This window comes from Actinomyces ruminicola, assembly GCF_900103885.1.
Taxonomy (GTDB): domain Bacteria; phylum Actinomycetota; class Actinomycetes; order Actinomycetales; family Actinomycetaceae; genus Actinomyces; species Actinomyces ruminicola.
Genome location: NZ_FNIM01000001.1, coordinates 411,809 through 469,479, shown reverse-complemented (window position 1 = coordinate 469,479; position 57,671 = coordinate 411,809). Strand labels below are relative to the sequence as shown.

Here is a 57,671-nt window from a genome sequence, read left to right as displayed (position 1 = left end):
ACTGGCCGCGAGCCTGACCCAGTTCGCCGTCTCCCGCACCCGCGAGTACGACGCCGACCACGACGGCGCGGTGCTGACCAACGACCCGCTCGCCCTGGCCAGCGCCCTGCACAAGCTGGAGACCGGCGTGGCGGCGGCCCCCATGCCGCAGGACCCCCGCCTGGAGCCGGTCAGCGCCATGATGATCGCCAACCCCTTCGGCGGGGTGAAGAACCTGTTCGCCACCCACCCGCCGATGGCGCAGCGCATCGCCCGCCTGGAGCAGATGGCCGGCTACTGAGCCGGTTGCGCCGGTTGCAGCCCCCCATTCAGGGATGACGGGTCAGGGCTGGGGATCGCCCAGGCAGAAGACGAGGTCGTTCGTATTGGCGGTCAGGTCGATGCCGGAGTCGGAGCGGAAGTAGTCGAAGTTCCACTTGTACCAGGAGGTGTAGGCGTCATTGTCGACGCCCGCGGCCTGGCAGGCATCCTCGTTTCCGGCGAGCAGGCCCAGGTCCGTGTCGTCGACGTCCGTGAGAACCTTCAGCACGGGGTAGGTGCCGGAGGTGCACTCCGTGGTCGTTGCCTCCTCGGTGCTGGTGTCGATGCTCAGGCAGTCGCCCTCCTGCACGCCGGCCAGCGAGATGCTCGGGTCCTCGTCCAAGCCGATCATGCACAGATCCTCGTAGGTGGTGGTCGTGCCGGACACGGTGGTGCAGTCCGTGCCACCGGAGGCGGTGACCTTGTAGGCGGCGTCCTTGGCGTCGCAGTCGGTGACGTAGACGCTTGAGCTGCCGGCGGGGTCCTGGATGCACTGGCCGGCGGCGGCCTGGGAGGCCGGGGTGGGGCGGTTGAGGGCGCTCACGCCGATGACGATGCCGACGACGGCGATCGCCGCCACCGCGATGACGATGGCGAGCACGCGGCCGTGCTAGCGCTGGGGCGCGGACGGCTGCAGCGGCTGCGTCGACATCGGAACGCCCGGCATCTGTGCAGGCATTCCGGGCTGCGGCTGACCATACGGGGCCTGCCCGTACTGGGACTGGGCGCTGCTGGGCTGCGGTTCGGGACTGTAAGGGGGCCGAGGTTGCGACATGGAAACGACTCTAGGGTGTATGCGGTGCTCATGGGGCTGAATGCGACCCCGACCTCATTGCTGTGAGCAGGGTCCCATGGCGGCGATTGGCGCGCGTCGTCGTCGGCTTGCTATCCTTCCACGGCACCGAGCGAAGGCGTGGGGCGGCGATGCCGGTCCACGGTGAGCGAGGAGCCCGGCGGGTTGCCCGAGCGGCCAATGGGAGCTGACTGTAAATCAGCCGCAGTATGCTACGGGGGTTCGAATCCCTCACCCGCCACCATGGTTGCGGCGTGTACGCGCTCGCGGCCAGACCGCCCTCAGGGGCGGGACCGCGGTGAGCGAAGCCACGGGGAGCGGAGTTGCGCAGGCAAATCCGATCTGTCTAAAGTTCCGCTCGTTGCCCCGATAGCTCAGTCGGCAGAGCGTCTCCATGGTAAGGAGAAGGTCAAGGGTTCGATTCCCTTTCGGGGCTCTGATGCTGCGGGGGCCTACGGGCCCCTGACGTGTCATCTGGCGAGGTAGCTCAGCTGGTTAGAGCGCACGACTCATAATCGTGAGGTCGAGGGTTCGAGTCCCTCCCCCGCTACGCAAGTTCGAGCATGGCACCCAACGGGCTGCTCGAGGATCAGTGAGAGGAGAGTGGCGTGGCTAGCAAGTCCAGCGACGTTCGCCCCAAGATCACTCTGGCATGCTCGGAGTGCAAGGAGCGCAACTACATCACCAAGAAGAACCGCCGGAACACTCCGGACCGGCTGTCTTTGGCCAAGTACTGCCCGCGCTGCGGCAAGCACACGGAGCACCGCGAGACCCGCTGATCATGGCGGCGCGGAGCGCGCGCACTGGCCCCGACGACGAGCAGTCGCCGGGGCCTTGCTGTACCCCGATGCCCCCGTCCGCTGAGACGACCGGCGCCGCCGCCGGCCGTGATGCCGGCGGCCCCGCCGGGCAAATGGCCGCCGTTATCGCCGCGGTGCTCGCTCGCACGCGGGGCGCATACCATGCCGATGCTCATGCCGACGCCGCCTACGCCGCCCAGGTGCTCCTGCCTGCGGTCCTGGCGCTGGACCGGCTGGCCGACCGCCTCGCCCGCGGCGCCACCGGACGGCCGGGCAGCACGGGGAATACCGGTCTGGCCGGGCTCATCCACCGCCGCTGCCGTTTGGCGCCCGCCAGCACAGACGTGCCCGAACTCGCCGGGGCCCCTGGGGACGGCCGGGCCGCCGAGGAGACCGCGGTTGCTCTCGCCCGTGTCGCCCGCGGCGGCTGGGAGCTGATTCGCGGCACGGTTCGCATCACCGACGCCGGACCCGCATGGGCCACCGGCGCCCTGGTAACCCACGACCTGGCTCGCCGCACGGCGGCACCCACCACAGTCGACAGCGGCGCAGACCCGGAGCCGTGCCTCGACGGCGCCGGGCGACTCGTCCTCATCCTCACCGCCGCCGACCTGCGCGAGTGGGCCCGGGCCACCGGTGACCACAATCCCGTTCATATTCGGCCCGGGGCGGCTCGCCGAGCCGGGCTACCGGCGGGGGAGGGGGATGTCGTCGCCCATGGGCTGCTGCTGGGGGGCCTCAGCCTCGCACTCTTCCCCGCCGCCGGAGCGGTGGACCTGCGCTTCACCGGGGCCGCGCCGCTGCGGGCGGACGGTGCGATCAGGCTTCACGCCCACGCCGACGGCGGCCTCAGCGCCGGTGCGCGCACCGTCCTAGCGCGCCGCTGAGCCGCCCGACTCCGCAGGCGGGGACCACAGATCCGTCCAGGTCACCCCCAGGCGGGCCAGCAGGCGGCGCAGCAGCGGCAGGGAGATGCCTACCACGCCGTGCGGGTCGCCCTCGACCCCGTCGATGAAGGCGCCGCCCAGGCCGTCGATGGTGAAGGCGCCCGCGCACCACAGCGGCTCCCCGGAGGCGACGTAGGCATCGATCTCGGCGTCGCTGGGGGAGCCGAAGTGCACGACGGTGGAGGACACGCCCTCGGCGGTGGCGGCATCGCGTGCGCGCACCACGCAGTGGCCGGTGTACAGGGTGCCGCTGCGCCCACGCATCGCCAGCCAGCGCTCGCGTGCCCGCTGCGCCGTCCCCGGCTTGCCGACCACGGCCCCGTCGAGTTCCAGCATGGAGTCGCAGCCGACGACGACCAGGTCCGGGTCCCGTTCCCGTGCGGCGAGAGTCGGGTCGGCCGCCACGTCGAGCGCCTTGGCGCGCGCCAGCGCCTGCACCTGCTGCGCGGGCGTGGGGGCCGGGGACCCTACGGCCGCGTGCGCCGCCGCCAGCTCGGCCAGGATGCGGGGCTCGTCGACGTCGGAGACCCGCACCTGAGGTTCGACGCCGGCCGCGCGCAGGGTGGCGAGCCGACCGGTGGACTGTGACGCCAGAACAAGCACGGCCTCCAGCCTACTTGCCGAGATCGGTAGTAGTTACGTGCCGAGATCGGTAGATATGGCGGGGTACTCCCGTAGGCTCGCCCCGTGAGCACCCGTTCGCCTTTCAGCAGGCTTGAGGTCGTGGAACGTACCGGCTCGACCAACACGGACCTGAGACGAGCCCTGACCGGCCCAGACGGCGCGCTCGACCCTGCCAAGGCCGCCGCCTGGCCGCACCTGTCCGTGCTGCGCGCCCTGACGCAGACCGCCGGCCGCGGCCGCGGCGACCACGCCTGGACCACACCTCCCACGGGAGCGTTGACCGCCTCGATCGTGGTGCGGCCCCTCGTCCCCGCTTTCCGGCTGGCCTGGCTGCCGCTGCTCGCCGGCCTCGCCGTCGCCCGTGCGCTCGCGCCCCGTCTGGAGTCCGTCGGCTGGAACGTGGCGACCAAATGGCCCAACGACGTCATCGCCCTGCCGGCCCCGTCCACGACCGCGCCGGTCACGGTGCCCGGCTGGGGAACCAGCCGCAAACTGGCCGGCATTCTCACTGAGCTGGTGGCCCCTGGCGTGGGTGGGCACGCGCCGGACTCCGGCACCGCCCCGACCGACCGGGACGAGGCGGCCGCCGTCATCGTCGGCATTGGCGTCAACCTCGCCCAGAGCGCCAGCCGGCTGCCCGTTCCCTGGGCGGCCTCCCTGGCCTCGCTCGGTGTTCCCGCAGGTGCTGTGTCGGCCGGGCTGCTGCTGGAGGACTGTGGGCGCCACCTGGCCGATTTGGTGACCGCTTGGGAGAGCGCCGACGGCGATCCCGGCGCCGACGGCGGCGCGCTGGGGGCGCAGCTGCGGGGCGCCTGCGCCACGCTCGGGCAGGCCGTGCGCGTCGCGGTCCCCGACGGTGAGATTACCGGCGTCGCAGTCGACCTGACTCCGGGACTGGTGGTGCGGGTTGACGATGATGCAGGCTTCCGCCGCGTGGTTGTCACCGCCGGGGACGTGACCGCGTTGCGCACCGCGAGGTGAGGTGGTGGCGACCGCCGCAGTGGAGACGGAACTTGGATGCGCAATCACACAGATTGTGCCGCAGATTGATCACCTGTATGTGATGTGCGCTACTCTTGCGCGGTGACTGCCCAACAGACACCCGACCCGCGCACCCCCGCAGGCGACCTCGACCCCGCCGGCGGGTCCACAGCGGGCGCGCCGGCGGACAAGGTGTTGGGCACGGTCCGCGGTCACGAGCAACGTCTGCTGCAGGGGGCGCCCGGCCTCAGCCTGCGCGAGGTGGCCGTCCACGCCGGCACCGGGCTGGATCTGGCCCGGCGCTTCTGGCGCGCCATGGGCTTCGCCGACGTCGATCCCGATGAGGTTCACTTCACTGAGCAGGACGCCGTCGCCCTACGCACCGTTGCCGACCTCATCGACGACAACGACGACGGCCTGCCGTCGGCCGAGGCGCCCGGGGGCGGGCTCGCCGCCAGCAGTGTCCTGGAACTGCTGCGCGCCCAGTCCTACACCATGGACCGGTTGGTGCTCTGGCAGTTCGAGACGCTCGTCGCGGACATCTCCCAGCGCCTCCACCTGGATGACACCGCCGCCCGCCTGGTCGCCCTGGATCATATCGACGAGATGATCGACTCCCTGTCCGGACAGCTGGTCTACGTGTGGCGCCGGCACCTCGCCTCCCTGCTGGACCGCACCGACTCGGAGGTCTCCCGCCGCGGTCGCGAGGACGCCGGCCCCGACTACTACCCGCTGATCCGTTCCCTGGGGTTCGTGGACATCGTCTCCTTCACCCAGCGCGCCCAGACCATGGGGCGCCTGGAGCTGTCGGAGATGCTCGACGACTTCGAGTCCACCGCCCGCGACGTGGTCACCTCCCGCGGCGCCCGTGTGGTCAAGACCATCGGCGACGCCGTCATGTATATCGCCGACGACCTGACCACCGCGGCGGACGTCGTCACCGCGCTCGTCGAAGAGCTCCAGTCCGGCCCGGAGATGATGCGGGTGCGGGCCAGCCTGGTGCAGGGACGGGTCGTCTCCCGCTCCGGCGACGTATTCGGCCCCCCGGTGAACCTGGCCTCCCGGCTCGTCGACACCGCGGAGCCCGGCGGCATCCGCATGGACGAGGCCACTGCCATGGAGATCCTCAACGGCCCGGACGCTCACCGTTACACGATTCACCCCTGCCACGAGGTGGTTGCCAAGGGACTGGGAAACGTCACCCCCTGGGCACTCGCCCTGGCCTGAGAGGCGACACCTCCTGCCCCCGGAGGATGACGCCTCCCGCCCTGGTCGCATACGATCCGGGGCATGACGACTGTGCTTCTCGTTGAGGACGACCCCGCCATCTCCGAGCCGCTCGCCCGCGCCTTCGGCCGTGAGGGCTACGAGGTCCACGCCCACGGCACGGGCAAGGGCGCGCTCGAGGACCTGGACGGGGCGGACATCATCGTCCTCGACCTCGGCCTGCCGGACATCGACGGCCTCGACGTGGCCCGGCGGGTCCGTGCCCAGGGGCTGACCATCCCCATTCTCATGCTCACCGCCCGCAGTGAGGGCACCGATCTGGTAGTCGGCCTCGACGCCGGCGCGGACGACTACGTCACCAAGCCCTTCCGCCTGGCCGAGCTGCTCGCGCGCGTGCGCGCCCAGGTGCGGCGCGCCTCCGGCGAGGCGATCGAGGACGAACTGGTCGCCGGCAACATCCGCGTCGACGTCGCCGCCCACCGTGCCTTTGCCGACGGTACGGAGCTGCAGCTGACCACCCGTGAGTTCGAGTTGCTGCGCGTGCTAGTGCGCGGGGTCGGCCAGCGGCTGTCCAGTGAGGACATCCTCAAGGAGGTGTGGGGCGAGGACCCGACCGGCACCGAGCACACCCTGACCATGCACATCACCTGGCTGCGCCGTAAGCTGGGCGACGACGCCGACAACCCGGCGCTGCTGATCGCAGACGAAGGGGGCTACCGGTTGGCGGTCTGAGTCGTCTGAATCCGGTCGCCGAAGAAGGCAGGAGCAATGCGACGCCGAGCGATGCAGATGACCATGGCGGCAGTGTCCGTTGCCGTCATGCTCCTGGGGGTGCCGCTGGGCGGGGCGTGGATCGCCGTCGCCTCCCGCGCCTCCTCCGACAGCGAGGATCACCTGCGAGTCATCTTCATCGTCGTGCTGACCACCGTGGCCCTGGCCGCCGTGGCCCTTGTGGCCGCCTACATCGTGGCGGCCAAGGGGTCGCGCCGCATCAGTGCGCCCCTGATCTACCTGGCGGCCGAGGCCGAGCAGCTTGGCTCCGGCCAGGTGCGTCCCCGGCTGCGCAGCAGCGGCATTGAGGAGATCGACCTGGTGCAGGCGGAGCTGGTGCGCAGCGCCGAGCGCGTCGCGGGCCGCATCGCCGCCGAACGGCAGTTCGCCTCCGACGCCTCCCACCAGCTGCGCACCCCCCTGACTTCGCTGAACCTGCGGCTGGAGGAGATCGAGCTGCTGTCCACCCAGGAGGAGGTGCGTGAGGAGGCCCGGGCCTGCATCGAGCAGGTCGACCGGCTCACCGGCGTCGTCGAGGACCTGCTGCGCATCTCCCGGCGCACCGGCGGCGGCACCACCGAGGCCCTCCACCTGACCGACCTGTTCGACCAGCAGCGCGAGGAGTGGGAGCCCGCCTTCCACGACGCGGGACGCGAAATCACCTTCACCGACGAGATCGGTATGCCGGTGCTGGCCACCCCCGGCTCGCTGGCGCAGGTGCTGGCCACCGTGATCGAGAACTCGCTGCGCTACGGCGGTGGCACGACGAGCGTGTCGGTGCGCAGCGCCAACGGCGGGCACGGGGTCTTCATCGACGTCGCCGACGAGGGCGAGGGCGTGGCCGAGGACATCGCCCCGAACGTCTTCGAGCGCAATGTCTCCGGGCACGGCTCCACCGGCGTGGGTCTGGCGCTGGCCAAGGACCTGGTGGAGGCCGACGGCGGGCGCATCGAGCTGTCTCAGCGCAAGCCCGCCGTCTTTTCGATTCTCCTCAACGCGGTGCCCAAGTCGCTGGACCCCAACAACGTGCTGCCCCGGGGGGCGCTGGTGAGTGTGGGGCGGCGGCGGCGGATCTGAGTCGACGCCTTACTCGGCGACCTCGACGGCGATCGGCTCGGAGGACTTGCGGCCCGAGCCCAACTTGTTGCGCAGGGCGGTGATAAGCATTGGCGCCACCGACACGAAGACGATCCCCAGGATCATGACGTCGATGTTCTCCTGGATCCACTTGATGGACCCGAGGAAGTAGCCGAGCCAGGTGATGGCGAAGGCCCAGAACGTGGCTCCGAGCACGTTGAAGCCGAAGAAGTGGGAGTAGCGCATACGGCCCACGCCGGCCATCACCGGGGTGAAGGTGCGCACGATCGGCACGAACTGGGCGAGCGTGATCGCCTTGCCGCCGTGCCTGGCGAAGAAGGTAGAGGTGCGTTCGACGTACTCCTGCTTGAACAGGCGCGAGTCCTCCCGGTTGAAGATGGCAGGCCCGGCCTTGCGGCCGATGGCATAACCGGTCTGGTTCCCGATGATGGCGGCGATCCACACCAGGGGCGCGGCCACCCAGATGTGCACGCCGACGGCGCCGGTGGCCACGAACATCCCCAGCGTGAACAGCAGGGAGTCCCCGGGGAGGAAGAAGCCGACCAGCAGGCCGGTCTCGGCGAAGATGACCAGCATGACGCCGACGATCGCCCAGGGGCCGAACCACTCGACGATCTTGGTGATGATGTTGGCGGCGTCGAGCCATTCAGGGCCGAGACCGGGAGCAGGCATAGCAGGCAGCGCAATCACGCCCTCAGCGTAGGAACAAAACCTGGGTGCGCGCCGAGACGGGCGCCGCATCCCGGCTGTGGAATCGGGCACGCGCATGTGAGCCCCATGGCTTGCTGCGCCTCGGCGGGGGTGGGCCTCGACGTCCCGTGGAAGCCTCCGGCCGCCGTCCCGGGCCGATGCGTCAGCGGGACTCGACGCCGGCGCCGCCGGTGAAGACGACGTAGTGGTAGAAGAAGAAGCGGAAGGCTGTGCCCAGGGCGAAACCGACCACGTAGGCGGAGATATTGTCCGCCAGCGGGCCGGTCAGCTGCAGGATGTGATGGGTGAACAGCAGGCAGAACTGGGTGATCAGGATGCCGCCGGCGTTGGCGAAGGCGAACAGGAGCGCCTCCCGGGCCGTGCTCTCGCGGGTGCGGCCGCGGTAGGTCCAGGACCGGTTGGCCACCCACGAGAAGCAGGTGGCTACACAGGCGGAGATCACGTTGGCGGTGTTCGGGTGTCCGGCGAGGACTCCCATCGGGCCGTGCTGGAGCAGGTTGAACAGGCCGGAGTCGATGACGTAGGCGAGCGCGCCGACCAGCCCGAACTGGGTGAACTCCTGCAGCCAGGCGAGCAGGCGTGTCATGAGCGTGGCCGGGGCGCCGGTGCCTGCCGCGGGTGCGGCCGCGAGGCGCCGCGTCTCCTGGCCGGGACTCGGGGTCTTCGATCCGATGCCGGCGGGCGCTGCCCCGTCGGGAACCTGCACCGACGCGCCCATGTCAGCGGCCACACCCTCCGGTCTCATTTCTGTCACGGGCACGATTCTACGGCACCCAGGTGACGGCACTGTAGCCGTCCCATATCCAGCTGATCCAGAACACCTGCCCGACGACGCCCGCGACCAGCAGCGCTGAGCGCACCCGCGGCGTCGTCCTCGCGGCCAGCGCCCACCCCACCGGGGCGAGTGGCAGCAGCAGGCGGAACACCGACGTGGTCGGATCGAAGAAAGCCAGGAGGTACAGGGAATAGCCCACACACCACAGCCACGCCGGTGCGCCCAGTCGCCGCAGCGAGGGCGCCGACAGAACGAGCCCGCCCACAACCACGACGCCGACCAGCAGCACCCAGCCCAGATGATCGCCCACCCACCACTGCCCGCGTGTGAGCCACGGCAGCAGTGGCGTCAGGGCGCCGCCCCGCCAGGAGGTCTCCGTGGCGGTGTAGGCGTCGGAGCGGCCGGTCACCACCCAGGCAATCAGCGGCCAGGCCAGGGCGCTGGCCGCCGCCACGCCCGTCAACCCCAGCAGGCGCAGGCCCTTGCCCCGAAGCGGCGCCTCGGCGTCTCGGCGAGCACGCACCGTCTCCCACAGCCACCACAGCCCCAGCGTCGCCGTCAGCGGCACGCCGAGCGGACGGGCGAAGGCGGCCACGAGCACGGCCGGCGCCGCCGCCAGGAAACGGCCGCGCTCAGCCAGCAGGAGCGCCAGCGCCGCAGCCAGCAGGCCGAGTGATTCGGCGTAGGGCAGTTGCAGCACCACGGCGCACGGCGAGCACCAGACCAGCGCCACCGCCCACAGCGAGGTCTTCATCCCCACGCGGGGTGCCAGCCAGCGGTCCATGACCAGTGCGGCCAGCGCCGACGCCACCAGCGACACGACCGTGGCACAGGCGTAGAAGGACCAGCCCGTCCAGGTCAGCGCGGAGGCCAGCAGCGGCAGCAGGGGCATGAAGGCCCAGGCGTTCTGCTGCACCGCGCCGTCCGCGCCGGTCGGCAACTGCGTCGGATAGCCCTCACGCACAATCCGCTCGTACCAGCCGGAGTCCCAGAAGGAGGCCTGCTGCATCCAGGACGGCGCCGCCGGAGCCCACACCGTGGCCCCGGTGTCCTGAGCGCCCAGACGCAGCAGCAGGAGGGAGAGTGCCGTTGCCGCCCCCCACACCAGCAGCACCTGGCTCCGGTGCGGCAGCGCGCCGGCTCGCCGACCGGGCCGGGCCGCCGCGTCGGCGGGGGGCGAGTCGGCGGCAGGTGCGGGCATGGGGGAGCCGTTGGCAGGCGCGGGGGCTGCGGAGGGAGCGGACACGACGCCAGCGTACGGCTCCGCTGCGCACCGGCGCCGGTGCCCGCATGAGTGACATGCCGAGGCCGGCACAACCGGCGTGTCGGGACCGGCCGAAGCCGGGCGCGGCGTCAGCACCCGCCTGGCGCCTGGCGGACCGGCTGGCGGACCTCCACGACGGCGCGTCGGCCACACCGCTAGGCTGATGCCGTGAGCGCACCCATTCTCGCCGTCATCGGAGGTGGCCAGCTGGCCCGCATGATGCAGGAGGAGGCCTCGGCCCTGGGCATCCACCTGCGCACTCTGGTGGAGGCGAGTGACGGCTCGGCCGCTCAGGTGACGGTCGATGCTCCGGTGGGACGGGCGACGGACGCCGACGCCGTGCGCGCCCTGGTGGCGGGCGCGCGGGCACTCACCTTCGAGCATGAGCACCAGGACTCGGTGCTGCTGTCCCGGCTGCAGGCCGAGGGCGTGCGGGTGCGCCCCGCCCCGGAGGCGCTGGAGCTGGCCCGTGACAAGCTCGCCATGCGTCGCGCCGTCGACGCAGCCGGTCTGCCGCAGCCGGCCTGGGCCGAGATCGCGGGAGACGCGCAGGAGATGCGTGCCCAGGTGCTCGCCTTCGCCGCCGCCCACGGCTGGCCCGTGGTGCTCAAGACTCCGCGCGGCGGCTATGACGGGCACGGCGTGCTCATGCTGAACTCCGCCGCCGACCTGGACGACGGCGACGCCTCCGTGTGGCTGAAGGCGACCGCGGACGCCCGCGCCGGACGCGCCACCATCGGCACCGGCGGTGGCGGCAGCCTGGGCGGCGGTGCCGTAACCAGCCTGCTGGTGGAGGAGGCGATTCCCTTCACCCGGGAACTGGCGGTGCTGCTGGCGCGCCGCCCCTCGGGTCAGATCGCGCTCTGGCCGGTGATCGAGTCCGTGCAGGCGGACGGAATCTGCGTGGAGACCGTCGCTCCGGCGCCCGGCCTGGACGCCGCCGCCGTCCAGCAGGCCGAGCACATCGGCCGCACCATCGCCGAGCGCGCGGACGTGACCGGGGTGCTGGCCGTGGAGCTGTTCGCCGTCGAGGGCTCCGCGGCAACCGGCCTGTACGTCAACGAGTTGGCCATGCGCCCCCACAACTCCGGTCACTGGACCCAGGACGGCGCCGTAACCAGCCAGTTCGCCCAGCACCTGCGCGCCGTCCTCGACCTGCCGCTGGGGGCGACGACGCCGACCGCCCCGGCCACCGTCATGGTCAACTTCCTGGGCGGGGAGCGTCAGGCGCCCGCCGACGCTCTGACCCGTGCCCTGGCGCTCGAACCGGAGGCGCGCATCCATCTGTACGGCAAGCAGTGGCGGCCCGGGCGCAAGCTCGGACACGTCAGCATGACCACCACCGCCACGGACCCGGAGGGGATCGCCGCCGTGCGCGAGCGACTGCGCGCCGTCGTCGCCATGCTGCGCGGCGAGGCCTGAGCGGGCCGCAGATCGGGACGGCATAGGCTTGGTGCGTTCGCCACCGCGTCGCGGCCGGTGCGGGCTGGCGGAGCAAGCGGCAGATTTCAACCCAGGAGCAGCCACGTGAACAACCAGCAGGACCAGCAACCAGTCGTCGGCATCGTCATGGGCTCGGACTCCGACTGGCCGACCATGCGGGCCGCCGCGGAGGCCCTCGACGCCCTGGACGTGCCCTACGAGGCCGACGTCGTCTCCGCCCACCGCATGCCCGATGAGATGCTCTCCTACGGGCGCGAGGCGGCCGGGCGCGGCCTGCGGGTCATCATCGCCGGGGCCGGTGGCGCCGCCCACCTGCCGGGCATGCTCGCCGCCGTGACGGAGCTGCCCGTGATCGGCGTGCCCGTGCCGCTGAGGTACCTGGACGGCATGGACTCGCTGCTGTCGATCGTCCAGATGCCCGCCGGTGTGCCGGTAGCCACCGTATCCATAGGTGGTGCCCGCAACGCGGGCCTGCTGGCCGCCCGCATCCTGGGTGCGGGGGAGGGGACCGAGGCGCAGCGCCTGCGCACCGCCATGCGCGCCTTCCAGAGCGAGCTCGCCGATATGGCTCATGCCAAGGGGGAGGCCCTGCGTCGGGAGGTCGCCGCCCGCGACTGAGGCCGGCGCCGGAGCGAGTCCGGCCCGCCGTGAGCCCATGTCGGTGCCGGCGCAATCAGCGCCGGCCCGGCGAGTCGGACCTTGGGCACATACGGGGTGGCGGCATCGCCGGTACGATCGCCCCATGAGCATCCTGGTTGCGGGAGGCGCCGGATACATCGGTGCCCACGTTGTTCGTCTGTTGCAAGAGCGTGGGGACGAGGTCGTCGTCGTCGACGACCTGTCCTACGGAACCCCCGGCCGTGTGGGAGACGCCGAGCTGGTCGAGCTCGACGTCGCCGCCGGCAATGCCACCGAGGTCCTGACGGATCTGATGGACCGCAAGGGCGTCAAGGCGGTCATCCACTTCGCCGCCCGCAAGCAGGTGGGCGAGTCCGTGGCTCGGCCCGCCTGGTACTACCAGCAGAACGTGGGCGGCCTGGCCAACATGCTGCTGGCCATGGAGCAGGCCCGCGTGGAGCAGATGATCTTCTCCTCCTCCGCCGCGGTATACGGCATGCCGCCGGTGGAGGTGGTGCCCGAGGACATCGACTGCCACCCCATCAACCCCTACGGGGAGACCAAGCTCATCGGCGAGTGGATGATGGCGGACTGTGAGCGCGCCTGGGGGCTGCGCTGGGCGGGGCTGCGCTACTTCAACGTCGCCGGCGCCGGCTGGGACGACCTGGGTGACATGGCCACCCTCAACCTCATCCCCATGGTGATGGACCGCCTGGCCCGCGGCGAGTCCCCGAAGATCTTCGGCACCGACTACCCGACCCCGGATGGGACCTGCATCCGCGACTACATCCACGTGCGCGATCTGGCCAGCGCCCACATTGCGGCGCTGGACCACCTGGCCGGACAGCAGGAGATGCGCGAGCACGTCTTCAACGTCGGCACCGGCAGGGGCTCCTCGGTGCGCGAGGTGGTCTCCAAGGTCATCGCTGCCGTCGCCGCCGCCACCGGCCACGAGGTGCAGCCCGAGGAACTGGACCGGCGTGCCGGCGACCCGCCGCAGCTGATCGGGGATGCCACTCGGATTCGCGAGGTCCTTGGCTGGGTGGCAGAGCACGACCTGGACGACATCGTCTCCTCGTCCTTCTCCGCCTGGCAGGCAGACCCCGACCGGCCTCACTTCGGCTGAGCCCGGCCCGGGCCCGGGACGCCCCGCGCCTGCAACGCTTAAGCCACCGCCCCGCGCCGCACCCGTTTGGGAGCGGCGCGGGGCGAGGTCCATCAGGACTGGTTGAAGTCCTCGACCGTAAGCTCGCCCTCGCGCAGCCTGGCGAAGAAGTCGGGGGCGGTGGTGTCCTCAAGCAGGACGGCGGCGCCGATGCCTCCCGGCTCGTAGTCCAGGCTGGCGATGGGCGGCGCCCCGGTCAGGCCGGCGTTGGAGGCGGAGCGGAAGGCGAGCAGCATCTTGCCCAGGTCGAGCATGGAGGCGTCCTCGTCCACAGTCAGTGCCTGCGTGCCGGCGTCCACCAGCGTGTCCTGCTGCGAGAAGCTCGTCAGCGTGGAGGTCGAGACCGCCTTGGATACGACGGCGGAGATGACCGCCCGCTGTCGCAGGGCGCGCCCGATGTCGCCGGTCGGATCGGATTTGCGCATGCGCGAGTAGGCGAGCGCCTTGGCTCCGTCGACCTCCTGGCACTCGCCCTGGGAGGTGTCCCACACCAGTCCGGAGTCGGCGTCGTTGACGTCGTAGTCCAGGCAGACGTTGATGCCGCCGACGGCGTCCACCAGGGAGGACACCCCGCCCATGCCGACCTCCACGTAGTGGTCGATGGTCAGTCCGGTCAGCTGCTCCACCGTGGATACCAGCAGAGCGGGGCCGCCGTAGGAGTAGGCGGCGTTGATCTTGTTGCCGCCGTATCCGGGGATTTCCACATAGGTGTCGCGGGGCAGGGAGGTCAGGGAGGCCTGCCCGCCGGGGGCCTTGTGCAGCAGCATGATTGAGTCGGAACGGGCACCCTCGGTGTTGTCGGCGACGGCGCCGTCGGCCCGCGAGTCGGAGCCGACGATCAGCCAGGTCTCGCCGGGGGTGTCCGCCGCGCCGGACAGGGCCTCGACGCGCTGCAGCTTGGAGTTCACGTCGTGGATGAGCCAGGCCGCTCGGGCGCCCACCAGTGCCAGCAGGACGACCAGCGCCACCACCACCCAGCGCAGCAGGCGACGGCGCCTGCGCGCGGGCGGCTGCGGCGGGGCGGGCTGCGTGTGCTGATTCAGCGACGACGAGGGGACGTACCGGGCCGAGCGCGCCGGGGTGCGCGGTCTGGAGACGTTTCGGCTGCGGGCGGACGGGGCGGTCCCGGCAGGCATGACTCGGGTGGCGTCGCGGCCGCCCGCGGTCCGGGAGTCGGCGGAGGCCAACGGCACCGCCGAGGACCCCGCCCGTGCCCGGCTGCGGGAGGTAACGCGTTCGGGGGCACCGGGGGCGTTGCGCGGGGAGGCGACTGCGTCCGCAGCGCCGTGACCGCGGTCCGACGCGGCTGCTGGCCCGCCGCTGGGCGACGCCGTGGCCGCCCGCCGCGGCGTGAGCGGCTTGCGCGGCGCGGCCCCGCCGCGAGTACCGGCGTCGCCGCCATGGTGTCGGCTGGGCTGCTGCACGGACTGCTGGGCGGGTCGGCCGTTGCGCCTCGCCTGCCGGTCGGCTTGCCGGGACGAAGGACTCGCGGCGCCGGCGCGGCGACGGGGCCTACCGGTTCCGGGGGTGAATGACGGGGGAAGATCGTCGTCGTTGGTGCTCACCGCTGGCTGACCTCCTGTCCCTGCGGCTCGGTATGCGCGTCGTCTGTCAGTAGCACTGGGCGGCGGGATCCTCCGTGGTCGCATCGGCTGTCGGCGTACGGCTGTCCGCGGCGGCATCGGGCTGGTCGGATCCGGCGTCGGACTGCGTCGGCTGATCCTCCTGCGTCGCGTCTGCGGAATCGGCGTCGGACGAGGAGTCGGCGCCCTCCTGGGTGTCCCCGCGCAGGGCCTCGGAGATCGGCGTATCGGCCTTGAGCGCCGCCCAGACGTCAGCGGCCTCGTCCGTGGGCAGTGCGCGGTTGAGATCCCAGGGAGCCTCCTCGTTGGGCATGGTGATGAGGATCGTCTGGTCCATGCCGACGTCGCTGATCGACATCGCCAGGCCTGCGAGTGTGGTGAGCGAGCCGATACCCGGAGAAGAGGTCAACGAGCCCAGGGCGGCGCGGGCGAAGCTGTACAGGGCGTCGGCGTCGGTGAAGTAGTTCTTCGACTTGGCGGTTCTTAGCATCGCCGCCACCAGATTCTGCTGGCGGGGCATGCGCTGGCGATCCGAGCCGTCGCCCACGCCGTGGCGCACGCGCGCGTACTGCAGTGCGGTGGCGCCATCAAGGTGCTGGCAGCCGCTGCTCATGACCAGGCCGGTGAACTCGGTGTCGTTGATGTCCTCGTCCACGTACAGGTTGACGCCGCCGAGCGCGTCCACCGTGGTGGTCAGGCCGTTGAAGTCCACCACCAGGTACTCGTCGATGTACAGGCCCGTGAGGTCCTCAATCGTGGCGAGAGTACAGGCCACGCCCGCGGCGACGGCGGCGTCGTCGTCGCTGGCGCCGGCGCCGTTGGCGAAGGCGGTGTTGAACGGGGTGTAGGACATGGCCTCGGTGGTGCCGCCGTCGGCGGTCCGGCAGGAGGGGATGTCCACCAGAAGGTCGCGCGGGATCGAGACGATCTCGATGCGGGAGCGGTCCGCCGGGAGGTGGAGGATCATGGTGGTGTCGGAGCGCGCCACCGCCACCTCCTCGCTGCCCTCGGAGCCGTCGACGTTATTCGCCCCCGCGCGGGAATCGGTTCCCAGGATGAGGATATTGACCGGCCGTCCCTCATAGCTGTCCGTCACCTGCCGGGCCCGGTCATCGTCCAGGAGGCCGTTGATGTCCAGCGTGTTCACCTGGGACTGGAGGTCGTGGTAGGCGATGCCGACGCCGGAGACGATGAACAGCACCACGGCGAACCCGGCCAGCAGGAGCCTGCGCGCGGCGCGCCGGGTCAGATCCTTGGCGGAGTGCCGCGCATTCGGTTTGGCTTTGGCGTGGGATGACACGGCCATGATCATAAGGAACCCGTCTGTGAGGGGCTGTGAGTCTGCATCCTGCGCACGGAGGAGTCTCGGACGCTTGTCGTCGTCCCACTTTAGGGCATGCCGCCGTGGCCGTCGTGCAGACGCGGGCGCCCGGCGCGTGTAGTCTCCCACGCGTGACTGACGCAGCACCCAGACCGCCCAGCGCCTCAGCCGGGACGCCGCCGGGAACGGTTCGCGTCGTCACGGTCGCCTACAACCCCGGTGAGGAACTAGACCGCTTCCTCGAGTCCTTGCGCGCCGCCACCGCTCGGACTCCCACGATTGTCATCGCCGACAACGGCACCGAGCATGAGCGTGTCAACCGCGCCGCCGAGCGGTACGGGGCGCGCGTGGTCGGCGACGGCACCAACCGCGGCTACGGGGGCGGTGCCAACCTCGCCGCCCGCGATCTGACCGAGGACTGGCTGGTGGTCGCCAACCCGGACATTCTCTGGCGCCCGGGAAGTCTGGATCTGTTGATCGAGGCGGGTCGTGCGGAGCCCCGGGCCGGCTGCCTCGGGCCGCGACTCCTCAATCCCGATGGAACCGTCTACCCGTCCGGCCGGGCCCTGCCATCGCTGGTCGGCGGGGCCGGGCATGCCGTCCTCGGGCGTGTCTGGCCCGGTAATCCCTTCTCCGTCGCCTACCACGGCACCAACGAGGACGTCACCCACGCCGTCGGCTGGCTGTCCGGTGCCTGCCTGTTGTTGCCCGCGGCGGCCTGGAAGCGCCTGGGCGGCTTCGACGAGGGCTACTTCATGTTCTTCGAGGACGTCGATCTCGGGGCGCGCGTGGGCCGGGCCGGCTGGCTGAACCTGCAGGTTCCGGGTGCCGTCGTCGTCCACGCGCAGGGCGCCAGCTGGAAGCGTCGCCCGGAGCGCATGATCCGGGCTCACCACGCCTCGGCTCGCCGCTACGTCAGCGCCAGCCACCCGGCCGCCTGGCAGGCGCCGGTGCGCTGGGCGGTGTCCGCGGGGCTGAAGGCCCGCGAGGAGATCGCGGTACGCGCCGCCCGGCGCGGCTGAGGCCGTAAGCAGGAGTCTGTTGGCTTCGGTCGCCTACGGCGAGCGGCGTGCCTTCAGGGCAGCGCGGGCGGCGGCGGGGCGTCGTTGAGCGCCACCCGCCGGGCCAGCCGGGTGATCTGCCGCTCGCGGGCGGCATTGCGGCGGAAGGACGACAGGATCTGGAACAGGAAGGCCACCACCAGCGCATACAGCAGCAGGTCGGTGCCGCGGCCGACCCCCACCAGGTGCGCCAGCTGAGTGAGCAGGGACGGCGCCAGGATCGCGGCGATCGCGAAGACGACGAAGGCCAGCGTCAGTAGGCGGCGGCCGGCCTGATGACGCGCCCCGCCGGGCGACCGCAGCATCATCCACCCCATGGCGGCGACCGCAACGATGAGGAGGACCTGGATGATGATCTGCGAGCTCATGGCATCAAGTATGGCGGCGCGTCACGAGAACAGCAGGTCGACCAGGATATTGATGGAGTTCCACAACGACTGCCCCTTGCCCTTGGAGTACTCGGTGTAGGCGATGTGCACGGGGAACTCGCGCCACGGCAGCCCGGTGGCGCCGAGCTGGCGGACGATCTCGGAGGCGTGGGCCATCCGGTTCTGCCGCAGGTCGAGCTGCTTGGCCGCGTCGCGCCGGATCACCCGTAGACCGTTGTGCGCGTCGGTCAGGTGCATGCCGGTGGTGCGCGAGGCGGCCACCGCCGCGGTCTTGAGGATCAGCCGCTTGAGCCGGCCCACGGGGGAGGGCCCCTCCAGGAACCGTGATCCCAGTACGAAGGCCAGGTCCTCATCGCGGGCCGCCCGCACCATGGCGGCGGCGTCTGCCACCGAGTGCTGCCCGTCGGCGTCGAAGGTCACCAGGTAACGGGCGTCGGTGCGCTCAAGCACGTAGGTGATGCCGGTCTGCAGCGCCGCCCCCTGCCCCAGGTTCAGCGGATGCCGGACGACGACCGCGCCGCCCGCCTCGGCCCGCTCCGCCGAGTCGTCCTTGGAGCCGTCGTCGACGGCGACGACCAGCGGGAAGGTGCGGCGCGCCTCCTCAATGACACCACGTACCACCTGGGACTCGTTGTACAGGGGCACAACGAGCCAGGCATCGGTTATCGGGCTAACCGGCACGGGCGGCTGCGTCTGGGAGCCGTCGGTGGATGTCATCGCCGCATTCTCGCACAAGCCTGGCTTAGTATGGCGGCGCAGTGCCGCCCGATCGGGTCGGTGCCCGACAGCATGCCGCAGGCAGTGAGGAGCCGCCATGAGTCCGGCCAGTCCCGCCCGGATCGCCCCGTCCGCCGACGTCTCTCCCGATGCGACCATAGGCGACGGCTCGTCCATCTGGCATCTGGCCCAGGTGCGCGAGCATGCCGAGCTCGGTGAGGGCTGCATCGTTGGCAGGGGTGCCTACATCGGTGAGGGCGTGCGCCTGGGCCGCAACTGCAAGGTGCAGAACTATGCGCTGATCTACGAGCCCGCCCGCCTGGCCGACGGCGTGTTCGTGGGCCCCGCCGTCACCTTCACCAACGACCACTTCCCCCGCGCCGTCAACCCCGACGGCTCTCTTAAGTCGGCCTCCGACTGGGAGCCGGTCGGCGTCACCGTGGAGGAGGGCGCCTCCATCGGGGCGCGTGCCGTCTGCGTCGCGCCCGTGCGCATCGGAGAGTGGGCCACCGTGGCCGCTGGCGCCGTCGTCACCAGGGACGTGCCCGCGCATGCGCTGGTGGCCGGGGTGCCGGCTCGCCGCATCGGCTGGGTCGGGCGCGCCGGGCAGCCGCTCGTCCCCGTCCAGGAGGGCGGCGAGACGCCCGACCTCATCGAACCGACTGCCGCTGCGGGCACCCGCCGGTGGCGCTGCCCCACCACCGGCGCCCTGTACGAAGAAACACTTGCCGCCAACAGTTCCGAAAACACGATCCGGGAGGTCACCCACTGATGTCACGCGAGTTCATCCCCGCCGCCAAGCCGATCATCGGAGATGAGGAGCGGGCCGCCGTCGACGCCGTCATGGCCTCCGGCATGGTCGTGCAGGGCCCGCAGGTTGCCGCCTTCGAGGAGGAGTTCTCCGCCCAGGTGGTGGCCGGCGCTAACAGCGTCGCCGTCAACTCCGGCACCTCCGCCCAGCACCTGGCCACCCTGGCCTGCGCCCTCAAGGCCGACGGCGGCGCCCCGGAGGTCATCGTCCCCTCCTTCACCTTCGCGGCCACCGGCAACTCCGTGGCCATCACCGGCGCCAAGCCCGTCTTCGCCGATATCGACCCGGTCACCTTCACCCTGGACCCGGCCTCGGTGGAGGCCGCCATCACCGAGAACACGGTCGCCATCGAGGTGGTGCACCTGTACGGCCTGCCCGCCGACATGGGCGCGATCATGGAGATCGCCGTCCGCCACGACCTGGCGGTCTTCGAGGACTGCGCGCAGGCGCACGGCGCCGCCGTCGACGGCAAGCCCGTGGGCACCTTCGGCGCATGGGGCTCGTTCTCCTTCTACCCCACCAAGAACATGACCACCCTCGAGGGCGGCATGGTCACCACCTCCGATGCCGAGCTGGCGCGCCGCGTGCGCCTGCTGCGCAACCAGGGCATGGAGAAGCAGTACGCCAACGAACTGGTGGGCCTGAACAACCGCATGACGGACGTGGCCGCCGCCGTCGGCCGGGTGCAGCTGAAGAAGCTGGGCGGATGGACCGAGACCCGCCGCGCCAACGCCGCCGCCCTGGACGCCGGGCTCGCCGCCGTCCCCGGCGTACTCACCCCCGCCGTCCCCGACGGCTACCGGCACGTCTACCACCAGTACACGATCCGCCTGGACGGGGCCACGGCCGCCGAGCGCGACGCGGCCCAGAGCGCGCTGCGCGAGGAGTGGCAGGTCGGCACCGGGGTGTACTACCCGATCCCCAACCACCGCCTGGAGTCCCTGGCCCCCTACGCCCCCGACCTCGAACTGCCGAACACGGAGCTGGTCGCGCGCGAGTGCCTGTCCCTGCCCGTGCACCCCTCCCTGTCCGAGGCCGACCTGGAGCGCATCGTGCAGGCCGTCGCCGCCGTCGTGAAGGCGGGTGCCTGACATGGCTGAAACGAGCAAGCCCCAGGGCCCCGGCGCCCCGCTGCGCGTGGGCCTGATCGGCCTGGGATCCATGGGCCGCCACCACGCCCGCGTCATCCGCGCCACCGAGGGCGTCGAGCTGGTGGCCGTGGCCGACCCGGGTGGCGACCGCTTCGGCGTCTCCGGGGAGCTGCCGGTGCTGCCGGACGTGCACGCCCTCATCGACGCGGGCCTGGACGCCGCCATGGTCGCCGTCCCCACCGTCTACCACGAGGAGGTGGCCCTGGCGCTGGCCGAGGCGGGCGTGCCCACCATGGTGGAGAAGCCCATCGCCCACTCCGTCGAGGCCGGCGAGCGGGTGCGCGACGCCTTCGCCTCCCGCGGCCTGGTGGGCGCCGTCGGCTACGTGGAGCGCTGCAACCCTGCCCTGCGCGCCCTGCGGGAGCGGCTCGACGACGGTGAACTCGGCCAGGTCTACCAGGTCCTCACCCGGCGCCAGGGCCCCTTCCCGGCGCGCATCAGCGACGTCGGCGTGGTCAAGGACCTGGCCACCCACGACGTCGACCTGACCGCCTGGGTGGCCGGCTCGCCGTATGTGTCCATCAGCGCCCAGGTGGCCCACCGCTCCGGGCGGGAGAACGAGGACATGGTGGTCGCCTCCGGGCGGCTGGCCAGCGGGGTGATCGTCTCCCACGTGGTCAACTGGCTGACCCCCTTCAAGGAGCGCGTCACCATCGTCACCGGGGAGAAGGGCGCCTTCGTGGCGGACACGCTCACCGGCGACCTGACCTTCTACGCCAACGGCACCGTGGCCTCCGACTGGGATCAGGTGGCCATCTTCCGCGGCGTCACCGAGGGCGACGTGATCCGCTACGCCATTCCCAAGCGCGAGCCGCTGGCCCTGGAGCAGGAGCGCTTCCGCGACGCCGTGCGCGGCCTGGGCAGCGAACACGTCACCATGGCCGAGGGCGTGGCCACGCTGCGTGTGGTCGAGGCGGTGCTGACCTCCGCGGCCGAGGGACGCACCGTGCAGCTGTGAACCGGCGCGCGCTCGCTCTGGCCGCCGCGGGCACCGCTGCGGCACTCGCGGCGGCCGCCCTGCGCGCCCGCCCGCGTGGCGGAGCGCCCCGGGTGGTGCTGGCGACCCGCCTGTACGCCCCCGAGCCGGCCGCGGCGGCCCTGCGCCTGCGTGGCCTGGCCCGCGCCCTGGCCGACGCCGGCGCGCAGGTGAGGGTGCTGACCTCCACCCCGCCGGGCCTGACCGCCCCTGCCGACCCCGGCGTAACCGTGTACTCCGCCCCGGCGCTGCGCGACGAGAACGGCTATATCCGCGGCTACGCCCAGTACCTCAGCTTCGACATTCCGCTCGCCGCCCGCTTGCTGGCCGGCCCCGCGCCGGACCTGATCGTCGCCGAGCCGCCGCCCACCACCGGGGCGGTCGTGCGCGCGGCCGCCGCCCTGCGGGGCACCCCGTACGCCTACTACGCCGCCGACGTGTGGTCCGACGCCGCCGCCTCCACCGGCGCCCCCCGCTGGGTGGTCGGCGCCCTGCGGAGCGTAGAGCGGCTGGTGCTGCGCGGCGCCCGCGCGGTGCTGGCCGTCAACGACGGCGTGGCCGAGCGGGCGCGCGAGCTCGGCGCGCGGGAGGTGACTGTGGTGCCCAACGGCATCGACACCGAGGTGTTCACCCCGGTAGGCCCGCGCGCCGCCCAGGCACCGGCGGCACCGTACTTCCTGTACGCCGGCACCGCCTCGGAGTGGCAGGGGGCGGGCGTGTTCATCGAGGCGCTGCGGCGGGTGCACGAGTCGGTGCCGGAGGCGCGGCTGGTGTTCCTGGGACAGGGCAGCGACTGGCAGGCGCTCAAGGAACTGGCGGGCGGGGATGAGCGCGTGGAGTTCCGGGATCTGGTGCTGGCGGCCGAGGCGGCCACCTGGCAGCGCGGCGCGGTGGCCGCAGTGGTGTCCATCCGGCCCGGCCTCGGCTACGACTTCGCCTATCCGACCAAGATCTTCGCCGCCCTGGCCTGCGGTACCCCGGTCGTGTATGCCGGGCCGGGACCTGCCCGGGCCGACCTGCCGGCGAACTCCCTGGGCTGGGCGAGCGATTACGACGTCGAGCAGGTCGCCGCCTCCATGCTGTCCGCCCTGAAGGCGGCCCGCGTGGACGACGCGCAGCGGGCGGAGGCGGCGGAGCGCCGTCGGGAATGGGTCATGCGGCACCGCTCCATGCAGGCTGCCCTGCGCGACGCCGCCGAGGTGCTGCTGGCCGAGGTGTCGCTGGCGGACTGACACGCGACTTTGTGCTCTGATACGAGCTTTTGCACCCTGGTGTACGCCTATTTGGCGCACACCAGAGTGCAAAAGTTCGTACCAGCGTGCAAAAGCTCGTAGTAGAGGTGGGTGGCGCTAGTAGGCGGTCGGCCGAGCCGGGCCAGTCAGAGCGGTCCGGCCGGGTGCGGGCCGGTCAGAAGGTGACGGTGCCGGCGCGGGCGCGCAGCTCGGCCACCACCCGCTCGGCGGCCCGACCATCCCCGTAAGGAGCGGACACGGCCGCTTCCGGCTCGGCCGGCCGGGGCCGGGAGGCCGCATCCACCAGCGCCGCTCCGGGCTCCACCAGCACGTTCCAGCCCAGCTCCACCGTCTCCACCCACTCGGTCTGCGGCCGCACCGTGGTGCAAGGCACGCGCAGCAGAAAGGCCTCCTTCTGCAGGCCGCCGGAGTCCGTGATCACGCCGCGCGCGTGCAGGGCGGAGGCGATCAGCTCCGGGTAGGCCAGGGGCGGGTGCACCAGCAGCTGCGAGCCCGGGGCGGTGCTCACGCCGTCCAGGTCGATGCCGTGCTCCGCGCACTTGGCCACCAGCCGCGGATGCGCCAGCAGCACCACCGGATGGTCCACGCCCGCCAAGGCATCCAGCACCGCGCGCAGCCGGGCGGCGTCGTCGGTGTTCTCCGCCCGGTGGATGGTGGCCAGCGAGTAGCCGCCCTCAGCCAGGCCCAGCTCGCGCATCACCGGCGACGGCGACCCCGCCACCTGATCGCGCACCCGCAGCAGCACGTCGGTCATGACGTCGCCCACCACCACGGTGCGCTCGGCCAGTCCCTCGGCGGCCAGGTGCGCGGCACCCACGGCGGTGGGGGTGAGCAGCAGGTCGGCGGCGTGGTCGGTGAGCACCCGGTTGATCTCCTCCGGCATGGCGCGGTTGAAGGAGCGCAGGCCCGCCTCCAGGTGCGCGCTGGGCACGTGCAGCTTGACCGCCGCCAGCGCACCGGCGAGCGTGGAGTTGGTGTCCCCGTAGACCAGCACCCAGTCCGGGCGCTGCTTGGCCAGCACTCCGTCCATCGCCGCCAGCATCGCCCCGGTCTGCACACCGTGCGAGCCCGAGCCCACCCCCAGGTGCACGTCTGGCGCCGGGATGCCCAGGTCGCGGAAGAACACGTCCGAGAGCATGGGGTCGTAGTGCTGGCCGGTGTGCACGATCACGTGCTCCGCGCCGGCGGCGGCGCAGGCGTGGGCGATGGGGGCGAGCTTGACGAACTGGGGACGGGCCCCGACCACGGAGAGCACCTTCATGGCTCGGACTCTACCGGCAGGCAGGCCCCGTCAGGCGCGCCCGGAAGCCGTCGTCGGCACGGCCCGTTCCGGCGCCCGCCGCGGCAACCGATCTCGGCACGTAACTTCTACCGATCTCGGCGTGTGGGGGCGGGGAAGCGCCGACGCGAAGGGCTCGCGCTCGGATGCCCCTGGATATACTCGCCGGGTGAGTCTGCTGCTGCGCACCGTGAGGAATCTGCTGAGCGTCCTGCCTCACGACGCCGCGCGCTTCATCCTCACCTTTGCGGGCCTGTTCTCGGCGCTGTCACTGCTGGATGTCGCCGCGCTGGGGCTGCTGGCCCTCCTGCTCACCCCCCTGATGACCGGCGCCGCCTTCACCGTCCCGGTGATCGGCATGAGCGTGGGAGGAACCGACACCGTCTGGCTGCTGCTGGTGGTGTGCCTGCTCATTATCAGCAAGGACCTGCTGGCCATCGCCATCCAGCGGGCCTCCACCCGGCGCTTCGCCGGCTTCGAGCAGGACCTGGGCGCCCAGCTGCTCGACTCCTTCTTCTACGCCCCCTGGGCCGAGCGGCTGCGCCGCCACTCCACCGACCTGGTCCGCTCCACCGACGTGGGCGTGGCCTCCACCGTCTCCGGCGTGCTGATCCCCTTCACCCAACTGGCCGGGGAGGTGTGCACCTTCATCGCCGTCATGGCGGTGCTGTTCGTCGCCCGGCCCGTCATGGCGGCGATCACCGTCGCCTACTTCGGCATCGTCGCACTGATCATGTACCTGTGGGTGCTGCGCCGGGCCGTGGCCGCGGGCAAGGACAACCGCACCTACTCGGTGCGCTCGGTGAGGCTGGTATCCGAGATGGTCCACTCCCTGAAGGAGATCACCCTGCGGGACAAGGCCGCCGAGCTGGAGCGCGTGGTGCTGGCGGAACGACGCAAGGCCTCCCAGGCCCGGGCCGACCAGTCCTTCCTCGGCGCCGTTCCCCGCTACCTGCTGGAGATCGCACTCATCGGCGGCCTGGCCATAGCGGCCGGCATCGGCTACGCCCAGGGCGGCCAGGGCGAGGCGCTGTCCTCCCTGGCGCTGTTCGGCGTGTGCGGCTTCCGCATCGTCCCCTCAATTACCCGATTCCAGACGATCATGGGGCAGACCGGCTCCAACATCCCCTATGCCGAGCGGGTGCTCGCGGAGATCGAGGCCGGCCGCATCAACCGCGCCCAGCACGCCGAGATGGTCGCCGGCACCGAGCTGCCCGACGACGCCCGCGCCCTCGTGCTCGACGACGTCTCCTTCACCTACGCCGGCTCCGATAGCCCGGCGGTTGAGCACGTCTCCCTGACCCTGCCCTTCGGCTCCTCCCTCGCCCTGGTAGGCGCCTCCGGCTCGGGCAAGTCGACCCTGGTGGACATGATCCTCGGCCTGCTCACCCCCTCGGACGGGCAGCTGCGGGTCGACGACGTGCCGCTGACTCAGGTGCTGCACTCCTGGCGCTCCCGGGTCGGCTACGTGCCCCAGGAGGTGTCCCTGTTCGACTCCACCGTCGCCCACAACGTCGCCCTGTCCTGGGACACCGACTCCATCGACGTCGACCGCGTGCGCCGGGCGCTGCGCCGCGCCCAGTTGCTCGACGTCATTGAGGAGCGCGAGGGCGGCATCTGGGCCTCCGTCGGCGAGGGCGGCATGAAGCTCTCCGGCGGGCAGCGCCAGCGCCTGGGCATCGCCCGCGCCCTGTACTCCGAGCCGCTGGTCCTGATCATGGACGAGGCCACTTCCGCCCTGGACACCGCCACCGAGGCCGCCGTCACCGAGGCGGTCGCGGAGCTGTCCGGCGAGGTCACTGTCATCGTGGTGGCCCACCGCCTGGCCACCATCCGCCACAGCGACCAGGTGTGCTTCATGCGCGACGCCCACCTGGTCGCCTCCGGCACCTTCGACGAGGTGGTCGCGGCTGCCCCGGACTTCGCCCAGCAGGCGGCACTGGCCGGCCTGCTCGACGACGCCGACGAGTCGGCCGCCCGCGGCGCCGTGGGTGCCGCCTTCCGCACGAACCAGGAGGAGACCGCATGAGCCTCTCGGAGCACGACTCGGCGGGTGCCGGCGGCGGTGACGCGGTTGCCGCCCACCGCCTGCCCACCTTCAACGGCCGTGGCCCGCGCGTGGCCATGCTCGTCTACAACGACGCCCACAACGATGCCCGCGTGCTGAAGGAGGCCGCCACCCTGCGCGCCGCCGGCGCCACGGTGCGCATCTTCGCGGTCGCCCGCGCGAACTCCGGCTACCCCGAGGGCACCGTGCCGGTAGACGACGGTGTGGACATTGTGCGCGCCCGCGAGTTCGCGCTCGCCAACGTTTCCCCCCGCCTGGCGGCCCTGCGCGATCGGGTCACCGGCAGGGGCGGCGCGCCCACCGGAGCCGAGGCACCGGAGGCCCCCGCCGCCGGCAGCGCCGCCGAGACTCCGGGCACGCCGGAGAGTCCCGCGGGGGCGGCGGTGACTTCCGCAGGGGCGGCCGACGGCATCCAGGCTGAGAGGACGCCTACCGGCGCACCCCGCGCTGCCGTAGCCACTGCGGCACAGGCGGTGGCGGGCCGCGTCGGCGCGCTTGCGGCGGACGCCGCCATGCGCGCCTACAAGACCGTGTCGCTGGGGGACTACTGGCGGCGCGCCGCCCGCGCCGCCCTGGCCTGGATGCCCGACGTGGTGCACGCCAACGACGGCAACACCCTCGCCCCCGCCCTGTGGATCGTGGACCGCTGCCACGCCCGCCTCATCTACGACTCCCACGAGCTGTGGCTCCACCGCAATGTGCGCACCGACCGGCCCGTCGCCCGTCAGGTGGAGGCGGCCATAGAAAGACGCGGCATCCGCCGCGCCGACGCGGTCATCACCGTCTCGCCCTCCATCGTCGGCTGGCTCACCGAGCACTACCGCCTGGAGCGGCCCCCCGCCCTGGTGCGCAACATTCCCGCGGCCGGCCCCTTGCCGGACCCGGCACGCGGACGCCTGCACGAACTGGCCGGTCTGGCCCGCGCGGACCGGATCATCGCCTACGGCGGCCGCATCACCACCTCCCGCGGCATCGAGGAGACCATCGCCGCGCTGGCCCACCTGCCCGCCGACGTCCACCTGGCCATGCTCGGATACGGCGAGCCCGACTACCTCGCGCTGGTCTGGCAGGAGGCCGCCCGCCACGGCGTGAGCGGCCGCGTGCACCAGGTGGGGCCGGTCGCCCCGCACGAGGTGGCCGACGCCCTGTCCGACGCGGACGTGGCGGTGGTGCACGTACGCCCCACCTGCCTGTCCTACCGCTTCGCCCTGCCGAACAAGCTGTTCGAGTCCATCCGCGGCGGCCTGCCCGTGGCCGCCGCCGACCTGCCTGATATTCGCGCCGTCGTCGAGCGCTACGGGGTGGGGGAGGTGTTCTCCGGGGACGACCCGGCGGACCTGGCCGCCACCATCGCCCGCATCCTGACCGGTTCCGACCAGTACCGGGCGGCCGCGCTGGCCGCCTGCCCGCAGCTGACCTGGGAGCACGAGACCACCGCGCTGATCGGCGCCTATCGCCGCGCCCTGATGGGAGAGCGCGCATGAGCGTCCCCTCCGGCCGCACCGCCAATCCCGTGCCCGCGGCTCGCCGCCCCCGCCTGCTGATCCTCTCCTTCTCTCCGATCGCCTCCGACGCCCGCGTACTGAAGCAGGTGCGGCTGTTCACCCCCACCCACGCGGTCACCACCTGCGGCTACGGCGAGGCGCCCGCCGGGGTGGCCCGGCATGTGCGCATCCCGGACGAGCTCGTCTCCTGGCGACTGAGTCGCGGCGACCTGATCGCCCGCCGCTTCGCCCGTGCCCAGGCGCGTCAGGAGGTGGTCGCCTGGGTGCGTGCGCACCTGGAGCCCGGCGACTTCGACGTGGTGCTGGCCGACGACGCCGAGACCGTCCCCTTGGCCCTGTGGCTGCGCCCGCCCGGGGGCGTCCACGCTGACCTGCACGAGTACGCCCCTCGGCAGAAGGAGGGCGTGCCCCGCTGGCGCATCTTCGTCGCCCCCTACGTGCGTTGGCTGTGCCGCACCTACGTGACCCGGGCCGACTCGGTCACCACCGTGGCCCGGGGCCTGGCCGACGCCTACCGGCGCGAATACGGCATCCACGCGGGCGTGGTCACCAACGCCACCCCCTACCGGGAGGCGGAACCCACCCCCGTGGGGCTCCCGCTGCGGCTGGTGCACTCCGGCGCCGCCCTGCCCGACCGGCACCTGGAGATCATGGTCGACGCCGTGGGCCTGGCCAGCCGCGACGTCACCCTGGACCTGTACCTGACCCGCAACGACCCGGCCGTAATCGACGCCCTGCGCGCCCGGGCCGCCGCCCTGCCCGCCGACCGCGCCGGCCGGGTGCGGGTGATGGACCCCGTCCCCTACACCGAGCTGATAGACACGCTCGCCCGCTACGACGTCGGCGTGTTCTCCATCCCGCCGGTCTCCTTCAACTACAAGCACACCCTGCCCAATAAGCTCTTCGACTTCATCCAGGCCCGCCTGGCCGTGGTCGTCTCTCCCAGCCCGGAAATGGCAAGCGTCGTCAAGCAGTACCGGCTCGGGGCCGTCACCGCGGACTTCACCGCCGTCTCCCTGGCCGCCACCCTGGACGAGCTGACCGACGCGCAGGTCGCCGCGGGCAAGGCCGCCGCCCAGGCCGCCGCCCAAGAGCTGTCTGCCGAGCAGCAGATGACCGGCTGGTGGGACGCCGTCCTCGCGGCGGACCGGCGCGCCGCCGCCGTCGACCCGACGATCTCCGTGCCGAGCGGCCGCAGCACCGAAACGGGGGAGAGCGCATGAGGGTCCTCGCCGTCACCACCTGGTTCCCCACCGCCGTCGCACCCTCGCGCGGCAGCTTCGTGGTGAACAACCTGCACGCGATCGGCCGGGCGCACGAGCTGCGCGTGCTCCACCTGGTCTCACCCGGGGACGACGACGGCACCCGCCGCCTGCTGCACGAAGGCCTCCAGGTGCGGCGGGTCCCCATGAACCCGCAGTCCCCGGCAGATGTCGCCCGCGCCGCTCGCGCGATCTCCGCGGCCCTGCGCAGTGACGCCTTCGCCCCCCAGATCCTGCACACCATGGCCGCCTCCGCGCTGGAACCCGCGGCGCTGCTGCGGCCGCGGCCGCCCTGGATCCACACCGAGCACTGGTCAGCGCTGACCGCGCCAGAGACCCTGCCGCCGACGGGCCGGGCCGCCCTGCCCGCACTGCGCCAGCTGCTGCGCCTGCCCGACATCGTCACCACCGACTCCCAGTTCCTGGCCGACGGTGTGCGCCCGGGGCGCGGCGAGCGCGACACCCGCGTGGTTCCGTGCATTGTCGAGCCCTACCCGCCCTCCCCGCGGCGGGACCGCGCCGACCAGGCGCTGCGCCTGGTGAGCGTCGGCGGACTCATTGACCGCAAGGACCCGCTGCTGGCTTTGGATGTCGTGGCCGAACTCGCCCGCCGCGGCGTCGACGCCCGCCTGACCTGGGTGGGGGAGGGGCCCCTGCGCGAGGCCGTCACCGAGCGCGGCGCCGCCCCCGAGCTGGCCGGGCGCATCACCCTGACCGGCACCCTGGACGCCGCGGGTGTGCGCGCTGCGCTCGCGGATGCCGACATCTTCCTCGCCCCCACCCGTTCCGACAACTTCTTCATCGCCGTGGCCGAGGCCGTCATCGCCGGTCGGCCCGTGGTCACCGGCGCCAAGGGCGGCCAGGGCGAATACCTGGACCCCGCCTACTCGCGCCTGGTAAGCGCCCGCGATGCGTCCCAGTGGGCCGACGCCGTCGTCGAGCTGGATGCCGCCACCAGCACCACCCCCGCCGAGGCCATCAGCGCGACCGTAGGCGAACGCTTCTCCACCGCCGCGGCCACCCGCGGCTACAACACCGCCTACCGCGACCTGCTCGCCCCGCGGGGCGAGGCCTGGTCCGGTCACGGCAGTCGGGGGTAGACGACATGCACGAAACACCGGTCCAGGCCGCCTCGGGACGGCGTCGCCTCGGCCCCAACACCCTCGAGCGCACCGACCTCGGTTGCCCCGAGCCGCCGCCCGGCGCGCGGGTGGACGTCGTCGTCGCCTGCCACACGCCCACCCGGCCGATCGGCCGCGCCGTCGCCTCCCTGCTGGACGGCAACCCCGAGGTCGCCGTCACCGTCGTGTGCCACAACCGCCCCGCCGAGGAGATCGCCGCCGCGATCCAGCCCGCACACCGCGAGGCCGTGCGCTACCTCGAGCACACGGACCCGCGCCCCTCCGCCTCCGGCCCCTTCAACGCCGGCATGCGTGCCGCCCGCACCCCGTGGGTGTCCATCATGGGCTCAGACGACCGCCTCGCCGCGGGGGCCGTCGCCTCCTGGCTGGCGCTGGCCGAGGCCACCGGCGCCGAGTTCGTGATTCCGCGTCTGGCGCTGGGCCGCCCGACGGCGATCGTGCCCACGCCCGCGCCGCGCCCCACCCGGCTGCTCGCCCCCTATCTGCGCTCTCGCGGGCGCCGGGCCGCCCGGGTCATTGGCCGACTCGCCCGCACCGACCTTGTCGCCGACCGGCTGGCCTACCGCTCCGCCCCGCTGGGGCTGCTCAGAGTGGAGATGCTTCGGCGTACCGGCGCGCACCTGGTGGAGGGCGCCACCGTGGGCGGGGACGTCGCCATGGTCACCGGCCTGTTCGCCGCCGTACCCACCGCCTACGACGCCGCCGGGCCCGTCTACCTGATCGGCGAGGACGCCACGGATCGGGTCACCTATGACGTGCGCCCGATGTCCGAGCAGCTCGGCTTCCTGCCCGGCGTGCTCACCGCCCCCTGGTTCACCTCCCTCACGGCCGCGCAGCGGCGCGCCGTGGTGGTCAAGCTGGTGCGCATTCACGTGTTCGGAGCGGTCTACTACCGTAACCGGGAGGACATCTGGACGCCCACCGAGCGGACCGCGCTGGCGAGCATGTGCCGGTCCCTGCACTGCGCCGCCCCCGGTTTCGCGCGCGTGCTGTCGCGGGCGGACCGGGACCTGCTCGACACCTGCCTGGATCCGGACGTTCCGGCCGCCACGCTCATCCACCGCGCCCAGGCCCGCCGCCGACACGGCCGCCCCGCCACCCTGCTCACCCGCGACCCCGCCTGGCTCCTGGACCGGGAGGCGCCGCTGCGCTTCATGGCCGCTTCCCTGCTGACCAAACTGCTTCCCGCAGCGCCCGTATCCTCCGCGGCCGGCAGACCTCCGGCCCCCGACCAGGACTGAACGCCGATGCCACGCACCGCCACCGGGATCACCGGGATCGCCGCCCGCGCCGCCGCCACCCCGCCCGGACAGGCCGCGCTGGCCTCCGTCACCTTGGCGCGCCTGCGCCTGGCCATCCGCCGCGGCGACGCCGTCGGTGGTGCCATCGAGACGGCCCGCCGCGCCCGCTTCCTGGCAGACCGCGGCGAGAATGCCCACGCCCACCGTCTACTGAGACGGGCCCACGGGATCCTGTCCGGCAGGCGGGCGGCCGCCGTCGTCGCCGTCGAGGACGCCATCCTGGCCATGAACACGGGTACGCGGACGGCAACCGGAGCCATACCCCCGCACGCCCTGACCGATCTGCTCGCCCAGGCCGACGCCGCCTGGGCGGACGGCCGCGACGCGGCCGCGGAGGAACTGCTCGACATGGCCATGCGGATGATGTTCCACCCGAGCCTGCACTTCGCAGCTGTCACCTCCGCCCTGACCGCCGACCCAGCCGTCTTCCTGGCCCCGCTGCGCGCCTCTTCCTTGTGGGCTGCTGCTACCGCGCCGCTGGCCTCCCGCCGACACGGCCCCGCCCGGAAGGAGGGGCCGGAGCGGGTACTGTTCATCGCCCTCAAGAACTGGAACTTCGTGAGCGGCATCGTGGAGGACTACCGCGCCGATGCCCGTTGCGAGGTGCGAACCCTGGACCTGCTGGGCATGCCCGCCACCCCGACGCGGCGCCGGCTCCTGCACGCCCGCCTGCGCCTGGCCCGCGGAGCGGACCCCGTCGGTGCCGGCCTGCTCACCGGTGAATTCGACGAAGCGGCCACCGCCCTGGCCTGGGCCGACACCATCTTCGTGGAGTGGGGCAACGCGGCCGCGGTTTGGGCCAGTCTGGTGGCGCCGGTGCTCGCCCCGCGGGCGCGACTCCTGATCCGCGTCCACTCCTACGAGGCCTCGACCGTCATGCCGCAGCTGGTGAACTGGGCCGCTGTGGACCAGCTGGTCACCGTCGCCCCCGCGATCCGGGAGATTCTGCGTGCGAGCCTGCACCTACCCGACGCCCTGAAGGTCGTTACCATCCCCAATCGAGCGCAGTTGCAGCGCTTCGCCCTGCCCAAGGAGCCAAGCGCGGCCCGCACCCTGGCGCTGGTGGGCTGGGCCGCGCTGGTCAAGGATCCTGCCTGGGCGCTGGAGACCCTCGACTTGCTGCGTCGGAACGACCCCGCCTGGCATCTGCTGCTCATCGGCCCCGGCTTTCCAAGTCACCTGTCTGCGGAGGAGCGCATCTACGCCGACGCCGTCACCGCCCGCCTGGCCGCCCTCGGTGACGCCGTGACCATCACCGGCCGCACCGAGGTGGTGCCCCAATACCTGCGGCGCGCCGGCGTCATCATTTCCGCCTCGCGCCGGGAGGGCACTCACGAGGGCTTCATCGAGGGGGTCGCCTCCGGCGCCCTGCCCGTGTGCCGCAACTGGCCCGACGTCGCCCGCTGGGGCGGCCCGGCGGCGCTGTTCCCGGCCGACTGGGTGGTGGACACCCCGCAGGAGGCCGCCGCCCGCATCCTGGCCCTGGCCGACGACGCCGACTACCGCCGCCGCCAGCAGGAGCACATCCTGCGCACCAACGACTGGTCGCATGTCAGGGCTCACTATGATGCCCTGTTCCTCGGGGGCGATGCGGCTAGGTGAACGGGTATCCTCACAGGTGTTTGCCGCCGCCGCTGAGGAAGGAATCCGCATGCGCATCGCCGTTGTCGCCCTGGGAAAGATCGGTCTGCCCCTGGCCGTCCAGTACGCCGGAAAGGGGCATGAGGTCATCGGCGTGGACGTCAACCCCGCCACCGTCGAGGCCGTCAACGCCGCCCGCGAGCCCTTCCCCGGTGAGGCGGAGCTTGCGGACCGTCTGGCGCGGCTCGTGCCCGCCGGGGCGCTGCGCGCCACCACCGACTACGCCGAGGCCATCCCCGGGGCCGACGCGGTGGTGCTGGTGGTGCCCCTGTTCGTCAACGACGAGACCTGGGAGCCGGACTTCGCATGGATGGACGCCGCCACCCGCTCCCTGGCCGAGCACCTGACCCCCGGCACCCTGGTCTCCTACGAGACCACGCTGCCGGTGGGCACCACCCGCGGCCGCTGGAAGCCGCTCATTGAGGAGCTCAGCGGGCTGAAGGAGGGGGAGGACTTCCACCTGGTCTTCAGTCCCGAGCGCGTGCTGACCGGGCGGGTCTTCGCCGACCTGCGCCGCTACCCCAAGCTGGTGGGCGGCCTGAACCAGGCCGGCACCGAGGCCGGCATCCGCTTCTACGAGCAGGTCCTGGACTTCGACGAGCGCACCGACCTGCCGCAGCCCAACGGCGTGTGGGACATGGGCACCGCCGAGGCCGCCGAGATGGCCAAGCTCGCCGAGACCACCTACCGGGACGTCAACATCGGCCTGGCCAACCAGTTCGCCGTCTACGCAGACAAGGCCGGCTTCGACATCCAGCGCGTCATCGACGCCTGCAACTCCCAGCCCTACTCCCACATCCACCGGCCCGGCATCGCCGTCGGCGGCCACTGCATCCCCGTCTACCCGCGCCTGTACCTGTCCACCGACCCGGACGCCTCGATCGTGCGCACCGCCCGCTCCTTCAACGCCACCATGCCGCAGTACGTGGTCGACCGCGCCGAGGAGCTGCTGGGCGACCTCAAGGGCCTGCGGGTGGTGGTGCTGGGCGCCTCCTACCGCGGCAAGGTCAAGGAGACCGCCTTCTCCGGCGTGTTCCCCACGGTGGAGGCGCTGCGCGCCAAGGGCGCAGCCGTCCTGGTGCACGACCCCATGTATACCGACGCCGAGCTGGCGGACTTCGGGTGGGGGGCCTACCACCTCGGGGATGATGTGGATGTTGCCATTGTGCAGGCCGACCACCCCGAGTACGCCGCCCTGAGCCCCGCGGACCTGCCCGGTGTGCGGCTGCTGCTGGACGGGCGCCGCATCACCGATCCCGCCCTGTGGAAGGGCACCCCCCGCCTGACCATCGGCGGGGGCAAGTGACCTGGCTCCAGGCACTACCTGCCGCCGCCTTCCTTCTTAGCATTCTGCTCGTCCCCGGTTACCTGGTGGGGCGGGCCTTCGGGCTGGCGCGCCTGCAGTCCCTGGGCGGTGCCCCGGCCATGTCGGCAGCCGCCCTGGGCACGCTGAACGTTCTGTACCACTGGGCCGGGGTCCCCTGGCGCACGGTCACCGCCGTCATCGGCACGCTGGTGCTGCTGTTGCTCTGCCTGGTCGGCGCGGCGGGAGCCCGTGCCTGGACCCGGCGCCGCCACGGACGTCCGCCCGCGTCGGGCTCAGGCTGGGATCGCCTGTGCGCCTGGCTGCGGCCACCCGCCGTGGGGCCGGGGCCGTGGTGGCCACTGGGCGCGGCTCTGGCCCTGGCCGCCACCCTGTCCGGATGGGCGGTGGTCACCGGCATCGGCCCGGCGGATCAACCCATGCAGGCCTCCGACGGCGTATGGCATCTGAATGCGGCCGCCTACGTGCGTTCCCTGGCCGATGCCTACCCCATCGGCTCGCTCGCCCCCATGTACTGGGGGGAGATCCACTACTACCCGACCGGCTGGCACGCCCTGACCGCCATCGTCCCGGCGCCAATTGCGGTGTCCGCCAACCTCACCGTGCTGGTCGGGTTGGCCGTGGTCTGGCCACTGGGCTGCGCCTCGCTGCTGTCCGCCCTGTTCAGCGCACCCTCGCGGCGTGTGCGGGACGCTCTGCCCCTGCTGACCGGCATCCTCGCCTCCACCGTGGCCACGGGCCCCTTCGTACTCATGGCGACCCTGTGGCCCTATGGCTGGGCGGTGTGCCTGCTGCCCGGGGCGGTGTCGCTGGTGATGGTGGCCCGTCCCCGGCACGGCGCCCGCCGGGCGACCGCCTCACCGGCGGGAGGCCGGCTGGCCGCTGTTGTCGCGTGCCTGGGCCTGGTGGCGGTGCACGGCACCTCCGTGTTCAACCTGGCGGTTATCGGCGTGCCCGCGCTGCTGGTGGTCGGGCTGGCGGCGGTGGAGCGGCGTTGGCGTACTGGGAACCGTCAGCGGGCGGTCATCCTGGGACTGGTCGGTATGGTCCTGGTGGCCGTGTTGATCGGGGTTATCGGCTTCTGGGACCAACTGCGCATGCTGTTCACCTACCACCGCCCGAGCGCGAGCGTGGTGGCGGTTCTGCGCGAGGCCTTCCATGACTCGGCGATGATCTGGGCCGTGCGCGACGGCGGCTGGGGCGGAGCCGGCCTGACCGTGGTTGCGGCCGCCGGGGTGATCGTCTCGGTGATTCGGCGTCGGCACCGGTGGGCGATTCTCACCGCGGTGCTCGCCGTGGTACTGATGATCGCCTCCGTGTCCACCGACGGCCCGCTGCGCCTGCTCGCCTCCCCCTGGTATTTGCAGCGTGCGCGTATCGTGCCGCTGCTGGAGATCGCGGTGCTGGTGCTGGCGGCGACGGCGCTGGAGGGCTTGGCCGATACGGCCCGCTCCCGCCGCGCCGCGCTTACGGAGCCGATGCGTCCGCGCCGCCGGGAGCTAGCGATGCCTGTGGCCGCAGCGGTCCTGGTGGCGGTGAGCGTGACCGCCCTGGGCGGTACCGCCGTCGCCCGCTCCGGGTTCCATCACTACGTGATCGCCTTCTCCTACCAACCGCTGGCCACCCGCTGGCCGATGATGCTCAGCGACGATGAGGCGGACTTCATCCGTTCCTCGGCTCAGCTCCTGCCCGCCGGCGCCGTGGTCCTCGGGCAGCCCACCAATGGCTCGGCCTACTACCTGTCGCTGACCGGCACGGACGTGGTCTACCCGACCCTGCGCCGCTACACGGAGCCGGATCGCCGCTTCGTAGCGGCCCATGTGGATGAGATCCTCACGGACCCGGAGGTGTGCGTCGCCCTGGACCGGCTGGGCGCCCACTACTACTACACCGACGACGACCCGACAGAGGGCGGTGCACCCGGAGGAGCGGAGGCACCCCGGTGGTCCAACAGGCTGGACGAGCTGCCCCGCGAGGCGCTGACGCCCCTGGCCACCGACGGCGCCCACACGCTGTGGTTGATCAGCGCCTGCGGGTGGGACGAGTGAAGCGGAATCGGCGCTCAGGTCTGGTTTCATGGTGCTGATGGAGGCGAGCCTGAACATGATCTCGACGACCGCGGCGGCCAGCCCTGCTTCGCTGCTGATCGCGGCGGCCGCCGTGACGCTGCTGCTGGCGCCGGGATGGCTGCTGGCACGCAGTTGGGGAACACGGGGCATAGCCGCGGTCGGGGGCGCCCCGGCCCTGTCACTGGCCCTGCTGGGTATCGCCAGCCTGGCCGCGCAGCGTACGGGGCAGCGCTGGGAACCGGTTGCATTGCTCACCGGCTGGCCGGCCCTCCTGCTAGCAGTCGGTTGTGCGGCGGGTGTGGCTCTGCGACGGCTGCCGCTTCCCACTGCCGTTCCGGCGCGTAACAGCGGCGGTACGGCGGGAATCGAGCGACAACCGATGCAGTTGCGTGAGCGGCTGCTCCTGACGGGCGCCATCGCACTGGCGGGCGGTGTCACGGCTGTTCCGATAGCTATCGGCACGGGCACATGGGACAGCCCTGCGCAGGCCTCAGACGCAGTCTTCCACCTGTCGGCTACCGCCTTCGTGCGGGAGACCGGGACGGCGTCCTTCTTGGGCGGACTGGCGCCAATGTATGACGGGGCGAGCGTGTACTACCCCACGGGTTGGCATGCGGTTGCGGCGCTCCTGCCTGGAGATGTCGTCTCCGGAGCAAACCTACTGGTGCTGGTTCTTGCCGCACTCGTGTGGCCGCTGGGCATGGCGGCACTGCTGCGTGAGGTCCTGCCCCAATCCGGCGGCGTCCTCGCGGTCGGCACCGCTTTGTCCGGCTCGGTGATCTCACCACTGCTGCTACTCACCAGCGTGTGGCCCTATGGCATGTCGGTGTCAGTACTCCCCGGCGCATTGGCGCTGATCGTGCGCGCCGTGCGCGCGGGCAAGGTGGGGGCAAGAGTGCGCGCCGCCGCCTGGGCGCTCGCGCTGGGCGCGGTCTTCGGCGTGCTCATCGCACACGGCGCCGCGGTGTTCAACCTGGCGGTTCTAGGGCTCCCCGTGCTTGCGTCCGCCGGTTGGCCGACCTTGCGGCGTGCCTGGGGCAGGGGGATGGGGACTCGTACCGGCATCCTTGCGGTGGCGGTGCTCGCAGTCATGGCCCTGGGCGGAGGGGCGTGGATAATGCGCCGCTCTCTAGCCTCGGTTTTCAACTTTCCCCGCGGCGCCGCGAACATTTGGGAGACGCTGTTCGCGGTCGTTACCGACCACCCGCTGCTCGCTGCCTTCACCCCCTGGATTCCCGGAAACATCCTGGTCTTCGCGCTGGCCGTGTGGGGAGCTACGGCGTGGAGACGGGTGGAGGCTGCACGCGCCTGGACAGTAGGAACGGGCATCGCTCTGACGCTGTTGCTGCTCGCATCGGGGCCGGCCTGGCCACTGCGGGCGCTCGCCGGACCCTGGTACACCCAGCGGGCGCGAATCATGCCCCTACTCACGCTGGGGATGCTGGTGCTGGCAACTATCGGCGTGCAGGAAGCACAGCGGCGCTGGAGCACTGTGGCGACAGCGGCCGCAGCCGACCGGCCTAAATGGACACTACTACTGCGACGACATGTGCCCGCGACGATACTCATCGTCTCCTTGATTGCCGCACCCGGGTGGCGCTGGGGGCTGCGAACCGAACTGCTGGAAGCGATCCACGATCCGGGGCGCGCATCCTACGGGGCCATGCTGTCGGACGGTGAGCTAGAGTTCATCCGCCGCATCGGCGAGGAACTACCGGAGGACGCCGTGGTCCTGGGAGACCCGTCCAACGGCAGCGCCTACCTGTGGAGTGTCGCCGGCGTACACGTGCTCTACCCATCCCGCCCTAGACCTGCGAGCACAGAATTGGCGTGGCTCGGTGAAAACGCCGACCAGATAGAAACGGATCCGCGGGTGTGCGAGATCCTGAACCGGCACGGCGTCGACTACTACTACAGCGACGACGCCGAGCCCGATGGGCTTACCGGAGGCGTGCGTGAACCACTATGGGGGGAGGCACTGGCTCGGGTGCCGCGCAGCGCGCTGGAGGAAATCGACTCCCAGGGCGACGCGACGCTTTGGCGCATCACGGCCTGCGGTTCCGCATAGCAGCTTCGTGGACGCCGCTGCGCTGCGGCCGGGCAGCGCCCCTGGCCAGATCGCGGCATTCCTGGGAGGGTACGGGTATGCGTTCCTACCGACGCCTCACCGCCCTACTAACGCTCGTCATCGCCGCCGCCCTGGCCACCGTGACGACACCGGTCCGGCCGCTCGCGCAGGCCGCCCCCGCCGAGGCCTGCACCGCCAGTGACGACTGCTCCTTCTACCTGTCCAACTCCTTCAGGGGTGGGGCCGCGGACGCGGCCTTCGCCGTTGGCGGCAGTCCGAACGCGGTCACCGTCGGCGACTGGGACGGCGACGGCACAGACACCGTAGGCACGCGCAGCGGAGCACGTTTCACCCTGCTCGCCTCCGCCGAGACCTGCGCCAAGACCACCGTCTTCGCCTATGGGCGTGCGGGGGATCAGGTGCTGGTGGGGGACTGGGACGGCGACGGCGTCGACACCCTGGCGGTGCGCCGTGGAAACACCTACTACTTGCGCAACTCGCTGGCGGGCGGCCAGGCGGATCGGGTGATCACCTATGGGCGTGCGGGGGATCAGGTGCTGGTGGGGGACTGGGACGGCGACGGCGTCGACACCCTGGCGGTGCGCCGCGGAACGCGCTGGTACCTGCGCAATGACCTGCGCTCCGGCGTCGCCCAGACCACTGTGACCTACGGGCGCGCCGCGGACACCGCGATCGTCGGCGACTGGGATGGAAACGGCACCGACACGCCCGGCGTGTACCGGGGCGCCCGCCCCGCCCACGCCTGCAATGCCAGTGCCATCCAGAAGGAGTGGGCCGCCCGGGGCGGCGCCAACGGCTCCTTGGGCGCGGCCACCAGCGCCGAAACGATCATCAACGGCATCAGCACTCAGACGTTCCAGAACGGTCGCCTCAGCTGGACCGCCTCCAGCGGCGTCGTTGCCACCGGAACCGGCGGGCAGGCCGTCGGGGGCGCCCGCTTCGATGCGGCCATGATCATCTCCGACGCCGAGTTCTTCAATTCCGCCGCCATGGATGAGCCTGCCATCCGCTCGTTCCTGGCGGAGAAGAATCCGTCCTGCCGGGCCGCCGACGACGGCACCGCCTGCCTGAAGGCCTACCGGGCGAACACCTCTACGATGACCTCCGCATACTGCAGCACCTACCGGGGCGGCAGCAACGAGGACGTCGCCACGGTGATCGCCAAGGCCGCCACCGCCTGCGGCATCAATCCCCGGGTGCTGCTGGTGATCCTGCAGAAGGAGCAGGGACTCGTGCTGGCCACGGGCAACACGCTCACTGCCGCCCGCTACGCCAAGGCGACCGGCCTGTACTGCTCAGACACCAGCCCCTGCGACCCGACCTACGCGGGCCTGCCCTCACAGATCTACTACGCGGCCTCACGGCTCGTGCAGTACGGCGTGCAGCCGACCGCATTCACCTACCGCGCCGGTCAGGTCACCGCGGTGGCGAACAACCCGAGCCCGGGGTGCGGCTCGCAGACCGTGCCGATCCTCAACCGCGCGACGGCAGCCCTGTACAACTACACGCCGTACGTGCCCAATGCCGCCGCGCTGAACAACATGTACGGCAGCGGTGATAGCTGCTCGGCCTACGGCAACCGCAATTTCTGGCGCTACTACCGCGCCTGGTTCGGCAGCACCGGGGTGTGAACGGCGAGGGAGCCGACGCAGCGAGGCTGTGCCCGGCCGCGTTCTCACGCAGGCCGGGCACAGCCTCGCTTCACTGACGTTGCGGGTTGCGGGTCACTGCCCCTGCGCGGCGTACTTGGCCTCGACCTCCGCCTTCAGCGGACGCCACCAGGCCTCGTTGTCCCGGTACCAGTCAATGGTGGCCTGCAGGCCGGAGCGGAAGTCCGTATACCGCGGTGCCCAACCGAGCTCGGTCACGAGCTTGGAGTTGTCGATCGCGTAGCGCATGTCGTGGCCGGGACGGTCTGCCACGTGCTCATAGTCGCTGGGGTCGTGGCCCATCAGCTCCAGGATGAGCTCAACGACCTCCTTGTTGTTCTTCTCTCCGTTGGCGCCGATCAGGTAGGTCTCCCCGATACGGCCCTTCTCGATGATGTCCCACACGGCGTCGTTGTGGTCCAGCACGTGGATCCAGTCGCGCACGTTCTCGCCCGCGCCGTAAAGCTTCGGGCGCACGCCGTCGATCAGGTTGGTGATCTGCCGGGGGATGAACTTCTCGATGTGCTGGTAGGGCCCGTAGTTGTTGGAGCAGTTGGAGATGGTTGCCTCAACCCCGAAGGAGCGCACCCAGGCGCGCACCAAAAGGTCACTGCCCGCCTTGGAGGAGGAGTAGGGGGAGGAGGGGTTGTAGGGGGTGTCGGGGGTGAACTTGGCGGGGTCGTCCAGCTCCAGGTCGCCGTAGACCTCGTCGGTGGACACGTGGTGGAAGCGCACGCCGTGGCGGCGCACGGCCTCCAGCAGCGTGAAGGTGCCCACCAGGTTGGTGCGGATGAAGGGGGAGGGGTCGCGCAGCGAGTTGTCGTTGTGGGACTCGGCGGCGAAGTGGACCACCACGTCGGCTTCGGCCACCAACGGGTCCACCGTGTCCGCGTCGGCGATGTCCCCGACCACCAGATCGATGCGGTCTCCCAGGTCGGCGAGCGAACCCCGGTTGCCGGCGTAGGTGAGCTTGTCGAGCACCGTCACCTTCGAGTCTGGGTGACGCACGAGGGTCTGGTGGACGAAGTTGGCGCCGATGAAGCCGGCGCCGCCGGTGATGAGGACGTGCATGGAGTGCTCCCACTGCGCTGCTAGAGGGCGTTCGAACGATCGCAATCATGCCACAGGACTGCCCGGACGGCCGAGATCCCGATGATCCGCTCGAAATCAGGCAGGACGGGAGCGGTAGTAGTCCATTCAGCCGGGAGTTCATTGAACACCAAAGGCGTAATTACGTGCGTGTAGTTAAGTGACATGGAACAAGTCATTGACTGAACGTGAGAAATGGGAGGTAACCTGATTCTCAGATCACATGAGTCACATGTGTCTCAATGTGCGCATGCGGTTCACAGGTTTTCGCTCGGTGGCGCTGAAAGGACCCTTATGAGAGCCCGACGACTCCTCGGACTGACCGCGGTGGTGCCACTGCTCGCGGCCTGGCTCATGCCCGCGACGTCGGCGGTCGCAGACACCGCGGAGGCGGCCGCGCCCGTGCAGCTGCTCGAGTTGACCACCTCCGCCGGTGAGGCGACCGAGGTCGCTGAGGCAGGGTTGGTGGATACGGCATCGGCCGGCACCAGCGGCGGTACCGGCGTCACCCCGGCGCTCGCCTCCCGCCTGGCTGCTGTGGCCCGGGCGGCCGCCGCCGGCGGCGTGGACCCGGAGGCGGATGCCCTCCTGCTCACCGAGCCGTTGGAGGTGGATGACTTCCTGGTCGCCGGCTTCACCTGGACCGGTGCCGACGATCTTCCCGACGGTTTGGATGTCTACCTGCGGGTGCGCGAGGACGGTGTCTGGTCCGATTGGTATCTGAACGAGGCCTCCGGCGCCGGCCGCGATGACGGTACCGGCGTGGCCGGCACCGAGGAGTTCATTACCGGAGGCGCTGACGCCATCCAGGCCAGCGTCGTCGGTGATGCGGCGCAGCTTCCCGCCGGACTGCAGCTGGCGCTCATACCCGGTCGGCCAGTGGGCGAGGAGGTGCTCGACCCCGCGGACCTCGAGACCGCGGATGCCGAGCCCACTGCGTTGGCCACACCCGCGGAGGCGCCGCAGGACCCGACGAGCGGGCTGGCTACGCCCAGCCCCGACGTCGCCACGCAGAAGGCGGATGAGGTGGCCCCCCAGGGGGAGGATCCGGAACCCGCCGATACGCAAACCGCCACCGCGGAGCCAGGCGCGGGCTCCTCCGGCACGAGCGGCGGCACCTCCGTCAGCCCGGGCCTGCCCGCCGCGCTGGCGGCAGCCACAACGACGGGCGGCCTGCCCGTACCCGTGATCACTCGCTCCGAGTGGGGGGCCAACTCCTCATACATGAGCTGGTCTCCCGAGTACGCGGCGGCCAAGCATGTGATCGTCCACCACACCGCCGGAACGAACAACTACACGTCCAGCCAGTCCGCATCCATTGTGAACGGCATCTACTACTACCACGCGGTCACCCTCGGCTGGGGCGACATCGGCTACAACTTCCTGGTGGACAAGTACGGCCAGGTCTTCGAGGGCCGCTACGGCTCCACCGGTGCCGCGGCCGGCAAGATGGTCGTGGGCGGGCACGCCTACGGCGCCAACACCGGCACCATGGGCATCTCCATGATGGGCACCTACACCAGCGTTTCCCCCTCCTCCACGCAGCTGACCAGCGTCGGCAAGATGGCCGGCTGGTTCCTGGCTCGCGCCGGAGTCACCAGCGCCACCAGCGCGTACTCCTTCACCTTCAAGTCCACGGAGAAGTACGCCGCCGGCCAGACGGTCTCCCTGCCAGCCATCTCCGGGCACCGCGACGTCGGCTACACCGCCTGCCCCGGCGACGCCGGCTACTCGAAGCTGGGCCAGATCCGCTCGACCGCGCAGAGCCAGATCAGCAGCGTCAGCAGCAGCGGCGGATCGACGTCGACTACGACGAGCGCCAATGGTGCGCGCAGCCACCAGATCTACCTCAACGACTCCTGGTCGGCGACCGCCAACACGGTCTTCACCTACACCACCCCGGCCACCTCCGTTCTGGCGGGCGACTGGAACGGTGACGGCGTGGACACCACCGGCGTGCGCAACGGCTCCTCTTACGGCTTCCGCAACACCAACACCTCCGGTGCCAGCCTGCGCACCTTCACCTACGGCAAGAGCACCGATCAGGTGCTCGTCGGAGACTGGGACGGCAACGGCACCGACACCCTGGCGGTGCGTCGCGGCAATACCTATTACTTCAAGAACTCCATGTACGGGGGCGGTGCAGACAGTGTGGTCATTTATGGAAGGGCCTCCGATGAGGTGATCGTGGGCGACTGGAACGGGAACGGCAAGGACACCCTCGCCGTGCGCCGCGGCGGTGAGTACCACATCAAGAACTCGCTTGCCGGCGGCAAGGCGGATCGAGTCATCATCTACGGCAAGCCGACCGACGCCGTGCTGGTGGGCGACTGGAACGGGAACGGCAAGGACACCCTCGCCGTGCGCCGCAACGCCACCTACTATGTCCGCAACTCCCTGTCCAGCGGGGTGGCCGACATCGTACAGATCTACGGTCGGGGCGGGGACAAGACGATCGTGGGCGACTGGAACGGGAACGGGAAAGACACGCTCGGCGTGGTGCGCTGAACAGCGGGGTGTTGTTTGTCCGGGTGCGTAGCGCGCGCGGCAGCTTGTAGGCTTGCGGTGCTCGCTCGGCCGAGTTGTAAGTCGTGCGCCTGCCCCAGCGCCCATCCGAGAAGGAAGTACATGAAACTGTTCGTGCAGATCCCCTGCCTCAACGAGGAGGGGACGCTAGGCCTGGTCCTGGACACGATCCCCCGTCAGATCGAGGGCATCGACGAGGTCGAGATCCTCGTCGTCGACGACGGCTCGACCGACCGCACCGTGGAGGTGGCCCGGGAGCACGGGGTCAAGCACTTCGTGCGTCATGCCCGCAACATGGGCCTGGCCCGCTCCTTCCGGGACGGCGTCGACTACGCCCTGGCGCACGGCGCCGACATCGTGGTCAACACCGACGGCGACAACCAGTACAAGCAGGAGTACATCGGCGACCTGGTGGCCCCCGTGGTGCGCGGTGAGGCGGACATCGCCATCGCCGACCGGCAGACCGCCAAGATCGCCCACTTCTCCTGGTTCAAGAAGCGCATGCAGCACGTGGGCAGCCAGGTCGTCAACTACGCGGCCGGCACCCGCCTGCCCGACGCCGCCTCAGGGTTCCGCGCCTATTCCAAGAACGCCCTGCTCAAGCTCAACGTGATCACCCAGTTCTCCTACTGCATGGAGACGATCATCCAGGCGGGCAACAAGCGACTGCGCATCGCCTCGGTGCCCATCACCACCAACCCCAAGACCCGTGAGTCGCGCCTGTTCAACAACATCTTCCAGCACATGGCCAAGTCCGGTGGGGCGATCACCCGCTCCTACCTGATGTTCAAGCCGCACGTGGTGCTCGGTTGGCTGGCGGCCTTCTTCGCAGTGGTCGGGGCCGTCCCGTTCATCCGCTTCTTCGTTCTGTGGCTCATGGGCACCGCCGGCGGCCACATCCAGTCGCTGGTATTCGGCACCACCATGCTGGTGGCGGCGCTGCTGTGCGTGGCCCTGCTGGTCATCGCGGACCTGCAGCGCACCAACCGGGTGCTGATCGAGGAGACGCTGGAGCGGGTGAAGAACATCGAGTACGGGCGCGTGGATGACACGCAGATTCCCGGCATTCGGGCCGCCCTGATCCCCGGTCTGCTGCCGGGGGTGGACGACCCCTGCGGCCGGGAAGACTGACGAATGCGCAAGGTTCTGGGCTTTGGCACCTACGACGTCGCCTCCCACCCGCGTGTAGAGGTGCTTCTGGAAGGGCTGCGGCGCACCCCCGGCAACAAGGTGCTTGAACTCGACGAGCCGCTGGGGCTCAGCACCGCCGACCGAGTCGCGATCCTCAAGCAGCCCTGGCGGTTACCGGTCCTCGCCGGGCGCCTGGCCTCGCGCTGGTCGCGTCTGGCCGCCGGCAGCCGTCGCTACCGCGGATCACGCCGACCCGACGCCCTGCTCGTGGGCTACATGGGTCATTTCGACGTGCTGCTGGCCCGCCTGCTCTATCCGCGCACGACAATCATCCTGGACCATCTGATCTTCGCCTCCGGAACCGCGCGCGACCGGGGCGAGGGGGGCGCGAAGGCCAGACTCCTGTCCGTTCTGGATCGCCTGGCCACCCACAGCGCCGACGTCGTGGTCCTGGATACCGTCGAGCACGCTGCCAAGCTTGATGACTCGATCGCCGACCGCGGTGTGATCGTGCCCGTCGGCGCCCCCGCCTCTTGGTATGCGGCCGGACAGAGTGCCGCGGCGGCGCGCACAGACGACGACGGCGTGCGGGATGCGGGTAGGCCTCTCACCATCGTCTTCTTCGGGCTGTTCACCCCGCTACAGGGCACGCCATACATCGCCCAGGCACTGCGGCGACTGGCCGACCAGGACGTCCCGGTGCGAGCACTGCTGATCGGCTCGGGGCAGGATCGTGCCGAGTGCGAGCAGATCCTGGCCGGCTCCCCGGCCGCGCAAGTGGTCGAGTGGCGCGACTGGGTGGACTCCGCCGACCTGCCCCGCGTGGTGGCCGAGCACGATGTCTGTTTGGGCATCGTCGGCACCACCGACAAGGCGCTCGATGTGGTTCCGAACAAGGTCTACCAGGGGCTGGCGGCCGGATGCGCCGTCGTCACCTCTGACACCGCACCGCAGCGACGCCTGCTCGGCGACGGAGCCGTTTTCGTGCCACCGGGCGATCCCCGGGCCCTGGCGGACGCGCTTGCGCATCTGGCAACCGATCCGGCGGCGCTGCAGGGCGCACGCGAACGCGCCGCGGCCGCCGCGGCGAGCTTCGTTCCCGAGCAGGCCGTCGCCCCGCTGGTGGCCGCTCTGGAGCGCAGTCGCATTCAGGAGGCGAGTCGGTGAGCACGCTCCTCGGGAAGACCATGGGTGCACTGCGCTCAACGCCGGTCCGCGTCGGCTTCCTCGTGCTGGTGGTCGTGCTGGCCGTCTACGCCGTGGTCTCCCAGTGGGACGACATCGTTTCCGCCGTGGCCGGCATGAACCCGCTGTTGCTGCTCGGCTCACTGGTCGCCGGCGTCGCCTACGTGCTGCTGACCATGCTCGCCTGGCGAGTGCTGCTGGCCGACATGGGCACCACGCTGCCGCTGAGCGCCGCCTACAGGGTCTTCTTCGTCTCTCAGCTCGGAAAGTACATGCCCGGCGGGGTGTGGAACATCCTCGCCGCGGCCGAGCTCGGCGCGGACCACGACATCCCCCGGCGCCGCTCGGTCTCAGTCATGGCGGTAACCGTGATCGTCTCCATAGTCACCGGGGCCGCGCTGGCGGTGGCAACGATGCCCTTCGCCGCGGACCGGCTGCGCGACAGCTACGGCTGGGTGACCTGGACACTGCCCGTATTCATAGTCATGCTGCTGCCACCGGTCCTCAACCGCCTGCTGACGCTCGTATTCCGACTCACGGGTCGACCACCGCTGGAGCATCCGGTGAGCTGGTCCGGAATCGGCGCCTGCACGGTCTGGACGCTGATCGCATGGGCGGTAGCCGGACTCCAGGTGTGGCTGCTGGCCATCGGCATCGGGATGACCGGTTCGCCGGCGACGCTGGCGCTGTGCATCGGCGGGTACGCCATGGCCTGGACCGTCGGCTTCCTGATCGTCTTCGTTCCCGCGGGCGCCGGGGTGCGCGAGGGAGTGCTCGGGCTGGTCCTCGCGGGATCACTGACCACCGGCGGTGTTGTCGCCGTGGTGCTGCTGTCCCGCGTGGTGCTGACCGTGGCGGATCTCGCCATGGGGGGCGTGGGCATCCTTGCCGCCCGGCAGAGGCGCAGTCGGAAGCAGGTGCAGCCCGAGTGAAAGCCCGAGACGACCGCTGCACGGGGGCAGGACGTGCCGGCATATGAGGAGGAGCACCATGGTTGAAGGTGTTACGGGGTCCGCTGCTTCGACACGTCGAGGTCAGGCAGATGGCAGCAGCGTGCGGTCCCGGTGCGGCTCCTGGTGGCGTCGGCGGCGAGCTGACGTGGGCACTGCCCTCGCGATCGGCCTGTTCGTACTCGTCGTCGCAACGGTGCAGATCATGCGAGTCACCGAGATCAGCCCTATCGACGAGGCAACCCATATCGACTACGTATGGCGCATCATGCATGGCGGGCTGCCCCATCGTGGCGACTTGTACAGCTCCTTCACACTCGAGGAATGGTCCTGCAGGAAGCAGGCGAGTGTGTACAACAAGCTGCCCGAGTGCGGCGTGACCGACCCGTCGCAGTTCGGCGTGATCATGGAGAACTACAACGCCTGGCAGCCGCCGGGCTTCTTCGCCGTGGTGGCATTGATGACCCGTATCGGCATGGCCGTCACCTCGCTCGACCCGGTGACGCTCATGCGGGTGTCCTGCGCGATCATCGTCTCAGTCGGCATGATGATGGTCTACGCCCTGATGCGCATGTGGTCCCTGCCGCGCGGGCTCGCCGCGCCGGTGACTTTGCTGCTGCTCGCCAATCCCTTCACCCTGATGATGGCCACGACCGTGTCCACCGACGCGCCCTTCCTGGTGTTCGGGGTGCTGTCCGCGATCGTGCTGACGCGTGAGCTCTCCGGAAGGTCGGCGGCGCTGCTCGCCCTGATCGCCGGCGCCTGTGCCGGGTTGGTCAAGACGATTACCCTGGCGTCCCTGGTCATTGTGCTTGGAGTGCTGGGCCTGGTCGCATTGGTGCGACTGGTGCACGGGCGCGATCGCTGGTGGCGGCCGCTGCTCACCGTGGTCGCCGGCGTAACCGGGGGAGGTCTGGTGACCCTGATATGGGGACGATACGTAGCCGCCCACACGCCAACTGGTTGGGAGAACCGGGTCCTGGGGCAGAACAACACCGAGTACGTTGGAAGCCCGTTCGATGAATGGCTGCCGACGCTGACCCACGTGTTCGGATACACCTCAGGATCCTGGGAGGGGTCGCCGGTCACGACGTATTACGGGCAGCTCCTGACCAATGTCGCCGGCCTGGCGCTCACCGTGGCACCGTTCTGCGGGCTCATCGTGTTGCGCGGCCGCGAACGGCTGATTGCGGGCATCACGGCGGCAGGCCCGGTACTGGTGGTCCTGCTGGTCCAGATCCAGTCTTGGGTGCGCGAGGAGGTCTACTTTCCCATTGTCTCGGCACGTTACGGGGTCACGCTGATCCCGCTCACGGCACTGGTCCTTGGGCTGCTGCTCAGGCGCTTGAAGAAACGGGGGCAGGTCGTCGTCTGGTGCCTGTGCGCCGTGGTGCTGCTGCTGGTAGTCGCCGACGCCCTCGGAGTGGGGAGAGTCTCATAGAGCAGAGGGGCGGGCGCAGTGCGTATCAGGACAAGCGCGGTGCCGGTCCGCTCAAACCCGGGCCTCAAGCGGCCCCGAACGTCCGCGCAGGCCGTCGCTGATGCCCCGGCGCAGCATACGTCTGCGCTCCTTGGAGCGGTCCGGCAGCAGGCCGTTGAAGGCAACATACTTGGCCAGCCAGTACACGTAACGTACCCGCCACCGCCAGGGCATGAGCGAGCGCCTGCGTACCAGGGCAATGGTGTTGCGCGCGAGATAGTAGTTGCGGTTCGGGCCGTGGACGTGAACCGGCTGGGAGCGACCAGGAAGCATGACGACGTCGTCTCCCAGCGAATGGTGCAGTTTAGCGCCGGGTGCAACCAGTAGCCGATACCCGGCTCTGCGAGCGCGCAGGCCCCATTCCAGATCGACGTGGTCGATGAACAACGATTCATCCATGAGTCCGACAGTTTTCAGCGCCTCGACGTTCACGAGGCAGCCAGAGGCTATGAGGAAGGCGACTTCAAGCAGATCGGTGTCCAGCTCTGCGGGGGTAGCGCGCCCTGGTTTCCAACGGCGGCATACGTATACGAGCTGATCGCCGCCCTCTCGATCTTCTTCGGGCAGGGGCCCGACCGCGGCCACATGTGCAGCAGAATCGAATCCGGACAACAGCTGTTCCACCATTCCCGGAGCAGGCAGAGAATCGTGGTCGGACAGCAGTACATGGGAAGCGCCCAGGTCTTGAGCGCGCGCAATACCCACGTTCTGAGCCGCTGCGATTCCCCGGTTGCGCCCCAACGGCAGCACTTCGGCCTGGGTTTTGGCGGCGGCTGTCTCGATGCGGGACAGCCCGTCGGCGGAACTGCCATTGTCGACAACGACCACGTGATCGCACTGCGCATCCAGAACCTGGAGTAACCCAGTGATGTCGTGATCTGGGTCGAAGGTCACGACAACTGCCACCACGACCGGCATGCCCGTCCTCCCTTGCAGTGCTTCCGCGGATGAGCGCACACAGGGTAACGCGACCGGTAGAGTCGCCGCAGCCGGCGAAGTTGCGGGAGACATCACCCGCCTGTCCCGTCTGCGGCAACGGCGCAGCAGGTATGGTGGCCTGGTCTGTCCGGCGCGGACGCGCACACGCGAGTCCCCGAGGACTCGTCCGCGCTCCGGCGTGCACCCCGAGGCAAGTGAGGACTGCATGAACAAAACGAACGTGAGGTCCAGGAGGTCGTTCTGGCAGGAGTGGGACCTCATTCAGGCCTTTGGGCAGCGTGACCTCAAGTCGAAGTTCAAGGGGACCGTCCTGGGTTGGCTATGGTCGCTCGTTGTTCCCCTGGCATCCTTGGGCATCTATACGCTGATATTCGGCGGACTGTTCAAAATGGTCCCGGCAACTATTGCGTCGCGGCATGAGGGCATCGGGATCTTCGCCGTATGGCTGTTCGCCGGACTGACTGTCTGGGGATTCTTCCAGAACTCCATCAATGCCGGCATTAACGGGTTGCTGGGGTCTGGCGGTCTGCTGCAGAAGGTCTACTTCCCGGCGTACTCGGCGGTGCTCGGCTCCTGCCTCGCTATCGGGGTGCAATCGGCGATCGAAGTCGGCCTGCTGCTGGTGGTGCTGCTGTGCCTGACGAACGTGTCCTGGACCTGGCTGTTACTGGTGCCTTTTCTGCTGCTGCTTGTTGTCTTCACTGGTGCCATCAGCGTGATCCTGTCCATTTGGAACATCTACGTTCGCGACCTTGCACACCTGGTGGGCGTCTTTCTGCAGCTGATGTTCTACGCAACCCCCATCATCTACAACCCCGACATCGTTCCCGAGTCCGTTTGGGGCCTGCCGGCCCACGACCTCATTCAGGCTATGCCCATGGCCCAGTTCATCAGCCTGTTCCGGTCGCTGGTCTACTCACTGCAGCCCGGAGCCATTGGCGACTGGCTGTCCTGCTGTGCGTGGGCGGGAATCGCACTCATCGGTGCGGTGCTCGTCTTCCGCAGGTGGGGTGCCGACCTGGGGGAGAGGATCTGAACATGAACACCGCAGTTGTACCGGCCGGTGCCGACGGCGGCGACGGCCTCGCCATCGAGGTGCGAGGAGTTTCCAAGCACTTCACGCTGCACGCCGACAGGCGCGATTCCCTCAAGGAGCGCTTCGTGCGCGGGCGGTCGCGAGACACCCATGTCTTCCGCGCGCTGGACGATGTCAGCTTCGCCGTGAAGAGGGGGATCACGTTCGGGCTCGTTGGACACAACGGATCCGGCAAGTCCACCATGCTCAAGATCCTCGCGGGCGTGTACCGGCCCAACGAGGGCGAGGTTATGGTCTCCAGCAAGGTTGACGCGCTTCTGGAGGTCGGGGCCGGATTCCACGGCGAGCTCACGGGCCGAGAGAACATCTACCTGAACGGAGCCATCCTCGGGCGCACCAAGAAGCAGATCGATGACTCGATCGACTGGATCATCAACTTCGCGGACATCGGCGACTTCATCGATGAGCCCGTCAAGGTCTACTCCTCCGGGATGACGGTTCGGCTGGGATTCGCCGCGGCCGTGGCCATCGAGCCGGAGATCCTGGTGGTTGATGAGATCATCGCCGTCGGAGACGAGGAGTTCCAGCGCAAGTGCTTCGATCTCATGCGGCAGCTGCGCGACCGCGGCACCACCATCGTGCTGGTGACGCATTCGCTGTCGCTGGCCACGGAGATGTGCGATGAAGTCGTCTGGCTCGACCACGGCAAGGTGCAGATGGTCGGTGATGCCGACGAGGTCGTGTCCGCCTACCTCACCTCCGTCAATGAGAAGGAGGCCCGCCAGCGTGCGCTGGAGCAGCCGGAGGAGGAGTTCCCTGAGGATGATCAGTACAAGTTGAACCAGGGCAACGGCGACTGCCGCATGACCGGTGTGGAGCTGCTGGACGGCGACTTGGATGAGGTCTCCTTCGCCACATATGGCAAGCCGCTGACCGTGCGTGTGCACGTGAACGCCAAGAAGGACTTGCACGACGTCGAGCTGGGCCTGGGGTTCTCGACCGACGGGGGAGTCACGATCGCCGGCCCGAACTCCAAGGCCGCGGGCACCCTGTACTCGCTTCGTCCGGGAGACTCCTTCATCGACTACAAGATCGATCAGGTGGTCTTCCAGCCTGGAAGACTGTGGCTGACAACGTGCTTCGTCAGGGACGGGCAGATCTTCGATCTGTCCGATCGTCGTACCGAACTCATTGTCCGTGCAGACAGGACCATGGACGAACCCGGGCTGGTCACCCTCGCACCGGGGCAATGGAGCAAACGGCCGGGGCTTCCCGCCCCAGGGGAAGGACAGCAATGAGCACATCCGCCAAGAATCCCGAATACCCGCTTGGTGCAGGGTCGGAGTCCGGCGTGCGCGACCTTGAGGAGGAGATCCGGCAGCTTCGTGCCACCCTGCACAAGATGAAGCACGAGCTGGCGGAGCTCTCCATGCGCAACGAGGAGCTCGAGAAGGAACTGCGCCGTGCGAACCGGGTAATCAGCGGGGCGTGGGAGCAGATCGACGTACTGCGCCACTCGTCGTCGTGGCGGGTGACTGCACCCGTACGCGCCTTCAAGACACGCGTGCGGGGAGTTCTGCGGTGAGGCGTATGCCGTGGCGCGGGCGCGGCCCGCTCGTTTCGGAGGTGTCTCACGGGCGTGTGCACATTGAACGCGGCAGGCCCAGCACCATCGTTGACTCCGACCGCGTGGCACTGGTGGCTCAGTTCTCCGTCGGGCCGCTCCAGCCCAAGTCGCTCTCCGAGTATCTGAAGCGGCTGGATGCGGCGGGATACGCGACCGTGGTCATCTCGACCTGCGAGTCCGCCGAGCCGTTGGAGTTCCCCGCGGGCATCCCGCAGGACACGATGATCATTCGACGGCCCAACCTCGGGTATGACTTCGGCTCGTGGACGACGGCGCTCGGCTGCTTCCCCGAGCTGCGCGACGCGGGAACGGTGCTGCTCACCAATGATTCTCTGCTCGGACCCTTTGCCGAGATCGACCACCTGCTCGAATGGGCCGCCGCGCCGGGCCCGGATATCCGCGGCCTGACCGCGTCGTTCCAGTTCGCCCACCACATTCAGAGCTTCTTCCTGTCTTTCCGAGGCGGGATACTCGCCGATCAGCCCTGGCGCGATTTCTTCAACGCCGTCCGGGTGGAGCCCGGCAAGGACGACGTGGTCATGTCATATGAGATCGGTGTGTCCCGGCTGGCCTTCGCCGAGTGCTACTCGAGCGAGGTGTGGGTGACCGGTCCGGAGCTGGGAGTACCCTACGGAAACCCAACTGTCGACGGCTGGAAGAACCTGATCGAGTCCGGCGTCCCGTTCCTCAAACGCACCATCATGACCCATCCGTCTACCGAGGCTGAAGCGGCCGAGGCGGCTCAGTACATCCGGCGGCGGTTCGGAACCGACGTCAACGAGTGGTAAGGACCTGTGATGACCAAAGTCACCAAGACCGGGCTCGTGCGACGAGCGAACTACTTCGCGGCCAGGGGGCGCAATGCGCTCGCCAACCTGGTCGCCAGTGGCAGCATCCACGGCTACCAGAGCAAGCACTGCGCGGACTTCAACGAGTACGTCTCACGTCTGGGAGGACGCCAGAACTCTGGATTCCCGGACCACTGGCGGGTGGACGACTCGCTTGTCAACGACGATCCGGCACGGGTCGCGGTGGTGATTCACTGCTTCTACCCGGAGCTCATGGATGAGCTGTTCACGCACCTTGGCGTCATCCCCGTTGACTTCGACTTGTTCGTCACCAACGCCTCCGGACAGGAGGTCACTGTTCCCCGCGAGCAGTTGCCGCGTCTGGGGCATGTGTCCATCGTGGAGGTGGCAAACCACGGGCGGGACATCTTCCCGACTGTGCAACTGATCAACGCCGGCTTCCTCGACCCATACGACATCGTGCTGAAGGTGCACACCAAGCGAAGCCCCTGGCGCGAGGACCACGCGGAGCTCGCCGGCGACGGCGCCGGCTGGAAGGACCAGCTACTGGCCGACCTCCTCGGATCCGAGCAAAGGGTGAAGGAGATTCTCAACACCTTCGCCTCGGACTCCTCGCTGGGTCTGGTAACGGCCGACGACTGCGTGGTCGGCCCCGAGTTCTGGGGCGGGGATCAGCACATCGTCGAGCAGTTGCTGCGCAGGCTGGAAATGTCGCTGGACGATCCAGACGCCCTGCGCTTCGCGTCCGGTTCCATGTACTGGATTCGTGGCTTCCTGTTGCAGGGGCTGCGCGCCCTGAACCTCCAGCACGCAGACTTCGATGAGGAGAACGGGCAGGTTGATGCCACCACGGCTCACGCCGTCGAGCGTCTGCTGGGCATCCTGACCGAGGAGGCGGGCCTGCGGATGGCCGAGGTGGCCGGGCTCGGCAGGCAGGACACGAGCGCCTCCGATGCGTATAAGCGCTTCGAACGAGGATCGGGCCGGTACGCGCGCGCCCAGGTGATTCCCTTCTACCTGCCGCAGTTCCACGACTCTCCGCAGAACAACCGCTGGTGGGGGCAGGGATTCACCGAGTGGTCGAATGTTACTGCTGCGATCCCGGGATATCGGGGGCATTACCAGCCGAAGCTGCCGACCGAGCTCGGCTTCTACGACCTCGCGAACGATGAGGTGCGGCGCAAGCAGGCGGTACTCGCCCGCGATCACGGTATCGCCGGCTTCATGTACTACTACTACTGGTTCTCCGGCGAGAGGCTGCTGAACGTTCCGATCGAGCGGCTGCACGCATCTGACCTCGATCAGCCCTACTGCATCATGTGGGCGAACGAGAACTGGACGCGTCGCTGGGATGGAAGGGCGGCGGACATCCTCGTCGGTCAGGACTACTCCAAGGTCCCGGCCGAGACCTTCATCGACGACGTGATGGAGTTCCTCCTCGATCCGCGCTACATGCGCATCGGCGGCAAGGCGGTGCTGGCCGTCTACCGTCCGGCCCAGATGAAGAACTTCCCGGAGGTCGTCGCGACCTGGCGCGAGAAGGCGCGCGAAGCGGGCGTCGGTGAGCTGTATGTGCTGGCCGTCGCCGTGGCGGAGGAGTTCGACGGCATCCAGGCGCTCGGGGCGGACACCGGCATTGACGGCACGCTCCAGTTCCCGCCGCACAATCTGCCCTGGGTGGCCGGGCCCGCAACAGAGGTCGGCCTCGACTCGCGTTGGCGCGGCAACTTCATGAGCTATCAGGAGACCGTCAAGGCGTCCTTGGCCATGTCCGGCACGCTGGCGGACGGCGAGTACCCGGGAGCCATGGTTGCGTTCGACAACACGGCGCGTCGCCAGTGGACGGCGGACACCTGGTATGGATCGAACCCGTACACCTTCCGGCGCTGGGTAGCCGGCCTGATCGACTCGGTGATGTCTCGGGAGCCTGAGCATCGCGTGGTCTTCATCAACGCGTGGAACGAATGGGCCGAGAGCGCCGTGCTGGAGCCCACCACCCGGTTCGGACGGACCTTCCTGCTTGCCCTCAGAGACGCCGTTTGGTGCTGAACAACGTCGTAGGAGTTGAGCACGGCGGTCCGGGGCCGGCCGATCACCAGGGGCGGTCGGCCCCCGGGCCGACGGGCCTCGGCCCCAATCGTCGCCATGTCGTTGCCATCGAGATGGCATCGAAGCGGGTTTGAGGATAGCTGCACGGTAGCCTGTGGTGAGTCACCGCTCATCCATCCCAGTCAGGTCTGTTCCCATGTTGCGCCGTACTCCCTGGGTGCCACGCACCGCCGTGCTGCCTCTCCTCGCCTCATTGGCTCTTCTCTCCCCTATTGCCGTTGCCGATCCCGGCACGGAGACGACGCCCACGCCTGCGGCCACCGAAACCGTAACGGCGGAGCCGGCCGATCCGGATGCCGGTGCTGATCCCTCGGAGGCTGCCTCGGCCCCGGAGGCCGTCTCCCCGGAAGCGACTCCAGACGCAGGCGAGGACGACTTGCCTACCGAGCCCGGGGTCGCGGCGGGCAACGACTCCGCGGATGAGGCGCTGAAGAAGACTCCGTCCGAATCCGAAGCGAGTTGCAGCATGCCCAGTGGGGTGGCCGCAGGGGCAGCCAACGCTCGCGGCACGGAGAAGGACCTCGGCCGCACGTACTACTTCGCCAATACCTTCACCTCCAAGGCGACCTCCGTCATCACTTACGGCCGCGCCAACGATGCGGTGCTGGTAGGGGACTGGAACGGCGACGGCAAGGACACCCTGGCCGTGCGCCGCGGCAATTACTACTTCTTCTCGAACACCCTGTCCGGCGGCGCGGCGGACGTCGTCATCATCTTCGGTCGGGCCACGGACAAGGTCATCGTGGGCGACTGGAATGGAGACGGTGCTGACACCCTGGCCGTGCGCCGCGGAAACCGCTACTTCTTCCTCAACTGTCTTCGCGGGGGAGTTGCGGACGTGGAGGTAACCTACGGGCGCGTGTCGGACCAGGTGCTCGTCGGCGATTGGAACGGCGACGGCAAGGACACTCTGGCCGTGCGCCGCGGAAAAGAATACTATGTGGCGAACTCGATCAAGGGCGGTTCGGCGGATAAGGCATTCGCCTACGGGCGCGCGAGTGACGAGGTTTATGCCGGTGACTGGGACGGCGACGGCAAGGACACCCTCGCCGTGCGGCGCGGAAACAACTTCCACGTAAAGAACTCTTTGACCGGCGGCAGCGCCGACCGCCTGGTCTCATACGGGCGGGCCACGGATCTTGTGCTGGTGGGTGACTGGGACGGCGACGGCAAGGACACCCTCGGGCTGCGTCGTCCACCGGTCGTCAAGCCCGCGCAGACTCAATTCACTTTCAACCTCGCCTGGGCCGGACAACCGAACAACTTCTTCTGCGGTCCTACGTCAGGTTATATGATTCTGCGTTATAAGAACGCCGGCAACTCCAAGTCTACCGGTGCATCATTGACCATCGAGAATGTCGCGACTGCGATGTCCACACGACGCTACGGGTACACCTCCTTCCATGACCGCAAGTTCCAGCAGGGCATGAACGCGTGGCTCGGCAAGAATGTCTACTCCACTATCCACACGCCGACTCCCGCGGTGGTTCAGGAGAAGGTCAAGCAGTCATTCTCCAAGGGTTATCCAGTTGCGGTAGATGAGCAGGAACGTCGTGGCGGCCCGCATTTCAACGGCCACAGCAACTCCACCTTCTCGCACATCATGGTCGTCACCGGGTACAACGTCAAGACCGATGCCGTGCAATTCGCCGACCCCGGTGCCACGCTGTGGGGCGGCGCCGCGCAGAAGTTCTGGTATCCGTCGCTGGCAACGTTTACTCGTAACTATCTCCAGTACGAGTACGTCAACGACGGTCGCCAGCACATCGGAATCTTCACCCCCTGATCGTGAGGGCACGTCATGGCACTGATACGGATGCTCAGCAGGCGTCGACTCCTCACGGTCGTGGCCGCTTCGGCCGGGATGCTCGTTGTTGGTTGTAGCCGGAACCAGCCGGCGCCGGAGCCGACAGACGGCGCAACCTCTGCGGCCTCACCCCACGGCGCAACGGCTACCGATGCGCCACAAGCCTCTACTCTGCCCTTCTCGCTGAGTGGCATGCCCGTGACCGTTGCGCCCGTGGAGGTCAAGCAGACCGCGCAGCCCGCGGAGCTGTCTCCCCAGTGGTCTTTTGGAGGCGACTACGCCCAGATCGGCGTGCTGCCGCTGTCGACCGAAGAGGTGTTCGGATCCGCCAGTTCGAACCCGAACGCACTCATGTCCTACGCCGCGGCGATACTGACCGCCGAGGGAGCCGAGACGCTCACCTCGGAGCCTCCCGAGATCGTGGACCCGGCCGATTACTTCGAGCCTCAAGACGGCTCCGCCACCGCCGATTGGATAGTCTGGCGAGCCGCCACCGTCAACATCGATTCGGAGCTCTCCTCCGTAATCGACAACTGGCAGCTGTGGGCCTACGGGCGGACGACGGGGAGCGGAGCCGTTCTCATTGGCACCGCGGAGGAATTGAACGGAACCACTGAGACGCCCGCAGGACCGCTGGAGGTCGTGCCGACGACTGATGGCACCGACGTGTACTGGGCGTCTGCCGTGTATGCGGACGATCGCTGGGAGCGACAGGTTCTGTGTTACGCGCTGGACGGCAGGAAGCCTCCTAGTGTCGTAGCCGCCGGTGATCTGCCTGCAGCCGTCGCGGGTGGTGTCCTATTCGCCGTGCCGGACACCGAGGGTGCTCTGACGACGCTCGCCCATTGGAACCGACTCTCGGAAACCGCCGAAAC

At 69.9% G+C, this 57,671-nt stretch carries 49 protein-coding genes and 3 tRNA genes (2 of these 52 running past the window's edge); 40 read left to right on the top strand and 12 right to left on the bottom strand.

Translation table 11 applies throughout. The features are described from left to right. A protein-coding gene (gene htpX, locus BLR49_RS01980; protein WP_092532531.1) for a zinc metalloprotease HtpX crosses the window boundary here: on the top strand, nt 1–280 show its end. The gene continues 584 nt to the left of window position 1, outside the view; 280 of the gene's 864 nt are visible here — the last part of the coding sequence; its start codon lies beyond the left edge, outside the window; it ends in the stop codon at nt 278–280. Nucleotides 281–322: 42 nt separating this feature from the next. Here the strand turns inward: htpX and BLR49_RS01975 are convergent, their stop codons facing one another. Beyond that, nucleotides 323–901: a hypothetical protein gene (locus BLR49_RS01975; RefSeq protein ID WP_092532529.1), complete on the bottom strand. Its 579-nt coding sequence runs from the start codon at nt 899–901 to the stop codon at nt 323–325. Between the two features lie 351 nt (nt 902–1,252). Between BLR49_RS01975 and BLR49_RS01970 the strand changes: the two genes are divergently transcribed. From BLR49_RS01970 to BLR49_RS01950, 5 genes are all read left to right on the top strand, one after another. Then, nucleotides 1,253–1,337: transfer RNA gene (locus BLR49_RS01970), tRNA-Tyr, on the top strand. A gap of 119 nt (nt 1,338–1,456) precedes the next feature. Continuing rightward, nucleotides 1,457–1,529 (top strand) — tRNA-Thr (locus BLR49_RS01965). A 40-nt stretch (nt 1,530–1,569) separates the two neighbouring features. Further along, nucleotides 1,570–1,643, top strand: a tRNA-Met gene (locus tag BLR49_RS01960). Between the two features lie 58 nt (nt 1,644–1,701). Next, on the top strand, nt 1,702–1,872 hold the full coding sequence (gene rpmG, locus BLR49_RS01955) for a 50S ribosomal protein L33 (RefSeq protein WP_092532526.1): 171 nt from the start codon (nt 1,702–1,704) through the stop codon (nt 1,870–1,872). A gap of 68 nt (nt 1,873–1,940) precedes the next feature. After that, the gene (locus BLR49_RS01950) at nt 1,941–2,780 is read left to right on the top strand and encodes a MaoC/PaaZ C-terminal domain-containing protein (RefSeq protein ID WP_143008863.1); all 840 of its coding nucleotides are present in this window, start codon (nt 1,941–1,943) and stop codon (nt 2,778–2,780) included. On the opposite strand, the gene BLR49_RS01945 is transcribed toward BLR49_RS01950, so the two are convergent. Beyond that, on the bottom strand, nt 2,766–3,443 hold the full coding sequence (locus BLR49_RS01945; RefSeq protein WP_092532520.1) for a Maf family protein: 678 nt from the start codon (nt 3,441–3,443) through the stop codon (nt 2,766–2,768). The two genes, BLR49_RS01950 and BLR49_RS01945, sit on opposite strands and share 15 nt — an antisense overlap. 84 nt (nt 3,444–3,527) lie before the next feature. Between BLR49_RS01945 and BLR49_RS01940 the strand changes: the two genes are divergently transcribed. The 4 genes from BLR49_RS01940 (at nt 3,528) to BLR49_RS01925 (ending at nt 7,520) form a co-directional block, all read left to right on the top strand. Further along, a complete protein-coding gene (locus tag BLR49_RS01940; protein WP_092532517.1) occupies nt 3,528–4,445 on the top strand; it encodes a biotin--[acetyl-CoA-carboxylase] ligase in 918 nt (305 codons plus the stop codon). A 192-nt stretch (nt 4,446–4,637) separates the two neighbouring features. Continuing rightward, the gene (locus BLR49_RS01935; protein WP_245690369.1) at nt 4,638–5,672 is read left to right on the top strand and encodes an adenylate/guanylate cyclase domain-containing protein; all 1,035 of its coding nucleotides are present in this window, start codon (nt 4,638–4,640) and stop codon (nt 5,670–5,672) included. A 63-nt stretch (nt 5,673–5,735) separates the two neighbouring features. Continuing rightward, on the top strand, nt 5,736–6,404 hold the full coding sequence (locus BLR49_RS01930; protein WP_092532514.1) for a response regulator transcription factor: 669 nt from the start codon (nt 5,736–5,738) through the stop codon (nt 6,402–6,404). Nucleotides 6,405–6,440: 36 nt separating this feature from the next. Beyond that, nucleotides 6,441–7,520 carry a sensor histidine kinase gene (locus BLR49_RS01925; protein ID WP_092532511.1) on the top strand — a complete coding sequence of 360 codons (1,080 nt, stop codon included), beginning with the start codon at nt 6,441–6,443 and terminating at the stop codon, nt 7,518–7,520. Between the two features lie 9 nt (nt 7,521–7,529). On the opposite strand, the gene BLR49_RS01920 is transcribed toward BLR49_RS01925, so the two are convergent. The 3 genes from BLR49_RS01920 to BLR49_RS01910 form a co-directional block, all read right to left on the bottom strand. Continuing rightward, on the bottom strand, nt 7,530–8,213 hold the full coding sequence (locus BLR49_RS01920) for a VTT domain-containing protein (RefSeq protein WP_092532508.1): 684 nt from the start codon (nt 8,211–8,213) through the stop codon (nt 7,530–7,532). 181 nt (nt 8,214–8,394) lie between these two features. Beyond that, nucleotides 8,395–8,970 (bottom strand): GtrA family protein, encoded by a 576-nt coding sequence (locus tag BLR49_RS01915; RefSeq protein ID WP_092533374.1) that lies wholly within the window; start codon nt 8,968–8,970, stop codon nt 8,395–8,397. 46 nt (nt 8,971–9,016) lie between these two features. Next, nucleotides 9,017–10,228 (bottom strand): hypothetical protein, encoded by a 1,212-nt coding sequence (locus BLR49_RS01910; RefSeq protein WP_092532505.1) that lies wholly within the window; start codon nt 10,226–10,228, stop codon nt 9,017–9,019. Between the two features lie 231 nt (nt 10,229–10,459). Here BLR49_RS01910 and BLR49_RS01905 point away from each other — a divergent pair, with 231 nt between their 5' ends. From BLR49_RS01905 to galE, 3 genes are all read left to right on the top strand, one after another. Then, nucleotides 10,460–11,713 (top strand): 5-(carboxyamino)imidazole ribonucleotide synthase, encoded by a 1,254-nt coding sequence (locus tag BLR49_RS01905; RefSeq protein ID WP_092532502.1) that lies wholly within the window; start codon nt 10,460–10,462, stop codon nt 11,711–11,713. Nucleotides 11,714–11,860: 147 nt separating this feature from the next. Further along, entirely contained in the window at nt 11,861–12,352 is a 492-nt protein-coding gene (purE, locus tag BLR49_RS01900) for a 5-(carboxyamino)imidazole ribonucleotide mutase (RefSeq protein ID WP_092533371.1), read from the top strand. A gap of 124 nt (nt 12,353–12,476) precedes the next feature. Next, the gene (gene galE, locus BLR49_RS01895) at nt 12,477–13,478 is read left to right on the top strand and encodes a UDP-glucose 4-epimerase GalE (protein ID WP_092532499.1); all 1,002 of its coding nucleotides are present in this window, start codon (nt 12,477–12,479) and stop codon (nt 13,476–13,478) included. A 92-nt stretch (nt 13,479–13,570) separates the two neighbouring features. On the opposite strand, the gene BLR49_RS13200 is transcribed toward galE, so the two are convergent. Together BLR49_RS13200 and BLR49_RS01885 are read right to left on the bottom strand one after the other, a co-directional pair. Further along, nucleotides 13,571–15,082, bottom strand: a complete 1,512-nt coding sequence (locus tag BLR49_RS13200; protein WP_245690305.1) for an LCP family protein — start codon at nt 15,080–15,082, stop codon at nt 13,571–13,573. Between the two features lie 46 nt (nt 15,083–15,128). Beyond that, nucleotides 15,129–16,406, bottom strand: coding sequence for an LCP family protein (locus BLR49_RS01885; RefSeq protein WP_092533366.1), 1,278 nt, complete (start codon nt 16,404–16,406; stop codon nt 15,129–15,131). Nucleotides 16,407–16,552: 146 nt separating this feature from the next. Here BLR49_RS01885 and BLR49_RS01880 point away from each other — a divergent pair, with 146 nt between their 5' ends. Further along, nucleotides 16,553–17,443, top strand: a complete 891-nt coding sequence (locus BLR49_RS01880; protein WP_092532496.1) for a glycosyltransferase family 2 protein — start codon at nt 16,553–16,555, stop codon at nt 17,441–17,443. Nucleotides 17,444–17,496: 53 nt separating this feature from the next. Here BLR49_RS01880 and BLR49_RS01875 read toward each other — a convergent pair whose 3' ends face one another. Further along, on the bottom strand, nt 17,497–17,850 hold the full coding sequence (locus tag BLR49_RS01875) for a DUF2304 domain-containing protein (RefSeq protein WP_092532492.1): 354 nt from the start codon (nt 17,848–17,850) through the stop codon (nt 17,497–17,499). 21 nt (nt 17,851–17,871) lie between these two features. Further along, nucleotides 17,872–18,588, bottom strand: a complete 717-nt coding sequence (locus BLR49_RS01870; protein WP_092532489.1) for a glycosyltransferase family 2 protein — start codon at nt 18,586–18,588, stop codon at nt 17,872–17,874. Between the two features lie 97 nt (nt 18,589–18,685). Between BLR49_RS01870 and BLR49_RS01865 the strand changes: the two genes are divergently transcribed. The 4 genes from BLR49_RS01865 to BLR49_RS01850 are packed head-to-tail and all read left to right on the top strand — an operon-like array spanning nt 18,686 to nt 22,758. Then, entirely contained in the window at nt 18,686–19,360 is a 675-nt protein-coding gene (locus BLR49_RS01865) for an acyltransferase (RefSeq protein ID WP_092532486.1), read from the top strand. Next, complete coding sequence (locus BLR49_RS01860; protein ID WP_092532483.1) at nt 19,360–20,490, top strand: DegT/DnrJ/EryC1/StrS family aminotransferase; 1,131 nt, start codon at nt 19,360–19,362, stop codon at nt 20,488–20,490. Before BLR49_RS01865 ends, BLR49_RS01860 begins: the two co-directional genes overlap by 1 nt. Before the next feature lies 1 nt (nt 20,491). Then, nucleotides 20,492–21,508 carry a Gfo/Idh/MocA family protein gene (locus BLR49_RS01855; protein WP_092532480.1) on the top strand — a complete coding sequence of 339 codons (1,017 nt, stop codon included), beginning with the start codon at nt 20,492–20,494 and terminating at the stop codon, nt 21,506–21,508. After that, nucleotides 21,505–22,758, top strand: coding sequence for a glycosyltransferase family 4 protein (locus tag BLR49_RS01850; RefSeq protein ID WP_092532477.1), 1,254 nt, complete (start codon nt 21,505–21,507; stop codon nt 22,756–22,758). Before BLR49_RS01855 ends, BLR49_RS01850 begins: the two co-directional genes overlap by 4 nt. Before the next feature lie 175 nt (nt 22,759–22,933). Here the strand turns inward: BLR49_RS01850 and wecB are convergent, their stop codons facing one another. Further along, nucleotides 22,934–24,040: a non-hydrolyzing UDP-N-acetylglucosamine 2-epimerase gene (gene wecB, locus BLR49_RS01845; protein ID WP_092532474.1), complete on the bottom strand. Its 1,107-nt coding sequence runs from the start codon at nt 24,038–24,040 to the stop codon at nt 22,934–22,936. A gap of 187 nt (nt 24,041–24,227) precedes the next feature. On the opposite strand from wecB, the gene BLR49_RS01840 reads away from it, so the two are divergent. From BLR49_RS01840 to BLR49_RS01795, 10 genes are all read left to right on the top strand, one after another. After that, nucleotides 24,228–26,087 carry an ABC transporter ATP-binding protein gene (locus BLR49_RS01840; RefSeq protein WP_176765731.1) on the top strand — a complete coding sequence of 620 codons (1,860 nt, stop codon included), beginning with the start codon at nt 24,228–24,230 and terminating at the stop codon, nt 26,085–26,087. Next, nucleotides 26,084–27,610 carry a glycosyltransferase gene (locus tag BLR49_RS01835; RefSeq protein WP_092532467.1) on the top strand — a complete coding sequence of 509 codons (1,527 nt, stop codon included), beginning with the start codon at nt 26,084–26,086 and terminating at the stop codon, nt 27,608–27,610. The genes BLR49_RS01840 and BLR49_RS01835 overlap by 4 nt, the downstream gene beginning before the upstream one ends. Beyond that, on the top strand, nt 27,607–28,854 hold the full coding sequence (locus BLR49_RS01830; protein WP_218121280.1) for a glycosyltransferase family protein: 1,248 nt from the start codon (nt 27,607–27,609) through the stop codon (nt 28,852–28,854). Before BLR49_RS01835 ends, BLR49_RS01830 begins: the two co-directional genes overlap by 4 nt. Beyond that, complete coding sequence (locus BLR49_RS01825) at nt 28,851–29,993, top strand: glycosyltransferase family 4 protein (RefSeq protein ID WP_092532463.1); 1,143 nt, start codon at nt 28,851–28,853, stop codon at nt 29,991–29,993. The genes BLR49_RS01830 and BLR49_RS01825 overlap by 4 nt, the downstream gene beginning before the upstream one ends. A 5-nt stretch (nt 29,994–29,998) precedes the next feature. Continuing rightward, entirely contained in the window at nt 29,999–31,276 is a 1,278-nt protein-coding gene (locus tag BLR49_RS01820; protein WP_092532460.1) for a glycosyltransferase family 2 protein, read from the top strand. 6 nt (nt 31,277–31,282) lie between these two features. Then, nucleotides 31,283–32,938 (top strand): glycosyltransferase, encoded by a 1,656-nt coding sequence (locus tag BLR49_RS01815; RefSeq protein WP_092532457.1) that lies wholly within the window; start codon nt 31,283–31,285, stop codon nt 32,936–32,938. Between the two features lie 49 nt (nt 32,939–32,987). Further along, complete coding sequence (locus BLR49_RS01810) at nt 32,988–34,283, top strand: nucleotide sugar dehydrogenase (RefSeq protein WP_092532454.1); 1,296 nt, start codon at nt 32,988–32,990, stop codon at nt 34,281–34,283. Continuing rightward, nucleotides 34,280–36,349: a DUF6541 family protein gene (locus BLR49_RS01805; RefSeq protein WP_092532451.1), complete on the top strand. Its 2,070-nt coding sequence runs from the start codon at nt 34,280–34,282 to the stop codon at nt 36,347–36,349. The genes BLR49_RS01810 and BLR49_RS01805 overlap by 4 nt, the downstream gene beginning before the upstream one ends. Before the next feature lie 55 nt (nt 36,350–36,404). Then, entirely contained in the window at nt 36,405–38,438 is a 2,034-nt protein-coding gene (locus BLR49_RS01800) for a DUF6541 family protein (protein ID WP_092533363.1), read from the top strand. Nucleotides 38,439–38,515: 77 nt separating this feature from the next. Then, entirely contained in the window at nt 38,516–40,090 is a 1,575-nt protein-coding gene (locus tag BLR49_RS01795) for an LGFP repeat-containing protein (RefSeq protein WP_092532448.1), read from the top strand. A 93-nt stretch (nt 40,091–40,183) separates the two neighbouring features. Here BLR49_RS01795 and rfbB read toward each other — a convergent pair whose 3' ends face one another. Next, entirely contained in the window at nt 40,184–41,179 is a 996-nt protein-coding gene (gene rfbB, locus BLR49_RS01790; protein WP_092532445.1) for a dTDP-glucose 4,6-dehydratase, read from the bottom strand. Between the two features lie 312 nt (nt 41,180–41,491). Here rfbB and BLR49_RS01785 point away from each other — a divergent pair, with 312 nt between their 5' ends. The 5 genes from BLR49_RS01785 to BLR49_RS01765 all read left to right on the top strand — a co-directional run bounded on the left by BLR49_RS01785 (nt 41,492) and on the right by BLR49_RS01765 (nt 48,430). Beyond that, nucleotides 41,492–43,705 carry an N-acetylmuramoyl-L-alanine amidase gene (locus tag BLR49_RS01785; protein ID WP_092532442.1) on the top strand — a complete coding sequence of 738 codons (2,214 nt, stop codon included), beginning with the start codon at nt 41,492–41,494 and terminating at the stop codon, nt 43,703–43,705. A 120-nt stretch (nt 43,706–43,825) separates the two neighbouring features. Then, a complete protein-coding gene (locus BLR49_RS01780; RefSeq protein WP_092532440.1) occupies nt 43,826–44,854 on the top strand; it encodes a glycosyltransferase family 2 protein in 1,029 nt (342 codons plus the stop codon). Between the two features lie 3 nt (nt 44,855–44,857). Then, complete coding sequence (locus tag BLR49_RS01775) at nt 44,858–46,021, top strand: glycosyltransferase (protein ID WP_092532437.1); 1,164 nt, start codon at nt 44,858–44,860, stop codon at nt 46,019–46,021. After that, entirely contained in the window at nt 46,018–46,971 is a 954-nt protein-coding gene (locus BLR49_RS01770; protein WP_218121279.1) for a lysylphosphatidylglycerol synthase transmembrane domain-containing protein, read from the top strand. Before BLR49_RS01775 ends, BLR49_RS01770 begins: the two co-directional genes overlap by 4 nt. A gap of 166 nt (nt 46,972–47,137) precedes the next feature. Next, nucleotides 47,138–48,430 (top strand): phospholipid carrier-dependent glycosyltransferase, encoded by a 1,293-nt coding sequence (locus BLR49_RS01765; RefSeq protein ID WP_092532434.1) that lies wholly within the window; start codon nt 47,138–47,140, stop codon nt 48,428–48,430. A 51-nt stretch (nt 48,431–48,481) separates the two neighbouring features. On the opposite strand, the gene BLR49_RS01760 is transcribed toward BLR49_RS01765, so the two are convergent. Next, nucleotides 48,482–49,387 carry a glycosyltransferase family 2 protein gene (locus BLR49_RS01760; RefSeq protein WP_092532431.1) on the bottom strand — a complete coding sequence of 302 codons (906 nt, stop codon included), beginning with the start codon at nt 49,385–49,387 and terminating at the stop codon, nt 48,482–48,484. 226 nt (nt 49,388–49,613) lie between these two features. Between BLR49_RS01760 and BLR49_RS01755 the strand changes: the two genes are divergently transcribed. From BLR49_RS01755 to BLR49_RS01725, 7 genes are all read left to right on the top strand, one after another. Continuing rightward, complete coding sequence (locus BLR49_RS01755) at nt 49,614–50,444, top strand: ABC transporter permease (RefSeq protein ID WP_092532428.1); 831 nt, start codon at nt 49,614–49,616, stop codon at nt 50,442–50,444. A 2-nt stretch (nt 50,445–50,446) separates the two neighbouring features. Next, a complete protein-coding gene (locus tag BLR49_RS01750; protein WP_092532425.1) occupies nt 50,447–51,742 on the top strand; it encodes an ABC transporter ATP-binding protein in 1,296 nt (431 codons plus the stop codon). Beyond that, entirely contained in the window at nt 51,739–52,029 is a 291-nt protein-coding gene (locus BLR49_RS13535; protein ID WP_245690303.1) for a kinetochore protein SPC24, read from the top strand. The genes BLR49_RS01750 and BLR49_RS13535 overlap by 4 nt, the downstream gene beginning before the upstream one ends. A 56-nt stretch (nt 52,030–52,085) precedes the next feature. Beyond that, nucleotides 52,086–52,859 (top strand): rhamnan synthesis F family protein, encoded by a 774-nt coding sequence (locus BLR49_RS01740; protein ID WP_245690301.1) that lies wholly within the window; start codon nt 52,086–52,088, stop codon nt 52,857–52,859. A 9-nt stretch (nt 52,860–52,868) separates the two neighbouring features. Next, nucleotides 52,869–54,929, top strand: coding sequence for a glycoside hydrolase family 99-like domain-containing protein (locus tag BLR49_RS01735; RefSeq protein WP_092532419.1), 2,061 nt, complete (start codon nt 52,869–52,871; stop codon nt 54,927–54,929). 217 nt (nt 54,930–55,146) lie between these two features. After that, nucleotides 55,147–56,775 (top strand): C39 family peptidase, encoded by a 1,629-nt coding sequence (locus tag BLR49_RS01730; protein ID WP_245690300.1) that lies wholly within the window; start codon nt 55,147–55,149, stop codon nt 56,773–56,775. 213 nt (nt 56,776–56,988) lie between these two features. Then, nucleotides 56,989–57,671: the 5' portion of a hypothetical protein gene (locus tag BLR49_RS01725; protein WP_092532413.1), read on the top strand. Its footprint extends 394 nt past the window's final position; only the first 683 of its 1,077 coding nucleotides appear in the window; the start codon lies at nt 56,989–56,991; its stop codon lies beyond the right edge, outside the window.

Excerpts from the sequence above, each read along its gene's own strand:
- BLR49_RS01825 (WP_092532463.1), top strand. The coding sequence starts at position 28,851 with ATGAGGGTCCTCGCCGTCACCACCTGGTTCCCCACCGCCGTCGCACCC.
- galE (WP_092532499.1), top strand. The coding sequence starts at position 12,477 with ATGAGCATCCTGGTTGCGGGAGGCGCCGGATACATCGGTGCCCACGTT.
- BLR49_RS01830 (WP_218121280.1), top strand. The coding sequence starts at position 27,607 with ATGAGCGTCCCCTCCGGCCGCACCGCCAATCCCGTGCCCGCGGCTCGC.
- BLR49_RS01910 (WP_092532505.1), bottom strand. The coding sequence starts at position 10,228 with ATGCCCGCACCTGCCGCCGACTCGCCCCCCGCCGACGCGGCGGCCCGG.
- BLR49_RS01820 (WP_092532460.1), top strand. The coding sequence starts at position 29,999 with ATGCACGAAACACCGGTCCAGGCCGCCTCGGGACGGCGTCGCCTCGGC.
- BLR49_RS01860 (WP_092532483.1), top strand. The coding sequence starts at position 19,360 with ATGTCACGCGAGTTCATCCCCGCCGCCAAGCCGATCATCGGAGATGAG.
- BLR49_RS01915 (WP_092533374.1), bottom strand. The coding sequence starts at position 8,970 with ATGGGCGCGTCGGTGCAGGTTCCCGACGGGGCAGCGCCCGCCGGCATC.
- BLR49_RS01800 (WP_092533363.1), top strand. The coding sequence starts at position 36,405 with ATGATCTCGACGACCGCGGCGGCCAGCCCTGCTTCGCTGCTGATCGCG.
- BLR49_RS01750 (WP_092532425.1), top strand. The coding sequence starts at position 50,447 with ATGAACACCGCAGTTGTACCGGCCGGTGCCGACGGCGGCGACGGCCTC.
- BLR49_RS01865 (WP_092532486.1), top strand. The coding sequence starts at position 18,686 with ATGAGTCCGGCCAGTCCCGCCCGGATCGCCCCGTCCGCCGACGTCTCT.
- BLR49_RS01870 (WP_092532489.1), bottom strand. The coding sequence starts at position 18,588 with ATGACATCCACCGACGGCTCCCAGACGCAGCCGCCCGTGCCGGTTAGC.
- BLR49_RS01815 (WP_092532457.1), top strand. The coding sequence starts at position 31,283 with ATGCCACGCACCGCCACCGGGATCACCGGGATCGCCGCCCGCGCCGCC.
- BLR49_RS01760 (WP_092532431.1), bottom strand. The coding sequence starts at position 49,387 with ATGCCGGTCGTGGTGGCAGTTGTCGTGACCTTCGACCCAGATCACGAC.
- wecB (WP_092532474.1), bottom strand. The coding sequence starts at position 24,040 with ATGAAGGTGCTCTCCGTGGTCGGGGCCCGTCCCCAGTTCGTCAAGCTC.
- BLR49_RS01755 (WP_092532428.1), top strand. The coding sequence starts at position 49,614 with ATGAACAAAACGAACGTGAGGTCCAGGAGGTCGTTCTGGCAGGAGTGG.
- BLR49_RS01885 (WP_092533366.1), bottom strand. The coding sequence starts at position 16,406 with ATGGCCGTGTCATCCCACGCCAAAGCCAAACCGAATGCGCGGCACTCC.
- purE (WP_092533371.1), top strand. The coding sequence starts at position 11,861 with ATGGGCTCGGACTCCGACTGGCCGACCATGCGGGCCGCCGCGGAGGCC.
- BLR49_RS01930 (WP_092532514.1), top strand. The coding sequence starts at position 5,736 with ATGACGACTGTGCTTCTCGTTGAGGACGACCCCGCCATCTCCGAGCCG.
- BLR49_RS01795 (WP_092532448.1), top strand. The coding sequence starts at position 38,516 with ATGCGTTCCTACCGACGCCTCACCGCCCTACTAACGCTCGTCATCGCC.
- BLR49_RS01775 (WP_092532437.1), top strand. The coding sequence starts at position 44,858 with ATGCGCAAGGTTCTGGGCTTTGGCACCTACGACGTCGCCTCCCACCCG.
- BLR49_RS01920 (WP_092532508.1), bottom strand. The coding sequence starts at position 8,213 with ATGCCTGCTCCCGGTCTCGGCCCTGAATGGCTCGACGCCGCCAACATC.
- BLR49_RS01875 (WP_092532492.1), bottom strand. The coding sequence starts at position 17,850 with ATGAGCTCGCAGATCATCATCCAGGTCCTCCTCATCGTTGCGGTCGCC.
- BLR49_RS01835 (WP_092532467.1), top strand. The coding sequence starts at position 26,084 with ATGAGCCTCTCGGAGCACGACTCGGCGGGTGCCGGCGGCGGTGACGCG.
- BLR49_RS01810 (WP_092532454.1), top strand. The coding sequence starts at position 32,988 with ATGCGCATCGCCGTTGTCGCCCTGGGAAAGATCGGTCTGCCCCTGGCC.
- BLR49_RS01780 (WP_092532440.1), top strand. The coding sequence starts at position 43,826 with ATGAAACTGTTCGTGCAGATCCCCTGCCTCAACGAGGAGGGGACGCTA.
- rfbB (WP_092532445.1), bottom strand. The coding sequence starts at position 41,179 with ATGCACGTCCTCATCACCGGCGGCGCCGGCTTCATCGGCGCCAACTTC.
- BLR49_RS01785 (WP_092532442.1), top strand. The coding sequence starts at position 41,492 with ATGAGAGCCCGACGACTCCTCGGACTGACCGCGGTGGTGCCACTGCTC.
- BLR49_RS01855 (WP_092532480.1), top strand. The coding sequence starts at position 20,492 with ATGGCTGAAACGAGCAAGCCCCAGGGCCCCGGCGCCCCGCTGCGCGTG.
- BLR49_RS01735 (WP_092532419.1), top strand. The coding sequence starts at position 52,869 with ATGACCAAAGTCACCAAGACCGGGCTCGTGCGACGAGCGAACTACTTC.
- BLR49_RS01925 (WP_092532511.1), top strand. The coding sequence starts at position 6,441 with ATGCGACGCCGAGCGATGCAGATGACCATGGCGGCAGTGTCCGTTGCC.
- BLR49_RS01950 (WP_143008863.1), top strand. The coding sequence starts at position 1,941 with ATGCCCCCGTCCGCTGAGACGACCGGCGCCGCCGCCGGCCGTGATGCC.
- BLR49_RS13535 (WP_245690303.1), top strand. The coding sequence starts at position 51,739 with ATGAGCACATCCGCCAAGAATCCCGAATACCCGCTTGGTGCAGGGTCG.